General features: G+C 54.9%; 58 protein-coding genes and 2 tRNA genes (2 of these 60 running past the window's edge). 34 read left to right on the forward strand and 26 right to left on the reverse strand.

The features are described 5' to 3' along the window. From AZE99_RS08310 to AZE99_RS08375, 14 genes are all read right to left on the reverse strand, one after another. Positions 1-347 carry the 5' portion of a GFA family protein gene (locus tag AZE99_RS08310; protein WP_067199756.1) on the reverse strand. Its footprint begins 31 nt before the window's first position, so 347 of the gene's 378 nt are visible here — the first part of the coding sequence; it begins with the start codon at positions 345-347; the stop codon falls past the left edge of the window. Further along, entirely contained in the window at positions 344-1,378 is a 1,035-nt protein-coding gene (locus AZE99_RS08315) for a sensor histidine kinase (protein WP_067199758.1), read from the reverse strand. The genes AZE99_RS08310 and AZE99_RS08315 overlap by 4 nt, the downstream gene beginning before the upstream one ends. A 186-nt stretch (positions 1,379-1,564) precedes the next feature. Further along, positions 1,565-2,116: a GDYXXLXY domain-containing protein gene (locus tag AZE99_RS08320; protein ID WP_067199761.1), complete on the reverse strand. Its 552-nt coding sequence runs from the start codon at positions 2,114-2,116 to the stop codon at positions 1,565-1,567. After that, the gene (locus AZE99_RS08325; protein WP_067199764.1) at positions 2,113-3,282 is read right to left on the reverse strand and encodes a DUF2157 domain-containing protein; all 1,170 of its coding nucleotides are present in this window, start codon (positions 3,280-3,282) and stop codon (positions 2,113-2,115) included. Before AZE99_RS08325 ends, AZE99_RS08320 begins: the two co-directional genes overlap by 4 nt. Before the next feature lie 92 nt (positions 3,283-3,374). After that, positions 3,375-3,815 (reverse strand): OsmC family protein, encoded by a 441-nt coding sequence (locus AZE99_RS08330; protein ID WP_067199766.1) that lies wholly within the window; start codon positions 3,813-3,815, stop codon positions 3,375-3,377. A 2-nt stretch (positions 3,816-3,817) separates the two neighbouring features. Next, positions 3,818-5,641: a glutamine--fructose-6-phosphate transaminase (isomerizing) gene (gene glmS, locus AZE99_RS08335; RefSeq protein ID WP_067199771.1), complete on the reverse strand. Its 1,824-nt coding sequence runs from the start codon at positions 5,639-5,641 to the stop codon at positions 3,818-3,820. Between the two features lie 19 nt (positions 5,642-5,660). Continuing rightward, entirely contained in the window at positions 5,661-6,026 is a 366-nt protein-coding gene (locus AZE99_RS08340) for a type II toxin-antitoxin system VapC family toxin (protein ID WP_067199773.1), read from the reverse strand. A gap of 6 nt (positions 6,027-6,032) precedes the next feature. Then, positions 6,033-6,266 carry a ribbon-helix-helix protein, CopG family gene (locus AZE99_RS08345; protein WP_067199776.1) on the reverse strand — a complete coding sequence of 78 codons (234 nt, stop codon included), beginning with the start codon at positions 6,264-6,266 and terminating at the stop codon, positions 6,033-6,035. 150 nt (positions 6,267-6,416) lie between these two features. After that, positions 6,417-7,064, reverse strand: coding sequence for a hypothetical protein (locus AZE99_RS08350; protein ID WP_067199778.1), 648 nt, complete (start codon positions 7,062-7,064; stop codon positions 6,417-6,419). Continuing rightward, positions 7,061-8,419, reverse strand: a complete 1,359-nt coding sequence (gene glmU / locus AZE99_RS08355) for a bifunctional UDP-N-acetylglucosamine diphosphorylase/glucosamine-1-phosphate N-acetyltransferase GlmU (protein ID WP_067199781.1) — start codon at positions 8,417-8,419, stop codon at positions 7,061-7,063. The genes AZE99_RS08350 and glmU overlap by 4 nt, the downstream gene beginning before the upstream one ends. Positions 8,420-8,531: 112 nt before the next feature. After that, positions 8,532-9,563: a nucleotidyltransferase domain-containing protein gene (locus tag AZE99_RS08360; protein ID WP_067203447.1), complete on the reverse strand. Its 1,032-nt coding sequence runs from the start codon at positions 9,561-9,563 to the stop codon at positions 8,532-8,534. Then, entirely contained in the window at positions 9,563-10,423 is an 861-nt protein-coding gene (locus AZE99_RS08365; protein ID WP_067203445.1) for an HprK-related kinase A, read from the reverse strand. The genes AZE99_RS08360 and AZE99_RS08365 overlap by 1 nt, the downstream gene beginning before the upstream one ends. 8 nt (positions 10,424-10,431) lie before the next feature. Beyond that, positions 10,432-10,716 carry an HPr-rel-A system PqqD family peptide chaperone gene (locus AZE99_RS08370; RefSeq protein WP_067199783.1) on the reverse strand — a complete coding sequence of 95 codons (285 nt, stop codon included), beginning with the start codon at positions 10,714-10,716 and terminating at the stop codon, positions 10,432-10,434. 72 nt (positions 10,717-10,788) lie between these two features. Further along, positions 10,789-11,127, reverse strand: coding sequence for a hypothetical protein (locus AZE99_RS08375; RefSeq protein WP_231862732.1), 339 nt, complete (start codon positions 11,125-11,127; stop codon positions 10,789-10,791). A 209-nt stretch (positions 11,128-11,336) separates the two neighbouring features. Here AZE99_RS08375 and AZE99_RS08380 point away from each other — a divergent pair, with 209 nt between their 5' ends. The 7 genes from AZE99_RS08380 to phoB all read left to right on the forward strand — a co-directional run bounded on the left by AZE99_RS08380 (position 11,337) and on the right by phoB (position 18,976). Next, positions 11,337-12,740, forward strand: a complete 1,404-nt coding sequence (locus tag AZE99_RS08380) for a sensor histidine kinase (protein ID WP_067199786.1) — start codon at positions 11,337-11,339, stop codon at positions 12,738-12,740. Positions 12,741-12,923: 183 nt separating this feature from the next. After that, positions 12,924-13,967, forward strand: a complete 1,044-nt coding sequence (locus tag AZE99_RS08385) for a substrate-binding domain-containing protein (protein WP_067199789.1) — start codon at positions 12,924-12,926, stop codon at positions 13,965-13,967. Between the two features lie 60 nt (positions 13,968-14,027). Continuing rightward, positions 14,028-15,413, forward strand: a complete 1,386-nt coding sequence (gene pstC, locus AZE99_RS08390; RefSeq protein ID WP_067199791.1) for a phosphate ABC transporter permease subunit PstC — start codon at positions 14,028-14,030, stop codon at positions 15,411-15,413. Further along, complete coding sequence (pstA, locus tag AZE99_RS08395; RefSeq protein ID WP_067199793.1) at positions 15,406-16,668, forward strand: phosphate ABC transporter permease PstA; 1,263 nt, start codon at positions 15,406-15,408, stop codon at positions 16,666-16,668. The genes pstC and pstA overlap by 8 nt, the downstream gene beginning before the upstream one ends. Positions 16,669-16,745: 77 nt before the next feature. Beyond that, a complete protein-coding gene (pstB, locus tag AZE99_RS08400; protein ID WP_067203451.1) occupies positions 16,746-17,519 on the forward strand; it encodes a phosphate ABC transporter ATP-binding protein PstB in 774 nt (257 codons plus the stop codon). 24 nt (positions 17,520-17,543) lie between these two features. Further along, the gene (gene phoU, locus AZE99_RS08405; RefSeq protein ID WP_067199795.1) at positions 17,544-18,275 is read left to right on the forward strand and encodes a phosphate signaling complex protein PhoU; all 732 of its coding nucleotides are present in this window, start codon (positions 17,544-17,546) and stop codon (positions 18,273-18,275) included. Further along, positions 18,275-18,976, forward strand: coding sequence for a phosphate regulon transcriptional regulator PhoB (gene phoB, locus AZE99_RS08410; RefSeq protein WP_067199798.1), 702 nt, complete (start codon positions 18,275-18,277; stop codon positions 18,974-18,976). The genes phoU and phoB overlap by 1 nt, the downstream gene beginning before the upstream one ends. Positions 18,977-19,017: 41 nt before the next feature. Here phoB and AZE99_RS08415 read toward each other — a convergent pair whose 3' ends face one another. Together AZE99_RS08415 and epsC are read right to left on the reverse strand one after the other, a co-directional pair. Continuing rightward, entirely contained in the window at positions 19,018-19,371 is a 354-nt protein-coding gene (locus tag AZE99_RS08415) for a DUF2794 domain-containing protein (protein ID WP_067199801.1), read from the reverse strand. After that, positions 19,371-20,075 carry a serine O-acetyltransferase EpsC gene (gene epsC / locus AZE99_RS08420; protein ID WP_067199804.1) on the reverse strand — a complete coding sequence of 235 codons (705 nt, stop codon included), beginning with the start codon at positions 20,073-20,075 and terminating at the stop codon, positions 19,371-19,373. The genes AZE99_RS08415 and epsC overlap by 1 nt, the downstream gene beginning before the upstream one ends. Before the next feature lie 153 nt (positions 20,076-20,228). On the opposite strand from epsC, the gene AZE99_RS08425 reads away from it, so the two are divergent. After that, complete coding sequence (locus tag AZE99_RS08425) at positions 20,229-21,152, forward strand: hydrogen peroxide-inducible genes activator (RefSeq protein ID WP_067199807.1); 924 nt, start codon at positions 20,229-20,231, stop codon at positions 21,150-21,152. Positions 21,153-21,161: 9 nt separating this feature from the next. On the opposite strand, the gene AZE99_RS08430 is transcribed toward AZE99_RS08425, so the two are convergent. Genes AZE99_RS08430 through pgsA form a run of 3 tightly spaced genes read right to left on the reverse strand, consistent with a single transcriptional unit; the run spans position 21,162 to position 22,437 of the window. Then, positions 21,162-21,605 carry a molybdenum cofactor biosynthesis protein MoaE gene (locus tag AZE99_RS08430; RefSeq protein WP_067199809.1) on the reverse strand — a complete coding sequence of 148 codons (444 nt, stop codon included), beginning with the start codon at positions 21,603-21,605 and terminating at the stop codon, positions 21,162-21,164. Then, positions 21,602-21,865, reverse strand: a complete 264-nt coding sequence (locus AZE99_RS08435; protein ID WP_067199811.1) for a MoaD/ThiS family protein — start codon at positions 21,863-21,865, stop codon at positions 21,602-21,604. The genes AZE99_RS08430 and AZE99_RS08435 overlap by 4 nt, the downstream gene beginning before the upstream one ends. Continuing rightward, positions 21,865-22,437: a CDP-diacylglycerol--glycerol-3-phosphate 3-phosphatidyltransferase gene (pgsA, locus tag AZE99_RS08440; protein WP_067199813.1), complete on the reverse strand. Its 573-nt coding sequence runs from the start codon at positions 22,435-22,437 to the stop codon at positions 21,865-21,867. The genes AZE99_RS08435 and pgsA overlap by 1 nt, the downstream gene beginning before the upstream one ends. 162 nt (positions 22,438-22,599) lie before the next feature. Between pgsA and AZE99_RS08445 the strand changes: the two genes are divergently transcribed. The 5 genes from AZE99_RS08445 to AZE99_RS08465 all read left to right on the forward strand — a co-directional run bounded on the left by AZE99_RS08445 (position 22,600) and on the right by AZE99_RS08465 (position 27,514). After that, positions 22,600-23,886 (forward strand): MFS transporter, encoded by a 1,287-nt coding sequence (locus tag AZE99_RS08445; RefSeq protein ID WP_067199816.1) that lies wholly within the window; start codon positions 22,600-22,602, stop codon positions 23,884-23,886. 469 nt (positions 23,887-24,355) lie between these two features. After that, on the forward strand, positions 24,356-24,667 hold the full coding sequence (locus tag AZE99_RS08450; protein ID WP_335339198.1) for a hypothetical protein: 312 nt from the start codon (positions 24,356-24,358) through the stop codon (positions 24,665-24,667). 167 nt (positions 24,668-24,834) lie between these two features. Beyond that, positions 24,835-25,401 carry an ATP-dependent protease subunit HslV gene (gene hslV / locus AZE99_RS08455; protein ID WP_067199818.1) on the forward strand — a complete coding sequence of 189 codons (567 nt, stop codon included), beginning with the start codon at positions 24,835-24,837 and terminating at the stop codon, positions 25,399-25,401. Between the two features lie 44 nt (positions 25,402-25,445). Then, positions 25,446-26,747 carry an ATP-dependent protease ATPase subunit HslU gene (gene hslU / locus AZE99_RS08460; protein WP_067203454.1) on the forward strand — a complete coding sequence of 434 codons (1,302 nt, stop codon included), beginning with the start codon at positions 25,446-25,448 and terminating at the stop codon, positions 26,745-26,747. A 134-nt stretch (positions 26,748-26,881) separates the two neighbouring features. Beyond that, a complete protein-coding gene (locus AZE99_RS08465; RefSeq protein ID WP_197460154.1) occupies positions 26,882-27,514 on the forward strand; it encodes a peroxiredoxin family protein in 633 nt (210 codons plus the stop codon). On the opposite strand, the gene AZE99_RS08470 is transcribed toward AZE99_RS08465, so the two are convergent. Next, complete coding sequence (locus tag AZE99_RS08470) at positions 27,511-30,429, reverse strand: M16 family metallopeptidase (RefSeq protein WP_067203455.1); 2,919 nt, start codon at positions 30,427-30,429, stop codon at positions 27,511-27,513. The genes AZE99_RS08465 and AZE99_RS08470 overlap by 4 nt on opposite strands. Before the next feature lie 122 nt (positions 30,430-30,551). Between AZE99_RS08470 and AZE99_RS08475 the strand changes: the two genes are divergently transcribed. The 11 genes from AZE99_RS08475 (at position 30,552) to AZE99_RS08525 (ending at position 38,605) form a co-directional block, all read left to right on the forward strand. Continuing rightward, positions 30,552-31,124 (forward strand): NifU family protein, encoded by a 573-nt coding sequence (locus AZE99_RS08475; RefSeq protein WP_067199823.1) that lies wholly within the window; start codon positions 30,552-30,554, stop codon positions 31,122-31,124. 24 nt (positions 31,125-31,148) lie between these two features. Further along, positions 31,149-31,742 carry a malonic semialdehyde reductase gene (locus AZE99_RS08480; protein ID WP_067199826.1) on the forward strand — a complete coding sequence of 198 codons (594 nt, stop codon included), beginning with the start codon at positions 31,149-31,151 and terminating at the stop codon, positions 31,740-31,742. A 7-nt stretch (positions 31,743-31,749) separates the two neighbouring features. Continuing rightward, positions 31,750-32,376 (forward strand): tRNA (adenosine(37)-N6)-threonylcarbamoyltransferase complex dimerization subunit type 1 TsaB, encoded by a 627-nt coding sequence (gene tsaB, locus AZE99_RS08485; protein ID WP_067199829.1) that lies wholly within the window; start codon positions 31,750-31,752, stop codon positions 32,374-32,376. Between the two features lie 69 nt (positions 32,377-32,445). After that, positions 32,446-32,883 carry a ribosomal protein S18-alanine N-acetyltransferase gene (gene rimI / locus AZE99_RS08490; protein WP_156472170.1) on the forward strand — a complete coding sequence of 146 codons (438 nt, stop codon included), beginning with the start codon at positions 32,446-32,448 and terminating at the stop codon, positions 32,881-32,883. Between the two features lie 115 nt (positions 32,884-32,998). After that, entirely contained in the window at positions 32,999-33,415 is a 417-nt protein-coding gene (locus tag AZE99_RS08495; protein WP_067199834.1) for a MucR family transcriptional regulator, read from the forward strand. A gap of 113 nt (positions 33,416-33,528) precedes the next feature. Continuing rightward, positions 33,529-33,951, forward strand: a complete 423-nt coding sequence (locus AZE99_RS08500; RefSeq protein ID WP_067199835.1) for a Fur family transcriptional regulator — start codon at positions 33,529-33,531, stop codon at positions 33,949-33,951. Positions 33,952-34,123: 172 nt separating this feature from the next. Further along, complete coding sequence (locus AZE99_RS08505; RefSeq protein WP_231862571.1) at positions 34,124-34,777, forward strand: lysophospholipid acyltransferase family protein; 654 nt, start codon at positions 34,124-34,126, stop codon at positions 34,775-34,777. Between the two features lie 9 nt (positions 34,778-34,786). Further along, positions 34,787-36,124, forward strand: coding sequence for a tRNA (N6-isopentenyl adenosine(37)-C2)-methylthiotransferase MiaB (miaB, locus tag AZE99_RS08510; protein WP_067199838.1), 1,338 nt, complete (start codon positions 34,787-34,789; stop codon positions 36,122-36,124). Continuing rightward, a complete protein-coding gene (locus AZE99_RS08515; RefSeq protein WP_067199839.1) occupies positions 36,124-37,155 on the forward strand; it encodes a PhoH family protein in 1,032 nt (343 codons plus the stop codon). The genes miaB and AZE99_RS08515 overlap by 1 nt, the downstream gene beginning before the upstream one ends. Further along, complete coding sequence (gene ybeY / locus AZE99_RS08520; RefSeq protein ID WP_067203457.1) at positions 37,142-37,648, forward strand: rRNA maturation RNase YbeY; 507 nt, start codon at positions 37,142-37,144, stop codon at positions 37,646-37,648. Before AZE99_RS08515 ends, ybeY begins: the two co-directional genes overlap by 14 nt. 21 nt (positions 37,649-37,669) lie before the next feature. Then, on the forward strand, positions 37,670-38,605 hold the full coding sequence (locus tag AZE99_RS08525) for a hemolysin family protein (RefSeq protein WP_067199842.1): 936 nt from the start codon (positions 37,670-37,672) through the stop codon (positions 38,603-38,605). 5 nt (positions 38,606-38,610) lie between these two features. On the opposite strand, the gene AZE99_RS08530 is transcribed toward AZE99_RS08525, so the two are convergent. After that, complete coding sequence (locus AZE99_RS08530) at positions 38,611-39,264, reverse strand: MOSC domain-containing protein (RefSeq protein WP_067199844.1); 654 nt, start codon at positions 39,262-39,264, stop codon at positions 38,611-38,613. Positions 39,265-39,328: 64 nt separating this feature from the next. Here AZE99_RS08530 and AZE99_RS08535 point away from each other — a divergent pair, with 64 nt between their 5' ends. The 7 genes from AZE99_RS08535 to AZE99_RS08565 all read left to right on the forward strand — a co-directional run bounded on the left by AZE99_RS08535 (position 39,329) and on the right by AZE99_RS08565 (position 46,593). After that, positions 39,329-40,510 (forward strand): glycosyltransferase family 4 protein, encoded by a 1,182-nt coding sequence (locus AZE99_RS08535; protein ID WP_067199847.1) that lies wholly within the window; start codon positions 39,329-39,331, stop codon positions 40,508-40,510. A gap of 2 nt (positions 40,511-40,512) precedes the next feature. Further along, positions 40,513-41,832 (forward strand): replication-associated recombination protein A, encoded by a 1,320-nt coding sequence (locus tag AZE99_RS08540; protein ID WP_067199849.1) that lies wholly within the window; start codon positions 40,513-40,515, stop codon positions 41,830-41,832. Further along, positions 41,813-43,171 carry a serine hydrolase domain-containing protein gene (locus tag AZE99_RS08545; protein WP_335339199.1) on the forward strand — a complete coding sequence of 453 codons (1,359 nt, stop codon included), beginning with the start codon at positions 41,813-41,815 and terminating at the stop codon, positions 43,169-43,171. Before AZE99_RS08540 ends, AZE99_RS08545 begins: the two co-directional genes overlap by 20 nt. After that, positions 43,168-44,166 carry an NADPH:quinone oxidoreductase family protein gene (locus AZE99_RS08550; protein ID WP_067199852.1) on the forward strand — a complete coding sequence of 333 codons (999 nt, stop codon included), beginning with the start codon at positions 43,168-43,170 and terminating at the stop codon, positions 44,164-44,166. The genes AZE99_RS08545 and AZE99_RS08550 overlap by 4 nt, the downstream gene beginning before the upstream one ends. 124 nt (positions 44,167-44,290) lie before the next feature. Next, a complete protein-coding gene (locus tag AZE99_RS08555) occupies positions 44,291-45,529 on the forward strand; it encodes a mechanosensitive ion channel (protein WP_082788483.1) in 1,239 nt (412 codons plus the stop codon). Positions 45,530-45,614: 85 nt separating this feature from the next. After that, entirely contained in the window at positions 45,615-46,487 is an 873-nt protein-coding gene (locus tag AZE99_RS08560) for a hypothetical protein (RefSeq protein WP_067199858.1), read from the forward strand. Between the two features lie 30 nt (positions 46,488-46,517). Beyond that, positions 46,518-46,593, forward strand: a tRNA-Thr gene (locus tag AZE99_RS08565). A 240-nt stretch (positions 46,594-46,833) separates the two neighbouring features. On the opposite strand, the gene AZE99_RS08570 is transcribed toward AZE99_RS08565, so the two are convergent. From AZE99_RS08570 to AZE99_RS08585, 4 genes are all read right to left on the reverse strand, one after another. Further along, positions 46,834-49,785: a TonB-dependent receptor gene (locus AZE99_RS08570; RefSeq protein ID WP_067199861.1), complete on the reverse strand. Its 2,952-nt coding sequence runs from the start codon at positions 49,783-49,785 to the stop codon at positions 46,834-46,836. A 224-nt stretch (positions 49,786-50,009) separates the two neighbouring features. After that, complete coding sequence (locus tag AZE99_RS08575; RefSeq protein ID WP_067199863.1) at positions 50,010-52,553, reverse strand: TonB-dependent receptor; 2,544 nt, start codon at positions 52,551-52,553, stop codon at positions 50,010-50,012. A 201-nt stretch (positions 52,554-52,754) separates the two neighbouring features. Next, positions 52,755-52,839: transfer RNA gene (locus AZE99_RS08580), tRNA-Leu, on the reverse strand. Positions 52,840-52,944: 105 nt separating this feature from the next. Beyond that, on the reverse strand, positions 52,945-53,706 hold the full coding sequence (locus tag AZE99_RS08585) for a prepilin peptidase (RefSeq protein WP_067199865.1): 762 nt from the start codon (positions 53,704-53,706) through the stop codon (positions 52,945-52,947). Positions 53,707-53,855: 149 nt separating this feature from the next. Here AZE99_RS08585 and AZE99_RS08590 point away from each other — a divergent pair, with 149 nt between their 5' ends. Next, positions 53,856-55,046, forward strand: a complete 1,191-nt coding sequence (locus AZE99_RS08590; RefSeq protein WP_067199867.1) for an acetyl-CoA C-acyltransferase — start codon at positions 53,856-53,858, stop codon at positions 55,044-55,046. On the opposite strand, the gene AZE99_RS08595 is transcribed toward AZE99_RS08590, so the two are convergent. Then, entirely contained in the window at positions 55,047-55,523 is a 477-nt protein-coding gene (locus tag AZE99_RS08595) for an SH3 domain-containing protein (protein ID WP_067199870.1), read from the reverse strand. It lies immediately after the preceding gene. A 111-nt stretch (positions 55,524-55,634) separates the two neighbouring features. On the opposite strand from AZE99_RS08595, the gene AZE99_RS08600 reads away from it, so the two are divergent. Then, positions 55,635-56,633, forward strand: a complete 999-nt coding sequence (locus AZE99_RS08600; RefSeq protein WP_067199872.1) for a 2-hydroxyacid dehydrogenase — start codon at positions 55,635-55,637, stop codon at positions 56,631-56,633. A gap of 100 nt (positions 56,634-56,733) precedes the next feature. Next, a protein-coding gene (locus AZE99_RS08605; RefSeq protein WP_082788297.1) for an ammonium transporter crosses the window boundary here: on the forward strand, positions 56,734-57,671 show its 5' portion. It continues 379 nt past the right edge of the window; the window shows 938 of its 1,317 coding nt (coding positions 1-938); its start codon is at positions 56,734-56,736; the stop codon falls past the right edge of the window.

Raw genomic sequence — 57,671 nt, forward strand, 5'->3', positions numbered from 1 at the left:
TTCTGACCATCAAAATTTGTGATGCTCGGTTTCAGATCGTGGCCGGCGTCGAGGCAGTTGTAATTCACGCTCCAGCAATCCGGATGGGATCTTGGCTGGTAAAAGCTTTTGACACCGCAATGGCTGCAGAACAGATGATCCGCCTGCCCACTGCCAAATCGGTAGCTGGTGAGTTCGCCCTCGCCTTTCAGCAACATAAACTCCTGATGCGGCACAATCAGATGCAGAAAGCCGGTGCGCGCGCAGATCGAGCAATTGCAGTCGAGCAATACCGGTGCGGCTTCGACCTGCGCTTCAAAGCGGACGGCGCCGCAATGACAGCCGCCATGAATGGTTGGCGCGGTCATGGAGTTTCTGCCAATCTGCAAATGTGCCGCGTTCCCTGCTCGCTCGTTTCGGAATCCAGTTCCCCCTTTGCCATTTGAGCAAAGGCGTTGAGAAACTGCGTCCCCTGCGCTCCGTCCCGAATGATATCGGGCAGACCGACGCCATCATCCCTGACCTCCAGCACCGCACCGTCAGATACGGCCCGCAACTCCACTCTGATGGTTCCCTTGTCGCGATCAACAAAGGCATGTTTTACCGCGTTTGTGACCAGTTCGTTGACCAACAGCCCGACTGCGCCGGCACGATCGCGCGAGAGCTGACACGGTTCGGCGGCAACGATCAGCTTGATTCGGCCGTCAAGCGTCAGAGCCTCTCGCAGCGAACCACAAAGTCTGTTCAAAAAGTCCTGCATATCGACGATCGCGATATTGTCGAGATTGTCATATCGCAAGCTTTCATAGGCTTTCGAAAGGCTGTGGACACGGCCTGCCGCTCTCCCAAGCGCTGATTTCACTTCACTATTTTCGCTTTTTTGCTGCTGCAATGCGAGCAGACTCGAGAGGATCGCCAGATTATTTTTCACGCGATGGTCGACTTCGGCAAGCAGCATATCCCGTTCTGCAATATGCTGCTCTTTTTCAAGCAGCAGCCAACGGCCAGCCGTTCGAGCCGCATCTCCCAGGCAAACTATGATCAAGCCAATTGCTGCATTCACGAAAGTTCGGGCTCGGTCTCCGGAGTCATCAAACATAAAACTGCCCGTGACGGGCAATACATAATACCAGGAATAAATTGTTGTCAGAACCAATGTTAAAAATCCGGCGCGAAACCTTCCAAAAAGCGTCGCGAGCAATATAAACGGAACATTAACGGCAAAAGGCGCCGCACCAACCGCCCAATTGTTGATCGCTTCTCGCGCGGCTATGGCAATAGCGGTAAATGTAATTGCCACGAGGATCTGTACGGCCGACGGAAAAAAGCGCGGCATGAGATCGATCAAATCTAGCCGGTTGATACGTGCCAGCGAATTGGTATTAAAACTGCCAAACATTTGCATTGCCTTCTTAAGGAGAGGCCCATTTACATCGGTTTGAAACGGCTGAATATAACATAGATCGACATTATCATTTAATTCTGACGCAGAAAGACTGTCCTCGCACAGATCAAGCTTTGGCAATCGGGAAGTTGTGGCGCGTTTCGGCGTGCGCTTGAACGCGGATGCCGCCGATTTCGGCCTTCACTCGGAATCGGACCGATCCGCATTTCCTTCGGTCCGCGGCTCAAAAGAAAGGGACAGCGGAGTGATGAATCCACTATTGTTAACGCGGATCATTACGATGCCCTGCAATCCCGGGTTAGCGAGCTTTTCCTGATAATCGCGGGCGGATTTCTGGGGAATGTAAATACGATCGCGAACCAGGCCATCATCCCCTTCTTCGCTCCACGGGTTCACTTCAGCCATTGAATCACACATAAAGCCCGACGATTGCTCCGGCCTGATCTTATCTTGCAATACAACGCTTTCAACCGTTGGCGGAGATCCCTTGATGCACAGGGTTTTTCGTGAACCGGACCAGGTCGGGATGTCACCTTCCTCAAGGGCAGGCCAATCATAACGAAATTGCACATAATGTCCGCGCAACAAATCCCGCGGATCATAGCCGGTAATCGGCACAGCCCATTCGGTTCCCTGATGCGATTCTCTATCCGTCAGTAGCCAGATCAGGCCGAGACCGACCAATGGCAAAAGCAGCGCGAACGGAAGAAAGAAGCGATGATATCGGTTCATTGAGCGTCCCCTTCACCCTTTTGTCCTAAGGGCTGGGCCGTGTCGGGAGCAAATGCCTTGGAAAAGCGATATGCCGCGACGGAAATGCCAATGGTCAATATGCCTGCCAATATCAGGCCCAGCCCGCTGCTCAAAAGATCAGAGGCCAGTTCGAAACTCAAAAAGATAAGGCGCAGCGCAATGATCGTAACAACGACTTGGAACAGATTTCGCCATCCCGAATAGATCGCGCTCCAGCCAATGGCGGTCCAGAAAGCCATGAATAATATTGCGTTACCCAAGGGTTCGGTCGATTGTGCAATGCTGCCGATAAGGCTGGTAAGCGCAGCGGCGATCAGAATTGTAGCTATGCTGATACCGGTGGCGGTTCGATGCAGGCGAAAGGCCAATAACGCTGCGGCACTCCATAGCACCAAGTGAATGATGGCGATTTTTTCTGCATTGCCTTCATAACCAAACAAACCACCTGCGGACAAGCCATCTGCGATCAGCTTGAGAGACACACCGCCGACAAAGGACGCCAGAGCAAATTGCCCGACTTGCATCCAGAAAGGCCCTCGCGAGCCAAAGCGCTTCGCAAAAACACCCGTGAGCAGCGCAAAAACTGGCAAGCTGGTGATTGTCGCGATGTAGATCGGGGATGGGTTCCCGGTTTGCTGCATATACCATCCCCAATGCGCGATGCCCGTGCCCAGAAGGGCCACTACCCAGAGCAGGGAGATCAACCAGCCTCGACCCGACAACAGCAAGAGAGGTGAAAACAGAAGCAGCCAGGCGGTCATTGGCTGCCATAACGGCGAGCTTGTCTGGTAGACTTGGCCGAGGTGGCCGAAAAATGTTGCACCGAGAACGGCCAGGATGAACAGCAGGACGTCCTTCAGATAAAGACCCAGAAAGCCATTGCGTGGCTGGAGGAGGTATATTCCTGCGCCAGTTCCTGCGATCAGCAATCCATGAACCGCGAGACGAACCATCCCGGGAATTTCGTCCCAATTTGCGGCAACCAGAGAGACAATACCCAGCCCAATAGCCAGAGTGCCCAGTCCGATCAGAGACCAGAGTCCCAAAGGCCTTGATCTATCTGCTTCATAATTCCGGATGCGCAGAGCTGTTTCCGAGTCAATCAGACCAGCATTCAGCCAGATATCGATTTTCCTGTCAGACAAACATTGATCCCCGCTGCAACAAAAAAATTATACGACACCGGCAAATGAGGCCAATCCAGCGCTCAGGAGCAGATGCCCGTGCTGCTGCCGGATTAATCCCGGACCTCTACAGTGTGAATGTCAATTCTGTTTTCCAGCGTCCGGTGGACCGGGCATTTTAGCGCGATTTCCAAGAGTCTCTGACGCTGTTCATCGGTCAGGTCGCCGTGCAGGGTGATTGCGCGATCGATCACATCAATACGGTTGTCATCATTATTGCAGCTTTTGCAATCTTCGACATGTTCGCGGCTATGTTCCAGTTCGATATGCACGCCGTCGAGCGGAATGGACTTGCGGTCCGCGTACATTTTCATGGTCATTGAAGTGCAGCTTCCCAGCGCAGCGAGCAGCAGGTCATAAGGCGATGGGCCGCTATCTGTCCCACCGAAGGTTTCAGGCTCATCAGCCAGGAAGACATGCTTTCCGACCCGCACCGTCTGCTGGAACTTGCCGCGTGCCGTCTCTACCGAGACGATAGAGGGATTTGTTGCCATGACTATTCCACCGTTACCGATTTGGCGAGATTGCGGGGCTGATCGACATCCGTCCCCTTCGCGACAGCGACATGATAGGCGAGCAGCTGGACCGGCACTGCGTAAACCAGCGGTGCGATCAGTGGATGCACTTTCGGCATTTCGATCACCGCCATGCACCCTTCTCCCGCTTCGGCAATTCCTTCGGCGTCAGAAATCAGCACAACTTTCCCGCCGCGTGCCATGACTTCCTGCATATTGGATACGGTTTTTTCGAACAACGGGCCAGATGGCGCGAGTACGATGACCGGGACAGCTTCGTCGATCAGGGCGATCGGCCCATGTTTCATCTCGCCCGAGGCATAGCCTTCGGCGTGGATATAGCTGATTTCCTTGAGCTTGAGCGCGCCTTCCAGGGCGAGCGGATATTCGGGGCCGCGGCCCAGATAGAGCACGTCACGGGCGGGCGCGATGAGATGCGCCATATTGGAAATATCGTCATCATGGGCCAAAGCGGCATTGAGCGCAGCTGGCGCTTCTGTCAGATGCTTGACGACTTCCCGTTCCTCATCGCGGGTCATTTTTCCCTTCACCACAGCAAGATGTGCCGCAAGCGCGGCCAGCACGGCGAGCTGGCAAGAGAAGGCCTTGGTCGAGGCAACCCCTATTTCAGGGCCGGCGTGCGTTGGCAGCAGAAGATCGGCTTCCCGGGCCATGCTGCTGGTCGGAACATTGACAACCACCGCGATCTTCTGGCCATTTTCTTTTGAATGACGCAGCGCGGCCAGCGTATCCGCCGTCTCCCCAGACTGGGAAATGAACAATGCCAGACCGCCCGGTTCGAGCACCGGATCCCGATAGCGAAATTCAGAAGCAAAATCCAAATCAACCGGCATACGGGCAAAGGTTTCAAACCAATATTTCGCGACCATTCCGGCATAATAGCTGGTTCCGCAGGCGACGATGGTCACGCGCTTGATATCGCGCAAATCAAAATCCATTTGCGGCAGCGCCACTTGCTGTTCGAGCGAGCGGATATAGCTTTGCAGAGTTTGCGCGACCACGGTCGGTTGCTCGAAAATTTCCTTCTGCATGAAATGGCGGTAATTGCCTTTTTCAATCGCCGCAGCGGAAACGCCGGACGTGGTGATTTCGCGCTCTACCGGAACATTGTCCATGTCATATATTTCCGCACCATCGCGGCTGATGACCACCCAGTCGCCTTCTTCGAGATAGGCAATTTTCTGTGTCAAGGGTGCCAGCGCCAGGGCATCAGAACCGAGATAGGTTTCGCCATCTCCATAGCCGACCACCAGTGGTGAGCCGAGCCGGGCACCGATTAACAGATCAGGCTGGGAGCGAAAGGCAATGGCCAGCGCAAAGGCGCCGCGCAGCTGCGGCAAGACCGCTTTGACGGCTTCTTGTGGTGATTTCCCGGCCTCGACCTGTTCGCTGACCAGATGCGCGACCACTTCTGTGTCGGTTTCGCTCTCGAAGGACCGCCCGCGCGCGCTCAACTCTTCACGCAAGCTTTTGAAATTCTCGATAATGCCATTGTGAACCAGCGCCAATTCATCCGTCGCATGAGGGTGGGCATTGTTGGTGGTCGGCGCACCGTGCGTAGCCCAGCGTGTGTGCGCAATCCCGACATTTCCTGCGGCATCGTCAGTCTTTAGAACAGAGACAAGATTGGCGAGCTTGCCCTCTGCCCGGCGACGGATCAGCTGGCCATCATGCACAGTACAAACACCGGCGCTGTCATAGCCGCGATATTCCATCCGCTTCAAACCATCGACGAGACGGTCCGAGACAGGTTCTTTGCCAACAATTCCAATAATTCCGCACATGGTTTTTTCGGGCTTTCTTCTAGAGGCTATAAGGTATCCGGATGCCCGGCATATTGGCCGGGAAATTCTTTGTGTTCCGCGTAATCAAGATAGCACCATTGATCTGCGCAGTAGCAAGTATCATCGCATCAAGGAGCTTCATCCCTGTCCGATAGCGGATATCCGCCGCTGCATCACCTATTCGTGCATCCAGTTCGACGATTTCGAACGGAGACAGCAGATCCTGCACGTTGCGCCGGGTCTCCAATGGTTCTCCTGCCATCACTTCCGTCCAGACAATGCGGCTAATTCTATGCTTTGCATAGCGCTGCAACTCGGCCGCCGCACCGGGCCGGTCCTGAAGCCAGTCAATGATGATATTGGTGTCGAAGAAGGGTGTGGACATATATTGTTATGTGGATTCGCGGTCGGCGCGGATTGCACGCTGATATGCGACGCTGTCACCAATATCATCGCGATCCTTCCAATATCCGCGACCTTTGGAAATCCAGTCCTTGCTTGCTTCGGCGCGAAAACCGGCTACTGCCTCCCGCAGCAACTGCGCCCGCGATTTTCCCTGCTCTGCTGCTTGCGCGTCGAGCCATTTCACATCATCTTCGGGAAGGTCTGCCAGGATACGGGTCATGATGATATGTTGATATCATATCGTGATATCATGTCAATCCGATACTGTAAATTTGTCTGACGTTTCTGTGATTCGGAGCTCAGTCCGATTTTTGCCACTTTCAACCCATGTATCGCAGGTTAGTCAGCGAATACTCGTGTTGGCAATTGTCTACTCTCCCGGGATGATAAAGGCGTCATCCGACTTATCAGCATATGCCGAGGCCAGATCATAATTGACCGGAACGACATCGGGATCCGCACAAACAAGGTCGCTGACCGTCTGCTTCCCTTTCAGCACCATGACGCCGTCAGTCATTTCGGGATTATTAGGCTCGCCTGCCTTGAAGTTGGTTCTCACCATGCGGCTGTAGACAACATAGGTCACATCACCGCGCGAGAAGCTAAGCTGGGCCTCGCCGCCACCCGAATAGGGCACGGAAGAAAAGCTCAGCCTGTCCTTGCCCGCGGCTGCCGGCCAGACCAGTTCGGGTGATTTTCCGTGGGTGCCAAAACGATATTGCGCTGCCTTGATGCCTGCGCCATTTTCTGTGCCGCAGACTGATACAACCTTTCGGCTTTTCAACTGACAGGAAAATATGACCGGCTCCTTGGTGCTACACCAACCTGTTGCCTTGGTCTGTTCGGCAGCAGCCTGGCCAGAGTCGTCTTCGGTTAAAGGAGTTGCTTCAACACCCGGATTTTCGGTAGGTTCGACTGGCGCTTCTGCCTGCTCTGCGGGCACCTCTGCACTACAAGCAGCAATACTGAAAATGATCGGAATGACGGAGGAAAATCTTAGGACTGTGGTCCGGCTCACGATTTCGAATCCTTGGCTTTTTTCCTCGCACTCACTTCATTGAACCGGTTCGCCCAGCCCGCTTTCACGGTCTGCTGCGCACGAACCAGTGCCAAATCACCTGCAGCAACATCCTTGGTAAGCGTCGCCCCTGCCCCGACGATCACGCCGTCACCCACTGTCACTGGCGCCACCAGTGCGCTGTTCGAGCCGATAAACGCACCTTTGCCGATCACTGTCTTATATTTGAAATAGCCGTCATAATTGCAGGTAATCGTGCCCGCGCCGATATTGGCGCCCTCGCCCACCTCGGCGTCGCCGAGATAGGTCAGATGATTGGCCTTGGCGCCTTTGCCGAGCGTGGTTTTCTTCATTTCGACAAAATTGCCGACTTTGGATCCTTCTTCCATCACCGAACCGGGACGCAACCGCGCAAAAGGGCCGACATTGCAATTCGGACCAATGGTCGCGCCTTCGATATGGCTGTGGCCGTATATTTTCGCGCCCGATGCGATGGAAACACCGGGACCGAAAATCACATTGGGTTCGATTACGACATCGGCAGCAACCTCTGTATCATGCGAGAACCAGACCGTGTCGGGCGCAATCAGGCTGACACCATCAGCCATGGCCTGTTCGCGGCGGCGAGACTGCCATTCACCTTCGACGGCGGCGAGTTCGGCGCGGCTGTTCACGCCAGCGACCTCGGCCGGATCATCGACTTCGATCACGGCGCTTTTCTGACCGGAGAGCATAACGATGTCTGGCAGATAATATTCACCCGCAGCATTATCGTTGCTGATCTGGTCGAGGAGAATGAACAAATCGGTTGAGCGCGCCGCCATCAGCCCGCTGTTGCACAGGTTTACATGGCGTTCCTGATCAGTGGCATCCTTATATTCAACCATTTTCTCGATTTCGCCCTGATCATCGGCGATGATGCGGCCATAGGCACCCGCGTCATCGGGACGGAAACCCAGCACGACAGCCCGCGGGTCGGTACCGTTGTTCAGACGATAGATCATGTCGCGCATGGTATCAGCGCTGACCATCGGGACGTCACCATAGAGTATCAGCACATCGCCGGCGAAACCTTTGAGCGCGTCGTGCGCCTGCGCCACGGCATGGCCAGTGCCAAGCTGGTCTTCCTGCACGGCGATCGCGACATTGCGTCCTTTGACGCTCTCTTCAATCTGCTCGCGGCGCGCGCCGACGACAATAACAGTGCGCTCGACGCCGATGGAGTCGACGGTATCCAGCAGATGGTGAAGCATCGGCTTGCCGGCAATCGGGTGCAGCACCTTGTGCTTTTCCGATTTCATTCTCGTGCCTTGTCCGGCGGCCAGGATGATTGCGGCTAGCGGGCGATCTGACATCGATATTCTCCGAACAAAGTTGGTCAATAGAGGCCATTTCTCGGCCAATTGCAGCGGCTAATGCCATGCAAAGCGGGCTTAAGCCAGCCTGTTTATTTGCCCGATGGCGGGTTCAGTTCGACGGCTTCCCGCCCTTGCGCCACTTGGTCCACAAATGCCGTGCCAGCATCATCGGCGGCATCCGCAGCCAGTGCGAGCGGACGTAGAAAGCGAAGCGGGTGAACTTGCGCGTTTCGCGGCCAAATCCGTCGCGCGCGAGCAGTCGGCGGATGTAGAAAGAATCTGCCGAAGCAGACCGGTCAGCCAGACCTTGATCAACCGGCGTGCCATAGAGCGAGGCAGCAAGGCGCAATGCCCTTGCCAGTTCGTCGCCCAGTCCGTGGACTTTTGCACGGGCACCCAGTTCGTTCCAGAATTGCTGATCCGCTCCACAAAATTCGCGCAGCAGATGATTGATGTCCCACAGGTTCCGCAAGCCGCCGGCCAGATCGCCGTCTGCGAACAGATGGGCGATGGAATGCAGCACCATGTCGGCAGGAGCCATGACATACAGACCGTCGTCCAACCGAACCGCGCTTTCAAGAATTGCAGCCGCATCTGGCGTCGGACCTGCGGTCAGCGGCAAAATTGTATGGTGAACATCGATCATCCGGTCACGCTCGCGGTGAATCAGCGGCGGCAGTTCGTGCATATGATCGCGGTAATATTGGTCGTCATAGGGGTCCGGCTTGACCCATTCCCAACCCGCATCGAGCAAAGAGGCTTCAACGACAGGCAAGTCTTTCCGGTCGACCATGATATCAAGATCGCCGATGCTGCGGCCTACGCCGGCTGCCCTATTCCCCGCGACATAGGCAGTGCCTTTCATCAGGACGATCTTGCCGGGATAGTCGGCGAGCGCCCGTCGGGCACAGTCGGCTTCCCACAAGGCCTGTTGCCGCGCCAGATCATGCGCCTCGATGGCATCCTGCAGAACCGCGCGAACGCTATCGGGCACGGTCACTGGTTTGAGCCGGTGAGCGAGCGAACCAATCAGCGATTCCGCCCGTGCTATGCTGATCAAGTCGGTCCACTGCCTGCCGTTCAGCGCCTCGACGCTGGCCGGTTCCCGCAGAGCATTCACCAACGGGCGCGCGTCCCGCATCATGGCAACCGGCTCCACAGGCCGTCGATCAATTCTTCTGCCTGCTCGGCCGATTGATAATCCATTGCCTTGGTCGGAACCTGATCGACGAACCGGGTCAGGGCGCGAAAGCCGGCCTCGCCAAGCGCGACATAATTGGTCGAAGCCTGGGTCAGTCGAACGAATATTTCCGATTTCCCCATGTCGCGCAATTCGGGTGCATGACCAAAGCGGGGAAAGAGCAGCAGCGCCGGTTTGGCAGGTTCGTCCATCTTGGCGATTGCATTCGCCGGCGGAACAAGATGGCGGATATCGCCCTTCGGCGTGGCCTTCATCTCCGGGCCGAAACGGTTCGCCGGCGCCACTTTCTGCATCGCCTCAATCGACTGATTTTTCAAGCTGATCAGACGTGGAAACGCCGTGATCTCGCCAGAATCGAGGCCCAACAAGGCAAATTCATCGCCCATGAAACGCCAGCCTCTCTCGGCCAGCATCGCGGATAATGTCGACTTTCCCGAGCCCGACAGACCGGTCATGACCAGCGCCTTGCCGTCCTTTTCAACGCTGCTGGCATGGAGCAGCAAATGCCGCCGCCAGCCCAGCGCCATTTGCAGGTTCATGCCCATTTCTGCGGCGAGTAATCCCTGGCTGAGCGGCAGGGGCGCGGCATCGGGGAGCCAGAAGTCACCGCCAATATGCACCGACGGACGAATATAGCGGCGCCAGGGTTTCTCGGGCTCAAGAAGGACGGTAAAATCCACGCTATCACCAGTCGGTACCGGATAGTCCTGATAAAGGCCTTTTAATTGTTCCAGCGGCTGTCGCCAGGCCGAGGCAATCCGGAACGCGGCGGGTCCAATTTTGAGCGAGATCCGGTGCATGTCCTGCATCAGCCAGACACTCGCGAAACCAGGCCCAGTGCTAAAAGTTCTTCCATGCGGGCGAGAACAATATTTTCTGAATCAGCACCCGCTTCGACGTCGAAGGATGCAGTCAATCGTGATGCAATTTCAGCGGCGCTAAGCGGAGCATCTTCCATCACCTCGATTATGGCCGGCACAGGATCGGCCAGCATATGGGTGATCCCGGACGGTCGATGAAATATCAGCGTCATGCTGTCCAGGTCATGCCAGATGAGATCATCTTTCGGCGCAGCCCGATATTTCTGGATCATGATGGATTACCTGCGAATCTGCTGCGACATAGCGATCTGATAGCAGGCAAATGTTAAAATTGGACGGATATGTCAGCGAGGCATTTGCAGCGAGGCATAGCAAGTGAATCCGCTCTGTCCGGATTGCAGTCTGCGAATATAATTCACATAAGCCTGCGACTGGTCATAGGAGGTGCCCGGCAACGTGCGACCGTTCATCGCCTGCAGCACTTCTTCACCGGTAAAATTGCGTCCTGCTGCCGGAAAGGCTCCCGGAGTGTCGGCAGTAACCACCCGGCCGTCCGCTGCGATATAGCCGCCTGCGGCATGGTTGCCGGGAACCGGGATTTCGCAATTGAGAACCGAACCGGCAGTCTGGGCCAATGCCGGCTTGATACTGACCACGGCGGAAGCGGTTATCGCACCCATCATCAAGGCGCGCCGGCGGATTACAATTCCGTTATTCTGGTCAGTTTCCGCTGACGTTTCAGATGGAAGGCCGTCTTTCATCGAATTTCTATCCATGGTTTCTCGAGCTTCAGATAACCGCACATAAGCAGAAATCGGGAAAAAAGCGAGCAAACTGTCTCTCGCCGCAAATCGCGTCTATATTCGGGACATAGACATGGAAATCGTTAATATTGCCTATATATTATATCGGCACAGCCGATTCCCGAGTCACTCGCATCGAAATATTTCGCGGCAATATTCCCGTTGCGGTCCTAGCGCTGCCAAGCGTAAACAGGAAAAATGAAAATGTCAGAATCGGCGAGATGACCTCGGTTTCTCCATTTCGTTTGCTTATTGCCCTCACGTTCATCGTGGGCGGCGCGATTTTGGCGAGCCTGTTGCCGCAATCCGGGCAACAGTTGATCGTGGTTATCGCAACCGGTGCCATTGCACTGTTCACGGTTCTGCAGGACCGCCCTGCCCCGCCATTGCCGGACTCGGCGACGCTCGAACGGCAGCGCAAGCGGATATTATATCAAGGGCGCTCCGAAGCCTATCAGGATATCATCAACCCGATTACGGATCCGATATTGCTGGTCCGCAATGCAAAAGTCGCAGCGGCCAATCCAGCAGCAGCCAAAGTTCTGGGAGATCATATCGTCGGAGAGGACGTGCGCATAGCAATTCGTCATCCGGCAGCGGCGGATCGGCTAGCCAACCCAGACGCCCAGCATACAGGAGAACCGATTCTGCTCGTGGGCGTCGGCAGCACCGAACAGAGATGGGAGTTGCGAATAAACACGCTGCAAGACGGTTTGAAGCTGGTTCAGCTATCGGATCGGAGCAGCCGCTATGCGGCCGAGCGGATGCGCACGGATTTCGTAGCCAATGCCAGCCATGAACTGCGTACACCGCTAGCCGCGATAAAGGGGTTCCTCGAAACGCTCGAGGACCCAAAGGCCGGTAAGGATGATGCGACACGGGCCCGATTCCTGAAAATCATGTACGACGAAGCCGACCGCATGCAGCGGCTGATCGAAGATCTGATGTCACTTTCGCGAATCGAGGCGGAAAAATTCGAGCTTCCATCCGATCAGATTGATCTGAGGGAACTGGTTGAAGAAGCTCGCGATTTTTACATTAACAGCCGCGGCAAAAAGGAAAGCGAGATACCGGCAAATCTTCCCGCCGACATACCGCTGATTCATGGTGATCGGGCCCAATTGTCCCAGGTCATAAATAATCTGCTGAGCAACGCGTTTAAATATGGAAAAAAGGGAGCACCGGTTACGATCAATGTCGCGCCCAACAAAGCCGGAACGATGTTATATCTTTCGATCAGCGATCAGGGGGATGGCATTGCCCCGGAACATATCCCCAGGCTTTCGGAACGTTTTTACCGCGTCGACAAAGGCCGCAGCAAGTCCATTGGTGGTACCGGCCTTGGACTTGCCATCGTCAAGCATATTACCGAACGGCATGGCGGACGGATGGAAATTACCAGTGAAGTTGGCAAAGGTACGACCGTGTCAGTATTGCTGCCGATCGCTAGCGCTTCTCTCGGCCAGGACAATAGTCAGGGAGGCGCCTCGTGAAATGGTGGCCCCGCCGAATAGATCTACAGATAGGCATGTAACGGCCTGCTGTAACATATCTGTAACATATCTGTAATGATCAGGACATTGCGCCTCCCTAGAAGCCACCCCAACAAGTCGAGCTTTCTGGTTCATGGCGGCGTTTGGCCATCGGTGGAAAAGCGACGAATTAGGGATTTTTGCATGTTAAGAAAACTCGCCTTGCTGGCGGTCTCCACTCTTGCCCTTTCTGCTTGTCAGGATCAGGCTTCCGGCGGCCAGGGCGGAACCCGGAGTGAAATCCGGATCGTCGGGTCTTCTACCGTATTTCCCTTTGCCAAGGCGGTCGCCGAACAATTCAGTATCAATGGTGCGAATCCTTCGCCGATATTGGAATCGACAGGAACCGGCGGCGGCATAAATCTTTTCTGTGCGGGAGTCGGAGCCGACACGCCGGATGTTGAAAATGCTTCCCGCCGGATCAAGGCTTCCGAACTGGAATTGTGCCAGAGCAACGGGGTCACCGATGTAGTTGAAGTACAAATCGGCATCGACGGCATCGCTATCGCTCAGGCAAATAACGGCGCTTCCTTTTCACTGACACCGGTGCAAATTTACAAGGCCATTGCTGAACGTCCATTTGGCAAAGAAAATACTGCAGAAAAATGGTCGGATATTGATCCGTCGCTGCCGAAATTTGCGATCAGCGTATATGGCCCGCCATCGACCTCCGGTACGCGTGACGCGCTCACCGAACTGATCATGGAAGTCGGCTGCATTACCGATCCGGCTACCAAGGCGCTCAAGGAAAGCGATAAAGCGGAATTTGAAGCGGTCTGCCATGAAGTCAGGGCCGATGGTGCCTATATTGACGCCGGCGAAAATGACAATCTCATCGTCCAGAAGCTGAAGGCCAATCCGAATAGCGTTGGCATTTTTGGCTATAGTTTTCTCGAAGAAAATCTCGACAGCGTTCGCGGCATTTCGGTTTCAGGCGTCAACCCGACTTATGATGCCATTGCCTCCGGTGAATATCCCGGCGCCCGTCCGCTGTATATCTATGTGAAAAAGCAGCATGTCGGGGTGATACCGGGGCTGCAGGATTATCTCATGGAATTCATCAATGCGGGTGCGCGGGATGGCTATCTGGTAAAGGCCGGATTGATTGCATCTCCTGATGATGTGCGGCAAAAAATGACCGAAGTGGTGCGCAATATGACGCCGCTGGCGATTAGCGACCTCAAATAAGCGCAGCTAAGCGGTGCATTTTTTTAAGTTGATTTTGATACAAGGGCGGAACCAGATATTGTGACAAGTGCGACGCTCCTTTTCCTCGTCATCGGCCTGGGCCTTGTTGCGTGGTTTTTCGGACGCCTGAAGGCGTCGGGAATGCAAACCGCCGGCAAAAGCTCTCGCTCGGCCCTGCACTCGCTGCCCAACTATCATGGCTGGTATGTCGCTTTATGGGCGATTATACCCGCGACAATTTTCATGATGGTCTGGAGCTTCGTCAGCCCGGCCCTGATAACCGATGCCGCGCTCACCAGCCCTGCCGCCGCGGGCATGCCGCAAGACGCATTTTCCCGCGCAGCCATTTTGTCGGAAGCACGCGCTATCGCTTATGGCAATCAGGTCAATGCGTTTAACCCGCTATCCCAATCCATGGTAGAGCCCTATCGCGACGCGATCACTTATTACCAGATGATCGGGGCGATCGCAGCGCTGCTCATGGTCTTTGCATGCGGCGTCTATGCTTGGCTTCAGATCAAACCGGATCTGAGAGCGCGTACAAAAATCGAGCGGGTGACAATGTTTGTTCTGTTGCTCGCATCGCTGATCGCCATCGTCACCACCGTCGGCATTTTCCTCTCGCTGGTGTTTGAATCGGCGCGGTTCTTCTCCATGGTTTCACCCATCGACTTTCTGTTCGGCACCGAATGGAACCCGAAGGCGGTTGCCGGACCAAGGGGCGAAACCGGATTTGGCGCGATCCCGCTTTTCTGGGGCACGGTCTTCATCGGCGCGATTATCGCGATGATCGTGGCGATCCCGCTCGGCTTGCTGAGCGCCATCTATCTGACCCAATATGCGCCAGCGAAATTTAGGGCCTGGATGAAGCCGATCCTGGAGGTACTCGCCGGAGTACCGACCGTGGTCTATGGCTATTTCGCTGCCTTGACCGTGGCGCCGGCGCTGCGCGACTTTGCCGTTTCGATCGGGATATCGGGCGCTTCTTCGGAATCCGCTCTGGCTGCCGGTGTGGTGATGGGCATCATGATCATTCCGTTTGTTTCGTCGATGGCCGATGACAGTATTGCTGCAGTCCCCAGCGCCATGCGCGACGGTTCGCTGGCAATGGGCGCCACCCATAGCGAGACAATCAAGAAAGTGCTGATCCCGGCTGCCCTGCCAGGTGTTGTCGGCGGCGTTCTGCTGGCAGTCAGCCGCGCCATTGGCGAAACAATGATTGTCGTTATGGCTGCGGGTCTCGCGGCCAATATGACGGCCAATCCCTTTTCCAGCGTTACTACCGTCACCACCCAGATCGTCCAGTTGCTTACCGGCGACCAGGAGTTTGACAGCCCCAAGACGCTGGCTGCCTTTGCGCTCGGGCTTGTCCTGTTTATCGTGACTTTGTTGCTCAATCTCATCGCCCTGCGCGTGGTCAAAAAATACCGGGAAGCTTATGAATAGTCTCACCGAAACGAAGCGTCGCCCCACCGACTGGCAGGGACCCGATATGCAGAAGCGCATCGCTCGGCGCTATGCAGCCGAGCGCCGGTTCAAGGCCATGGGCATGGGAGCGATCATGCTCTCGGCCGGTTTTCTGGCCTTTCTGCTGGTGGTGATGGTCGGCAATGGCTTTCGCGGCTTCACCCAGACAGAATTGCCGCTCGAAATAGATTTTCCGGCAGTCACTGGCGGTGCCTCACCCAGTCAGTTCGAAGGCCCCAATGCCAATGCAAATTTGCAGGTCATGGGATTGCGCGAGATTGTCGATAGCAGCATCGAAATCCAATATGGTCAGAATGGTACCAATCTGTTTTCGCCCGGAGGCTGGACAGCGGTAAACGCCATGATCCTGAACGATCCGAAAATAGTGGAGCGAAAAGCGACCGTATATCTGCCGGTCATTTCAGATATAGACGTTGCCTATAAGGACGAGGGCAACGCCGAAGCCGAGCAGAAGGTTCGCGAATTGGGCGATCAATTGTCGACTGGCTTCAACTGGAATTTCCTGAGCAATTCGGATGCTACCGATCCGATGCAAGTCGGCATTTGGGGTGCGTTCAAGGGCTCGCTGATCACCATGATCGTGACCTTGCTATTGGCTTTCCCGGTCGGCGTGTTCGCGGCTCTTTATCTTGAGGAATATGCCCCCAAAAACCGCCTGACCGACCTGATCGAGGTTTCGATCAACAATCTCGCCGCCGTGCCTTCGATCATCTTTGGTCTGCTGGGCCTCGCCGTGTTCCTGAACTTTTTCGGCATGCCGCGATCCGGCGCGCTGGTTGGCGGTTTGACGCTGGCGCTGATGACCATGCCGGTGATTGTCATTACCGGGCGCAACGCGGTAAAATCGGTGCCACCTTCGATCCGCGAAGCGGCGCTGGGAATTGGCGCCAGTCCGTTGCAGGTCGTGTTCCACCATGTTCTGCCGCTGGCGCTACCCGGGATATTGACCGGTACCATCATCGGCATGGCGCGCGCGCTGGGCGAAACGGCTCCTCTGCTGATGATCGGCATGCGTGCCTTTATCGCCACGCCTCCGAGCGGCATTACCGATCCTGCTACCGTATTGCCGGTTCAGATATTCCTGTGGTCCGACGAAGTCGATCGCGGTTTTGTCGAGAAAACATCAGCGGCGATCATCATATTATTGCTGTTCCTGCTGACCATGAACGCACTGGCGATCTATCTCCGCAACCGCTTTGAAACCCGCTGGTAGATATCATGATGAATGATGACCAGAAAATGCAAGAATCGATTGAAAGCATAAATATGACAGATTCGGCCAAGACAGGCATGACAACGGAAACAGCAGCGCCTAAAATGACGGCTCGCCATGTTGACGTATATTATGGTGACAAACAAGCGATCAACGACGTGTCCATCGATGTCAACATGGATAGCGTCACCGCGTTCATCGGGCCCTCTGGCTGCGGAAAATCGACCTTTTTGCGCTGCATGAACCGGATGAACGATACCATCCCGATCGCTCGCGTCACCGGCGATATCATGCTCGAGGGACAGGATATATATGCGCCGCAGATGGATGTTGTCCAATTGCGCGCCCGGGTCGGCATGGTGTTTCAGAAGCCCAATCCCTTCCCCAAGTCGATCTATGACAATATCGCTTATGGCCCCAGGATCCACGGCCTGGCGACCGGCAAGGACGAACTGGACGGGATCGTCGAATCATCGTTGCAACGCGCTGGTCTCTGGGGCGAAGTGAAAGACCGGTTGCAGGACAGCGGAACGGCGCTGTCTGGCGGCCAGCAGCAGCGACTGTGTATCGCGCGTGCAATCGCGGTTGATCCCGAAGTCATCCTGATGGACGAACCCTGTTCCGCGCTCGATCCGATCGCGACCGCGAAGATCGAAGAGCTGATTCATGAATTGCGCGGCAAATATGCTATCGTCATTGTCACGCACAATATGCAGCAAGCGGCGCGCGTCTCCCAAAAAACCGCCTTTTTCCATCTCGGCACCCTGGTGGAATATGGCGAAACAACCGATATTTTCACCAACCCGCGGGAAGAAAAAACCCGGGACTATATCACCGGGCGTTACGGCTGATATCTCGAAGTTTAGGAAAAGCTAATGGTCAACAGTGGCACAGAACATACCGTCAAAGCCTTCGATTCCGACATCAACGAATTGCGGGGCATGGTCGCGGAAATTGGTGGACGCAGTGAGCAGGCCATTGCCAAGGCAATGCATGCTCTGGAAAACAGTGATCTCGATCTGGCGGCCGAAGTGGTCCGGGAAGACAAGCTGATCGACGATCTCGAAAAGCGGATCGACGAACTGACCTTCCAGACAATCGCATTACGGGCACCAATGGCGGATGACCTGCGGGAATTGATCGCTACGTTCAAAATCTCGGGCGTGGTTGAACGGATTGGCGATTATGCAAAAAATATCGCCAAGCGAGTACCACTGGTCACCCAGACGCACCGGCTGCGGCCTATCTCGCTGCTGCCTTCCATGTCCAAAATTGCCAGCGAACTGGTCCGCGATTCGCTCGACGCCTTTGCGCGCCGGGATGCGGAGCTGGCGATGGAAGTGAATCGGCGTGATCAGATTGTCGACGATTTCTACAACAGCATCTTCCGCGCCGTAATCACCCATATGATCGAAAATCCGAAGGATATCGGCGAGGCAGCGCATCTGCTGTTCATTGCCAAAAACCTCGAGCGCATCGGTGACCATGCAACCAATGTCGCCGAAATGGTCTATTTCGCAGCGACCGGTGAACCGATGCCGGAACGTACACGCGGAGAAAACCCAACGACGCCGCTCGATGACGCACTCAGTGACGGGGCCGACTGATGGTTAATGCCAAATTATTACTGGTGGAAGATGACGCCGCGCTTGCGGAACTGTTGACCTGGAATTTCAAAAAGGAAGAATATGACGTCATCCACACACCGGATGGCGAGGAAGCTTTGTTGTTGGTGCAGGAACATCGTCCCGACGTGATCTTGCTCGACTGGATGCTCGAAAGCCTCTCCGGTATCGAGGTCTGTCGCCGGCTGCGCCGCTCTTCGGAAACAGCAAATATTCCAATCATAATGCTGACAGCCCGCGGCGAAGAGGAAGACAAGATCCGCGGCCTCGAAACCGGCGCCGACGATTATATTACCAAGCCGTTCAGCCCCCGCGAACTGATCGCTCGGGTCAAAGCTGTATTGCGCCGGGTCCGTCCCGCTCTGGCCGGTGAAAAACTGACTTTTGGTGATCTGGAAATGGACACGGTCGGCCACAAGGTCAAACGCGACGGAGATACGATTCCACTTGGCCCGACCGAATTTCGCCTGCTCCGCCATTTTCTGGAACATCCCAACTGGGTATTTTCCCGCGAGCGGCTGCTCGACAGCGTCTGGGGTCAGGATAGCGATATCGAATTGCGCACCGTCGACGTCCATATCCGGCGACTGCGCAAGGCGCTGAATGCCAACGGCAGATCCGACATCATCCGTACCGTGCGATCTGCAGGATATGCGCTCGATACCGATGCTGTAGAAGGTTAGTTTTTCGGCCTGTTCGACCAAATCAGCCTGGGATTGATCGGTCAGTCAGCAACCAGTTTCATAAGCTTGCGCTCGACCGGCGCCAGAACGCCGGCAAGATCATGGCCGCGCTTCAATATCTGCCCCTGCTCGCCGTGCAGCGACCACATGCCCTGCCGATTGCGTTCTGACGGGCGTTTCTCGATCCGGATCTGCGGCCGTTCTGATGCTCGGCGGAAGGCCGCAAATATTGCAACATCGCGCCGCATATCCATGGCATAGTCTTTCCAGTGGCCGGCAGCGACCATGCGGCCATATAGACTGAGGATACGTTCCATCTCGCGGCGCTCAAACCCCACCTGGGATGCTGAGCCTCGCTGCGGAAAGACCGAAATGTTGGATTCGCTAAAACGCATCAAGCGCTATCACGTCCCTTTGTCTCGATTTTATCATCGTTTTTGGCCCGCTCTTTGGCGAATGCCGCAATACGCTTCTGCAATTGCTCCATTTCGCATTGCAAAATTTCCAGTTTTTGTGTCGACGGATCGAATGCCTCGCTGCAAGGCGTTCCATAGGGAACAAATTCTTTCTGATAATCCTTTGCCTCAACCAATGTCGGTCTGGCCCGAACGCCGACCATCGTGGCGCCTTCCGGTACATTCTGGGTGACAACCGCATTGGCACCAACCCGCGCCCGTTTACCGACCGTTATCGGGCCGAGCACCTGGGCCCCGGACCCCAGAATAGCATCATCTTCAATCGTTGGATGGCGCTTGCCTCCAACACCATTTGTCGGATTGGTTCCGCCCAGGGTCACGCATTGATAGATGGTTACATTATCGCCAATCTGAGCGGTCTCGCCAATGACCGTGAAGCCATGGTCGATGAATAGGTGTCTGCCGATTTTGGCACCCGGATGGATATCAATCGCGGTCAGGAATCTCGCAATATGGTTGATCAACCGGGCAAAGAAATAAAGTTCACCCTTGAACAGCCAATGCGCGAAACGATGCAGACCGATCGCCAGCACGCCCGGATATAACAGCACTTCCCAGCGCGATCGCGGTGCCGGATCGCGGGCCTTGATGGAATCCAGAAAAGCGCCCAGTTCCCGAAACATATATTTCCTCCGGATGTTGCGAAGCCTATAAACTAGGCACGATAAGCCCGCATTTCCAGTCTTTTTTTGCAACCGAAATAGGATGACGCTTTTCAAACGATTTATAATCATTATATTAGATCAGTCTCCTTCTACTGATCGAAAGCCTCGATAATGTCGACCTACCTGCCCACGCTCAAACAATTGCAATATTTAGTCGCACTGAAAGAACATGGTCACTTCGGCAAAGCGGCGGAATCCTGCTTCGTCACCCAGTCGACTCTGTCAGCCGGGATCAAGGAACTGGAGGCTTTGCTCGACATCGTGCTGGTCGAACGCACACGCAGAGTGGTTCGCTTCACGGAATTCGGCAATCAGATTGTGGAAAAGGCCTATCGGATCCTGCGCGAGGCAGAAGAACTATCGGAAATGGCCCGATCTGCGGGAAAACCGTTGGCCGGAGACATACGGATGAGTGTCATTCCAACAATCGCGCCTTTTCTTTTGCCCCGCCTGCTGCCGCAGCTTCGGAAGGAACGACCGGAACTCAAACTCTATCTGAAAGAGGAGACCAGCCAGGCGGCTTGCGATTCCCTGCATCATGGCCACGCCGATTGTGTGTTGCTGGCCCAACCCTTTCCCTGCGGCGATGTCGAATCCGAGGTCCTGTTCAGCGACGAGATATTCGTGGCCTTCCCGAAAGATGATCCGCGCGATCCGCCGTCACAGGTTGATCCCGCGACCATTGACGAGACGCAATTGTTGCTGCTTGAAGATGGACATTGTTTGAAAGATCATGCGCTCGCGGCCTGCAATCGCCCTGAGCTCAGAGCTTCCGCCCGGATGATGGGAACGTCGCTGCACACATTGGTCCAGATGGTTGACAACGGCCTCGGCCTGACCCTGTTGCCCAAGATGGCGATCGACAGCGGCATATTGAACCACACCAATATTGTTGCAAGACCGCTGAAATCGGATCGGGCAACGCGTGATATTGCTCTGGTCTGGCGCAAGAACAGCCCGAGACGCAGCGAATTTCAGTTGCTGGCGGAGATTATGAAGGGCGCCCAGGATTGGGTTTCGAAAGCCCATTCATAGGGAAACTGCTTATTTTCGCCATTTTGACGAGGCTTCAATATCGGATTCGCGCTCTTCTATCCATTTCGTAGCGCCGTCCGTCCGGGTTTCTTTCTTCCAGAAAGGCGCAACCGTTTTGAGCTTGTCCATGATGAAAGAGCAGGATTCGATCGCCGCCTCGCGATGATCGGATCCGGTCACCACCAGCACGATATTCTCGCCCACCGACAATTTGCCGACCCGGTGCATGATGGTGACTGCATGCAGCGACCAGTCGGCAAGCGCCGTTTCGGCAATCTGCCGCAGCGCCTTGTCGGTCATAGCCGGATAATGTTCCAGTTCGAGCGATTCCAGATTTCCGTCATCACGAACCTGACCGACGAAACTGGCAACCGCACCGCCACCCTGCCCCGCAACCACTTGAGACTCGACACCGATGTCAAAATCGGCCGTTCCGACTACCACCTTTATCATCCGCCGGTTACCGGCGGGAAAATGGCCAGTTCCTTTGCCGAGCCAATGATTGACGCCGGCAGTCCGTAATCCTGGTCGAGAGCGAAACGCAATTTTGTGACATCAGAGAAAATTTCCGGATAGGCCCCATCCCGATGGCTGAGCATGGTCAAGACATCGCCAATCGTCTCTATCCCGTCGCCGAGAGCAACCTGTTCCTGATCAACGCCAAGCCGTTCCCGTACCCATGAGAAATATATTATGGTGATCGAGCGTCCCATCAGTCCATATGTTTCAAACCGACGCGCAGATAATCCCAACCGGTGATCAAAGTCAGGATCGCAGCCGCCCAGAGCGTCCACAAGCCCACTGTTTGCACGATCGGAAAATGCGGGATGCCACCGGCCAATATCAGGGCACCAAGAGAGATCATCTGGAAACCCGTTTTCCACTTGGCCAATTGCGACACGGGAACACTGACCTGCAAACCGGCAAGAAATTCGCGCAAACCCGACACAGTGATTTCGCGAAGCAATATGACAATGGCTGCGATGGCGTGCCATCCATTGATGTCTCTGGTGAAAATCAGCATCAGCACGACCGCAGCGACCATGATCTTGTCGGCGATGGGATCCAGAAAAATACCGAGCTTGGACACGGTACCCTGCGAACGGGCAAGATATCCGTCGAAATAATCGGTTATAGCCATCAGGCAATAGAGTCCGAAAGCCAGCAAATAATCGACGGGAAGAGGCTGCGGTCTGAGCACGGCAAAATTCGGCCAGAGCAGAAACACCAGAATCGGCACGGCAAATATCCGCGACAGTGTCAGTATGTTAGGCAAGTTCAGCATCGTGGCTCTCGCATAAACAGATTTGCCCAAAATGAAAATTGATTCGCCCGGTAGCGGGCAAAATGATCGCGGCAGCCGCAGTCATACGATTTGACGCCGAGGTGGAATGGGCTAAAGATAGCGAAACGTCCTTTTTACCGCTCGAAAAGAGATTTTCACCTTATGCAGAACACTGCGCATTTACTGCGAACAAGACGGTTTTTGCCGCTGTTTCTGACACAGCTACTCGGGGCATTTAACGACAATCTCTTCAAATTCTCGATGGTCATTCTGGTGACCTATGGCATTTATGATAGTGAATCCGAGGATTTCGTATTTAACGCCCTTGCCTCCGGTCTTTTCATTCTGCCCTTTTTTCTATTTTCATCACTCGCCGGCCAGTTAGCGGATAATTACGACAAGGCCCGGATCACGCGTTTTGTAAAGACGCTGGAGATATTCATAGCCGTCGTCGGCGGGGTCGGGCTTTGGCTGCAATCCATTCCGGTCATGCTGACCGCCTTGTTTCTGCTGGGCCTGCAATCGACTTTTTTCGGACCGATCAAATATGCCGTGCTGCCGCAGCATCTGCAGAAAGATGAAGTGCTCGCCGGAACCGGACTGGTCGAAGCCGGCACCTATATCGCAATTCTTGCCGGAACCATTCTCGGTGGCATCATCATCGATCGCAATGGCAATGGCGTCGAAATTGCCGTCGTTACCGTTTTTCTGGTGGCGCTAATTGGCCGGGTGGCCGCCCAGTTCATGCCGCCAGCACCAGCGCAGAAGGAAGTCGAGAAAATCGACTATAATTTTGTCCGCTCTTCGATCCGGCTGATATCCGCGACCTTGCATGTCCGCCGACTCTATCTCGCGATCATTGCGATCAGCTTTTTCTGGACCATTGGATCGGTATTGATCATCCAGTTCCCGCCCCTGGTCGAAAATGTTCTGACCGCGACGCCACAGGTCGCCAGCCTCTTTCTGGGTGTCTTTTCGATAGGGATTGCAATTGGTTCGATCCTCATCAACCGACTGCTAAAAAGCGAAGTCTCGGCGCGCTTTGCCCCGGCGAGTGTCATTCTAATGGGTATATTTATACTGATTCTCTATTTCATAACGCGAGGATGGCAGGGCTTGCCCGACGGCCAGCTCTATACGTTCGACACGTTCATGGTCCATGAAGGCGCTTGGGCGCTGCTGGGCACGCTGGGCGGCGTGTCGATATTTGGCGGCATGTTTGTCGTACCCTTATATGCCTTCCTCACTACGACCGTCGATATCAGCCAGACCGCACGCACCATTGCCGCCAATAATGTCGTCAATTCCGGCTGCATGGTGCTGGGAGCGCTGGTCGCCCTGGGGCTCAGCATGCTGGGCGTTTCCACGACTGAGCAGCTTTTACTGGTCGCAGCCATGTGTCTGGTGGCGGCCTGGCTTGGCCAGCAGCTGCATCGCGCCTGCGACTAGTAAGATCAGCAGTCGTATTAAAATATGAACGTATAGAATGCGGTGAAGAACGCGAGAAAACTGAGCAAGAACAGGCTGACATTTTCCCCCAGCCCATCTTCTTCTGCCATTGCAGCCGCGTCCGCCAGATTACGATCTCCCCGTGCAAGCTGCGAACTTTCCATTAGCAGACTTTGACGGAAAGGGTGTCCAATGCCTTGCTCTCCTAGAGCCAATGGTCTCAATTTTTCTCTGTCCATAGCGACTGGTTAACAAATTATTAGCCATAAATTCCAGCACCAATTTCACGCCGATGGTTAACGTCTTGAATTGAAACAACCGCGCAAATCAGGAAGTTTTGAGAACCGACGTGAAACAGGATTAACTACGAGTGATGAAATTCGCCTCAAATCGCTATTTTTCGGCAAATTCAAACCTGTGTGATCTTTGCAACGGATTTCCAAAATTGCTATTTTGAACAATAACATGGTTGATTTCAGCAACCTGTTATGCCAATGATCTGCACGTATTGAGTGAAATGCGAACCCTGAAGGAGCAAATTATGCGTTTCGGTAAAATTGGAATGGCTGCAGCTGCAGCCGCATCGCTTGTAAGCGCACCCGTTTTGGCACAGGCTGTTCAGCCTGTTTCTTCCGTTGCACGGACAAGTGCAACTGTTGAAGGCGAAAACAATGTTGAAGGCGGCTCCGGCATCATCATTGCTATCCTCGCTGCAGCAGCAGTAATCGGCGGCATCGTCATCGCAGCCGACGGCAGCGAAGACACGCCAACCAGCCCCTGAATTCATTCAGGTATGAAATTTGAAAATGGCGGCCAATTGGTCGCCATTTTTTTTTGGCCAATCGGCAAGGTGACTGCCCCCGATTTCAGAGGATATTCTTTCATCTTCAGGCCAAGCGGGAAAGCCATTGGTTGCACATCGGGGAATGATTACCCATATCCCGTTTCATGACAGAAAATCAGCAACATGGCCTGCAGCAGTGGCATGGCACAACCATCCTATCGGTACGGAAAAATGGCAAGGTCGTCGTGGTCGGCGACGGCCAGGTCTCGATGGGCCAGACCGTAATGAAACGGAACGCCCGCAAGGTAAGACAATTGCACGATGGATCGGTGATCGGCGGTTTTGCCGGCGCCACCGCAGATGCCTTCACATTGTTCGAACGGCTGGAAGCAAAACTGGAGCGCCATAATGGACAGTTGATGCGCGCGGCCGTGGAACTGGCAAAGGATTGGCGGACCGACAAATATCTCCGCAACCTGGAAGCGCTGATGATTGTCGCGGACAAGGATATTACGCTGATCCTCACCGGCAATGGTGATGTGCTGGAACCGAACGAAGGCATTGCAGCGATCGGATCCGGTGGCAATTTTGCTCTCTCGGCGGCTCGTGCGTTGATGGACTATGAGAAAGATGCAGAAAAACTGGCGCGCAAAGCCATGGAAATCGCTGCTGAAATCTGTGTCTACACCAATGACCAGATCACGATTGAAACGCTCGACAGCGAAAGCTGATTGCGGTCGACCCCAATAAAATCATGAACGAAGAGAAAAACAGCATGCAGGCGAACCTGACCCCCAAAGCCATCGTCAAGGCGCTGGACGAACATATTATCGGCCAGCAAGAGGCCAAGCGAGCGGTAGCCGTTGCGCTGCGCAATCGCTGGCGCCGTCAGCGGCTTCCGGCTGAACTGCGTGAAGAGGTCACGCCGAAAAACATATTGATGATCGGACCCACGGGTTGCGGCAAGACCGAAATCTCCCGGCGCCTGGCGAAACTTGCTGACGCTCCCTTTATCAAGGTGGAAGCCACAAAATTCACTGAAGTCGGCTATGTTGGCCGCGATGTTGAACAGATTGCTCGCGATCTCGCGGAAGAGGCGGTCCGTCTGGAGCGCGAACGCCGGAGACTAGCGGTGCATGAAGCGGCGGCGGAAGCCGCCATGAAACGATTGCTGGATGTCCTCTGCGGAGAAAGTGCGAGCGAAGCCACAAGAGAAAGTTTTCGCCAGCGGGTTGTCGACAATCATATGAACGACACCGAGATCGAGATTGAAGTCGAAGACACGCCCAATACGCCAATGGATATACCCGGAATGAACGGCCAGGTGGGCATGATCAATCTGTCGGACATGATGGGCAAGGCGTTCAGTCAAGCAAGGATGAAGCGCCGCAAGATGCGGGTAGCGGATGCTTGGGACAAGCTGGTCGAGGAAGAATCCGACAAGCGTTTGGATGACGAGGATATTTCGCGCGCCGCGATTACCGATGCCGAGTCAAACGGCATCGTGTTTCTTGATGAAATCGACAAGATCGCGGTGAGCGATGTTCGCGGCGGTTCGGTCAGTCGTGAGGGCGTCCAGCGTGACCTGCTTCCATTGATCGAAGGTACGACGGTTGCAACCAAATATGGCCCGATGAAAACCGATCATATCCTGTTCATCGCATCCGGTGCTTTTTCGATATCGAAACCCAGCGACATGCTCCCCGAATTACAGGGCCGCTTGCCAATCCGGGTGGAATTGCGGGCGCTGACCGAAGCCGACTTCGTTCGGATATTGACCGAGACCAGAGCCAATTTGCCAGAACAGTATATAGCATTGCTCGGAACTGAAGACGTCAAGATCAATATCACCGACGGCGCGATCAACAAGCTCGCCGAGATTGCGGCGAATGTGAACGAGACGGTCGAAAATATCGGGGCGCGGCGGCTTCAGACTGTCATGGAAAAACTTCTCGAAGAGATAAGCTTCACGGCGGAAGACCGTACTGGCGAGGAAATCAGCATCGACACGGCCTATGTAGAAAAGCAGCTCTCCGATATCGCCAAAGATACCGACCTGTCCAAATATGTATTGTGATGATAAATGCTGGTGTTTGACTGTGCCAACCATGGTTTGCGGGTAAATTTTACAGCTCGGAAATAATTTTCGGAGCTGTAACCCAACATCTCTTAGCCACGAACCACTGCACAGATAGCCGAATGGATCATATCATGAAACAAGCCGCTTTATTTCTGTCTTCGCTTACAGTGGTCGGATTGGCGGCTTGCTCCGAACCAGCTTCCGTTACCGGGCCTGAAAGCAGCGAAAAGCTGGAAAGCAAGCAAGAAACGGTCGTTGCACCGATCACAGCTGCAGAAAGCATCGATGCGGGGCTGGCAATTGGCGACCAGGTTCCATTGACCGCCAGTTTGCTGACCAATGGGGGTGAAACCACATTGGGTCGGGTACTGGAGACCGGCCCTGCCCTGATCGTATTTACCCGTTCGGTTGAATGGTGCCCCTATTGTCAGACGCAATTGAAATCGATCAATGCGATTGTCAGCGATTTGAAGGACCGCGGATATAATCTCTATGGCCTCAGCTATGACAGTCCTGACCAGCAAGACCGTTTCTCCAAAAACCAGATGTTGAAATATGACATGCTATCCGATCAGCCTTCCGCGGTCATCGATGCCTTTGGATTACGCGATCCGCAATATACCGAAGGGCGCGCCGCTGGCGTCCCTTATGCTTCAGTCTTCCTGATCGACAAGGACGGCAGGATTATCGCGAAAACCGTATCTGGCGACTATAAGAAGCGGCCCACCAACGAACAGATATTGGCGCTGGTCGACTCGATCTAGTTGCTGGCCGCGGCTTTTGACGGTGGCACCACCGAATCATTATCATTCGCCGCCATGCCATTGCCTTCGGGCAGCACGACCAGTTTCCATTTCTTGCCATCATCCAGATATTTGACGGCCAGTGCCTGGACCTCTTCCGGGGTAATGACGGTATAATCACTGAGCAGGCTTTGCAGCGCGACAAATTTCTGCGGATTGAAGGTCGCTCCTTCCATCTGACTCATCCAGAAACTATTGCCGCTGCTGGCCCGGGCGATAAGCTGGCGCAGGGGTTCTACCACTCGCTGAAGCTCATCTGCGCTTACCGGTTTTTCCCTCAGGTCCCTGGCGATCAAATCCACTACATTGTAAAACCGGTCGATGCTGCCCGGAGTTAGCTGACTCTGCGCGCCAATATAACCACCGGATTCAAATTCTACCGGCCAGCTGTTCATAACCTGAGGACTATAGCTTGCGCCCTGTTGGGACCGGAGGATTTCGAACAGCCGGTCGTTGAAAATGGAAGTCAGCACTTCCAGCTTGCGGCTTTCCCGAACATTATCCAGCCCGCCGCCGGTCGGCCAGGCCACCATCGCGGCGGCGCGCTCCTGATCACCTTTGTGAACGAGAATTTCGGGCCCCGCCTGAGGGTCTGGAAAACGGGGGGATTTGGCATTGGTTGGCACCACCTGTGGCTCACGCCGTTTCAACGCGCCAAATGTTTTGAGAACGGCCTCCACCGCCTGGTCGCGATCAAAATCACCAAACAGCATCAGCTCGACCGGCCCGCTTGCAAGGATCGGTTTCCAGAATTCTCGAAAACTTTCTGCGGTCAACCCTGCAAAATCTTCTTTGTCCGGTGTCTTCCAGCGTGGATCCTTATCATGGACAAGCCAGTCCAGATCACGCCCGAGCACTGCCTGTGGTGATGCGGAGAAACTGTCATAGCCGATCAGGGAAGCTGCCTTGCTGCGGATCACGGGGGCTGGATCCCAACGCGGATATGCCAGTTTCGCCGCTATCAGATGCAGCTGGTCTTCGAGGTCGGAGGGCCGGGTATCGGCACTGATCTCGAATGCGTCATTGTCGATACCAAAAGTCAAACCAATCCGGCGACCGGTAGTAATCTTGTCCAGTTCTTCCTGCCCGAGATCGCCCACGCCGCTGGCCATCAGCGCCATAGAGCCAGACCATGCAAGCGATTCCTGTTGAGAAGAAAGGCCGCTATAGCCTTTGCCGAAGCGGACATTGACCATGATCTTGTTGCGCTCGGCGGTGTTCGGGAACATCAACACCCTGACGCCATTGGCAAGCTCCAGCTGCTCTACGCCGAAGTGTTCAATTTTCCGGGACGATTTGACCGCGCCCTTTTTCCCAATTTTGTTCAACGATTCAAACCCGATATCGGATTGGGTAACACGAACATTGCTCGCCGCGTCGACGGACCGTCGCAACGCCTGTGCCAGCCTGACTTCACCGTCCTCAACATCATTGGGTGACGTCAGCAAGGCGCGGGTGGAAACACCAGAAAATAGCTTGCGCGTCGAATCGAGCAGCCTCTCTGGCGTGTAAAGATCCCGCATCGCGCGAAAAACATCGAGCGCCACCTGCGGCGTTGCAACGGTTTCACGAATGTCGACGGCATTGATTATATCATCGGCCTGTTTCCGCGCAGCTTCTGTCTGGTAGCTTTCAACTCCAATGACCAGCGCGGCGTCAAACTCCGCAATCTCGCGGGCAATATCGGGTTCGGAAGGCGCTATGGTTGTTGCATCGGCGATGACGGCACGGACATCGTTGAGCGCTGCCTCCCAGTCCTCGCCCAGCGGAATAATGCTGACAAAGGTCCCGTCAATTGATCGGCTGACATCATCCTGCCCTACGCTTGCCTGCAAATAACTGCCACCAGCCCTCGCCCGCGCTTCCAGACGGCGGTTGATGAGCTGCAGCGCCAGCAGGTCGATCAATATCTGCTGATTATATACGATAGTATCCTCGACCTGTTCCCAGGGCCGTTCAATAGCCATCGAGATGAACCGCGGCAAAGTCGGTTCGACAACGACCTTGCTGATATCGGATATATCTTTCGGCTTCCCGAAGTCCGGAACCGTACCGGCCTCTCCCTTGCCCTGCCATTGCGAAAAATGTTTGTTCAACAACTGCTCGAACAATGCTGGGTCACCATCGCCAGCGATGACGATCACCGCTTGTTCCGGACGGTACCAGCGCTGATGGAAAAGCTGCATCATCTGTGGTGTAGCAGCGCCCAATGTCTCAGGCGTTCCGATCGGCGCGCGGTTCGCCATGCGTTGCCCGGCGAAAAATAGTTCCCGGGTCGCATTTTGCACCATGGTCTGAGGGCCGGCACGCTCGCGCAGTTCCGCCAGAACCACGGGGCGCTCTGCATTGACCGCCTTGATACTCAGCCCCGGTGAACTCACCATTCCCGACAATATTTTCAGACTTTCGTCGAGGCTGGCCTTGCTGGCATTTGGCAGGTCCAGTTTATAAACGGTTTGGGTCGGGGTAGTTTCGGCATTGCTGTCGCTGCCGAACGTAGCGCCCAGCCTCTGCCAGACGCGCTTTGCTTCACCATCGGGTACGTGGGTCGACCCGCGAAACGTCAGATGCTCCATGAAATGGGCAAATCCCTGTTCCTGCTCGGTTTCCATCAGCGAGCCGACGTCAATCCGCAGCCGGATCGACACCTGCCCCGGCGGTACGCCATTATGCTTGACGGCATAGCGCATTCCGTTGTCCAGCTCGCCAAATGTCCAGCTCTTGTCGACCGGGACGTCGCTGTTTTTATACAGCCACGGCAATATGTCATCGCTGTTCGTTTCTTGTGCTTGTCCAATGCCCGGCATCGCCAGCAGACTGAACGCCAGCAAGAGAAGCGCGAGATACGATGCTAGACGGGAGGATGTTAATTTCATGCGGAGGATATAAGCAGGCCCAATCTTACTGGCCAGTGAATATTCCCGACATTCTTGGTCCGGGACGCGCCGATCACGTGTTAGCCCTTGATCGTTGCGCATATAATCGCCAGATAACATCTATGTTGATTGAAACCGAAAAAACACCAAATCCCTCGACCCTCAAATTCCTGATGGGACAGTCGGTCATGACCGATGGCACCCGCGATTTTGCATCGCCGGAAGATGCCGAGATATCTCCACTCGCTGAAGCCCTGTTCACGCTCGGCGACGTCACCGGCGTTTTCTTTGGTTCGGATTTCATCTCGGTAACTTGCGGTCCGGGTGCCGACTGGAGTGATCAGAAGCCTCAGGTGCTCAGCATCTTGCTCGATCATTTCTCTGCCGGGCTGCCTCTGTTCAAACCAGGTAGTGCAGGCGAAATCACGGTGCCGCCCGAGGAACAAGTGCACGACGATCCGGAAGATGCCGATATCGTGGCTCAGATCAAGGAATTGATCGAAACCCGTGTTCGCCCGGCAGTTGCCAATGATGGCGGCGATATCATCTATCGCGGCTTCAACAAGGGTACGGTTTTTCTGAAAATGCAGGGAGCCTGCGCCGGATGCCCATCGTCCACAGCGACGCTCAAACATGGTATCGAGTCCTTGCTGAAACATTATGTGCCTGAGGTCACTGAAGTCCGGGCCGCTTGAACAATTTAACATAAGGGCAGATCAATGAATTCTCCACTGGGTCAAGCAGCGCTGGATCAACTGTTTCTCGAAGCACGCACCTATAATGGCTATCATGACAAGCCCGTATCCGTGGAGCAACTTCACGCGATCTGGAACCTGATGAAAATGGGTCCAACCAGTGCCAATATGCTGCCTGCCCGTCTGATCTGGTGCCACAGTCAGCAATCGCGCAACCGGCTTGCCGACCTGTCCTCCGAAGGCAATCAGGATAAGATCCGCAAGGCACCCGTGGCTGTCATCATCGGCATGGATCAGGATTTTCACGAATATTTGCCCGAGCTATTTCCGCATGCCGACGCGAAAAGCTGGTTCGCGGGCGATCCCGAAGCCCGCAAAGTGCATGCGATGCGCAACAGCTCGCTGCAGGGTGCCTATTTCATTTTGGCAGCCCGCGCCCTTGGACTCGACACAGGCCCGATGTCCGGTTTTGACAATGACGCAGTCGACAAGGAATTTTTCGTCGACCAGCCCAGTGTCAAATCGAATTTCATCTCAACATTGGGTTATGGCGATCCGGCGACCATTTTTGACCGCAGCCCGCGCCCTGAATTCGACAAATTCAACAGCCTGATCTGACCGGTTGATGGGCGAGCGCCTTCTCGCGATCGACACGGCGACGATCGCATGTTCCGTAGCTTTATTCGAAGATGGTGTCCTGATTGCTTCGGACTATGCCGAAATTGGTCGCGGGCATGCGGAAAAGCTGATTCCCACCGTTGCGCGGCTCCCCGACCGGGGCAAAGCCGACAGGATATTGGTCAATTGCGGGCCGGGAAGCTTCACCGGTGTACGCATTGGCATTTCAGCGGCCAAGGCATTGGCCTTGGCCTGGGGGGCAGATATTCAAGGTTATAACTGTCTCGCGCTGGTTGCAGCGCAAGCCAGGGACCAAGTGGATGTCCCAGGCCCGCTATCCGTTGCCATGCTTGCCGGCCATGGTGAATATTTTCTGCAAAGTTTTGCTGCCAGCGGCACCGCCTTCGGTCCGTTTTCCGCTCTCACGCCCGAACAGGCTGCAAGCCAAGTCAAAGGCCACATCATCGCCGGATCCGCCGCCGCAGAGCTGGCTGCGATGGCCGGAGGCGATATTCATTTTCCCATATTGCCAAATGCCGCCCATGTCTCTTTACTGGCTGACGACATGAAGAAACTTCCTGCCAAACCCATTTATGGACGCAAACCAGACGCCCAGCCAGCGACGACAGCCTAAGCGGTGGCCAGTCGACACAGCAATTGGGACGATCAAAGCCTGGGTCCGATAGAGATTCGGGTCGGCGATTTGACCGATCTGGACGCGGTGATGCGGGTAATGGAACATGCCTTCCCCAAGACTTATGGCGAGGGATGGAATAATCATCAGTGCCGATCGATGCTATGCATGCCAAGTGCGAAGCTGTTAATTGCACAGCGGCTCGATGTTATCTGCGGCTTTGTGATCAGCCGTCAGGCAGCCGATGAGGAAGAACTGTTGATGATAGCAGTATCTCCCGATTATCAAGGCCAGGGTGTGGGATATCTGCTGCTTGAGCACATGTTGCAGGCCGCGCGTGTGCAACATGTTTCCGCGGTTTTTCTCGAAATGAGAGCCGATAATCCAGCGGAAAAACTCTATACCAAATTTGGTTTTCATAAAATTGGATTGCGCAAGGCCTATTATACCGGCCCGAACATGGAGAAGTTCGATGCAATTACTTATAAGACTAACTTAAATGCTTAACGCAGCGCTGTAAGATTTAGTCAGTTTGACAGTTGCAGCGTGCGACCGTTCGTGTATTTATCACCGCGCAAAAAATTGCAAAATAATAATAATGGTCGCACAAAGGTAATAGATTATGACTGAGGAAGAAATTGCTCTGAATGAGACGTTAATTACGCTCACTTCTGACATTGTTGCTGCACATGTCAGCAACAACAGCGTCGCGGTATCAGATTTACCGCTCATCATTAGCAGTGTTCATGGAGCACTTGCTGGCCTGTCGGGCAAGGCGGCTGAACAGGCGCGCCCTGATCCTGCCGTTCCGATTAAAGCATCAATCAAGCCGGATTATGTCGTCTGTCTGGAAGATGGCAAAAAGCTGAAGATGCTGAAGCGCCACCTGATGACGCATTACGGTATGACGCCGGAAGATTATCGCGCAAAATGGGGCCTGCCAAACGATTATCCGATGGTCGCGCCTAACTATGCTGAAAAGCGTCGCCAACTTGCCAAGGCGATCGGTCTCGGCAAGAAAAAAGGCCAAAAGAAATAAAACGCCTTCATTTGACATTGGATTTAGAAAATTGCGGCACCCGTGCCGCAATTTTCCCTTTGCAATATCCGGCGCGCCGCATAGAGTCTTATCCAGCGTAACGGAAAGGCTCCATGCCACAAAAAATTGATCTTGAAGCATTATGTGCGGAAAAAGGACTTCGCATCACCGACCAGCGTCGGGTGATTGCTCGTGTCATTTCCGATGCCGAGGACCATCCTGACGTGGAAACCCTGCACGAAAGGGCTTCCGCCGTTGATCCGCGCATCTCGATCGCGACAGTGTACCGCACAGTCCGCCTGTTCGAAGAAGCCGGAATTCTGGACCGTCATGATTTTGGCGACGGTCGTGCCCGCTACGAAGCAGTTCCCGAGGCCCACCATGACCATTTGATTGATGTCGAAACCGGCAAAGTGATCGAATTTGTCGATCCGGAGCTTGAAGCGCTGCAAAAACAGATCGCGGAAAAACTTGGTTATCGGCTGGTTGACCATCGCATGGAGCTATATGGCGTATCTCTCGCCAGAAAAAGCTAGGGTGCCTAACCCCGACCCGGACGCACGACCTTGTGATACCCAGCCCATGGCTTATCGACTTTGGAACGGTGCAAGCCCGATGGGTTGTCTGAGGTTCTTCTTACGCCTGGCGCTGCTGTTCACGGCATTATTTGTCTGCATCCCTTTTTACTATATTTGGCGCATATTGGGGATGTCCAATCCCTGGCCACGGACATTTCTCAAGATCGCCGCCTTTTGCTGCGGCGCGCGAGTTGATATTGTTGGTACGCCGATCAAGCGGGACGTTTTCTTCATTTCCAATCATTTGTCCTGGGTCGACATAGCGATTTTGGGAGGACATAGCGGCACCGCCTTTGTGTCAAAGGAGGAAATCGGCAACTGGCCGATCATCGGCTGGCTTTGCCGACTAAACGATACGGTCTTTGTTTCGCGGTCGAACCGAATGGGGATTGCGCAGCAAATCAACCAATTGCGAGATGCTCTGGAGGAAACCTGGGCGATCACGATTTTCCCTGAGGGCACCACCACGGACGGCTCGACCCTGCTCCCTTTCAAGGCCCCTCTGCTAAAAGTGCTGGAGCCTCCGCCACCCGGCATATTGGTGCAGCCCATATTTCTGAACTACGGGCAATATGCGCATGAGGTGAGTTGGACGGGGGATGAAAGCGCTCCGTCAAACGCCTGGCGACTTCTCACCCGGCGCAGCAGTTTTCTGGTCGAAGTCCATTTTCTCGAGCCCTTTGACCCCGACCATTATTCCTGCCGCAAAGATATCGCAGCAGAAGCACGGCGACGGATCGCAGAACCGCTTTCGGCTTCCCTGGGGGGCAAACCCATTGTATAGGCGCGCTCTATGACTCAAGCCGATCCAAAAAAATTCCATATCAAATCCTTTGGCTGCCAGATGAACGTCTATGACGGCGAGCGCATGTCCGAGCTGCTCGTCGATCAGGGCATGAGCGCCGCTGAAAATAGCGAAGACGCCGATCTGGTTGTGCTCAATACCTGCCACATCCGGGAAAAAGCGGTCGACAAAGTCTATTCGGATATCGGTCGTCTGCGCAGAAAAGACGGAAGCAGCCCAATGATCGCGGTTGCCGGCTGTGTGGCCCAGGCCGAGGGCAAGGAAATCTCCCGTCGTGCGCCAAGCGTCGATATCGTCGTCGGACCGCAGGCCTATCACCGGCTGCCGGAACTGATGGAAACTGCGAAATCGGGCAAGAAGGCGCTCGATACTGATATGCCTGCCATATCAAAATTCGATATTCTGCCATCGCGCGGAAAACAGGCTCGCCCCACTGCTTTCCTGACGGTTCAGGAAGGCTGCGACAAATTTTGCACCTATTGCGTGGTTCCCTACACCCGCGGTGCTGAAATTTCGCGACCATGGGCTGATCTGGTGGATGAAGCAAAAGCTCTGGTCGATGGTGGCGCGCGCGAAATCACGCTGCTTGGTCAGAATGTCAACGCATGGACCGGCGAAGACGACAAGGGCCAGCATCAGGGCCTCGATGGCCTGATAAGGGCGCTCGACCAGATTTCCGGCCTGCAACGCATTCGCTACATGACCAGCCACCCCAATGACATGACCGAAGGGCTAATTGCCGCTCACGGCGAGATAGCCAAGCTGATGCCCTTCCTCCATTTGCCCGTTCAATCTGGCAGCGACCGGATTCTCAGGGCGATGAACCGTTCGCATAGCGCGCAAAGCTATCTGGATATCATGGAACAGATGCGCAAAGTGCGGCCGGATATCGCGCTTTCGGGCGACTTCATCGTCGGCTTCCCGGGAGAGAGCGATCAGGATTTTGAGCAAACGTTGCAGATTGTCCGCGACGCTAACTATTCTCAGGCATTCTCCTTCAAATATTCGCCCCGGCCCGGCACGCCCGCTGCGGGGATGGATGAGCAGATAGCTCCGGAAGTAATGGATGAGCGGTTGCAGCGGTTACAGGCATTGCTCAACGAGCAGCAATATGCATTCAACCAGCAGACCGTGGGCCGTACGACCGACATTCTGCTCGAGCGGCAGGGCAAGCTGGACGGCCAGTTGATCGGCAAAACGCCGTGGCTGCAGTCGGTGCATATCATCTCGCCTGACCTCAAAATCGGCGATTTGGTTGAAGTTGAAATCACCCAGGCCGGCCCCAACAGCCTTACTGGCCAGATCAAAGAAAGACTCGCTGCCTGATGGTCCAAAAAACGAAAACCGGGTCGGCCGGAAAGCTTATCAAACTGGATCTGGAATTCGAGGATCCACAGATTTTGGGCGATCTGTTTGGCGAATATGACCGGAATATCGTCGCTATTGAAAACCGCCTTGGTGTGTATATCGCGGCACGCGGCACGAAATTGAAAATCGAGGGTGAAGCAGAAGCCGTGACACGGGCGCGGGACGTCTTGACCGGCATCTACAACCGCTTGGAACAGGGCCAGGAAATTGACAATGGTGCGGTCGAAGCGATAATCGCCATGGCTGCTGATCCCCGGGTTGCGAAAGCTGCGAAACAATCGGCAACCGACACGGACGCCAAGAAAAATGACGTCGCCGACGCGCCGAAGGTAATGATCCGGACCCGCAAGAAAACGATTTTCCCCCGCTCTGTCCGTCAAGCCCATTATATGGAAGCTCTGGCCCGCGACGACATGATTTTCGCGCTTGGACCTGCAGGAACCGGCAAAACCTATCTGGCTGTGGCGCAAGCCGTCTCTCAACTGGTAAGCGGCTCGGTCGACCGGCTCATTCTTTCACGTCCTGCTGTCGAAGCTGGCGAGAAAATCGGTTTTCTTCCAGGTGATCTCAAAGAGAAAGTCGATCCGTTTCTACGTCCTCTTTATGATGCGCTATACGACACGCTTCCTGCCGAGCAGGTGGAAAGACGCATAGAGAGCGGCGAAATCGAGATTGCTCCCATTGCCTTCATGCGCGGACGCACCCTGTCCGATGCCTTTGTCATTCTCGACGAGGCTCAGAATACTACCGCCGCGCAGATGAAAATGTTCCTCACCCGTTTCGGCATGAACAGCCGGATGGTGATTTGCGGCGACCCCAAACAGGTCGATTTGCCGCGCGAAGCCACTTCCGGCCTTGCCGACGCCGTATCCAAATTGCAGGATATCGAGCGTGTCAGCGTGGTCGAATTTGGAGCTAGCGACGTTGTTCGCCACCCGCTGGTCGGAAAAATCGTCGAAGCTTATGAAGGCAAAGATGCTCCAGACTGAACTGACAGCATCTTCCGCATGGGACAAGGAAGTGAATTGGACGGATTTGGCGGCACGTGCGGCAAAGGCTGCAATCACTGCTTCCTCTTATGCCGATCTGTTGGCCCGCAGTTTTGAAATGGAACTGAGCGTCAAGCTCTCCGATGACGAAGAAGTACATTCTCTCAACAAGGCCTATCGCGGCAAGGACAAGCCAACCAACGTCTTGTCCTTTCCCCAGATCCAGCCTGATTTACTCGAAACACTGGCCAATACCGACGATGGAGAAGCCTTGCTGGGAGACGTAATTCTGGCCTTCGAAACCTGCCGCGACGAAGCGGCAGCCAAGAATATTTCGATATCCACCCATGTTACACATTTGATTGTGCACGGGTCTTTGCATTTGCTAGGATATGATCACGAAAACGAGATAGAAGCTGGCTTGATGGAAAATTGCGAAATCAATGCACTGGCAACATTGGGAATTGCCAACCCTTATTCAGAACAAGCGTAAAGCAGGTAATAAAGAAATAGAATGACCGACGTTGAAAATGACAATGTAACGGGTACGGCTCGCAGTGGCAGCCAGTCCAAGGAAGATGACGAGCCCGGACGAATATGGCAGAGCCTGAAGGCTCTGCTATTCGGCAATACCGAAGACAACAGTCTGCGTGCGCAGATAGAGGAAGTGATCGACGATCACGAAAGCGATGCCGAATCCGACCCCAATAACCAGCAGGACATTTCGTCGCTCGAACTGGAAATGCTGCGCAACATGCTGCATTTCAGCGAGCATCGAGTTGACGATATAGCAGTTCCCCGGGCCGACATAATTGCTATCGAGGAAAGCTCCCCGTTCAGTGAGTTTGTCGATATTTTCTCCGAGCACGGCCACAGCCGGATTCCGGTCTACCGCGATAATCTCGACAATATTGTCGGCATGATCCACATCAAGGACATTTTCGCGATTCTCGCCAAGGGCGGCAAACACCCGGAAGATATAACACCATTTCTGCGACAGCCCCGCTTCGTCCCGGAATCCATGGGTGTGCTCGATTTGCTCGCCGAAATGCGCGCGACCCGGACTCATCTCGCCATTATTTTTGATGAATATAATGGCACCGAGGGCCTTGTCACCATCGAGGATATCGTCGAAGAAATTACCGGCGAGATTGAGGATGAGCATGATGATGAACCGGTCCCGATGCTGGTCAAGCTCGACGATGGTATCTGGGAAGCGGATGCCAGAGCGGAACTGGATGATGTTGGCGATGCCATCGACCCGGCGCTTGAAATAATCGACGAAGACGTCGACACAATCGGCGGTCTGTGCTTCGTACTGGCGGGCCATATCCCTACTGTCGGCGAGCAGTTGGAGCACCCCAGTGGCTGGATGCTGGAGATCACCGAAGCCGATGATCGCCGCGTGACCAAATTGCGCCTGCACCCGCCGCAACTGGAACATGAATAGGACGGTCAGGCGTCCGCTAGCTGCTTTGCCCGTAACCGCCAGTTTTCGGCAAGCGCTGGGATCTCCGACAGCATCTTGAGTTCCTTGCCCCGTCCCTTGTGCTGTCCGCCGACAATCAGGCCAAACAACCGGTCCAGCGGCCAATCAGGCAATGGCCGGGCCAGCTGGACAAGATCGTCCCCTGCCCGCACCATGCCTTCTTGCAATACGCGGAAATAGCTACCCGACTTCCCAGTCTTCACCACGGTTTTCAAAACATCGGTTTCGCCAAAGCGGTGATTGAGTTTCCAGCACGGCTGGCGCGCATGGCTGCATTCTATCAGCGCCTCACCCAACCGAAAAACATCCCCAAGACAGAGCCGCTCTTCCGTCAATCCGGCGCAACTGAAATTTTCACCAAATGCGCCTGGGGCATCCAACAGATCCAAATCCGGATATCGTCCCCGCCAGAACGCATAATGTTCGATCGGATAGAGATGGACCGCCTTGTCACGTCCGCCGTGATGGAGCGGATCGGCAACCTCATTTCCTTCCAGCCCTTCAAAGCCAAGCATCACGGGGCGGACTGTCGCGTTTTTGACAATGGCGCTGAATTCGCCATCATCGCGAAATGGCTTCGGGATGCCAATCAGCAGATGATCAAGCCGGGTCTTTATCATGACAGACTGCTAACCGACCAAGTTCATATTGGCAATTTCCCTTTGATTATGCTTGAAGGCGCCAATGGAAATCAGTGATCTTCGCATAGCCCTTTATAGCGGCAATTATAATTTCGTACGCGATGGCGCGAACCAGGCTCTCAACCGACTGGTCGACTATCTGCTGCGCCAGGGCGCTGCTGTTCGCGTCTATTCGCCAACCACGGATACACCGGCATTCGAGCCTACCGGCGACCTGATCAGTGTGCCATCCGTGGCTTTTCCCGGACGCGGTGAATATCGCTTTCCGACCCGCATTTCCAGCGACGTGCGGAAGGATCTCGAACAGTTTAACCCCAACATCCTGCAGATATCGAGCCCCGACCGTGTCGGACACAAGATGGTATCCTGGGCGCGTCGTCAGAATATCCCGATACTCGCCTCCGTACATACCCGTTTCGAAACCTATCCCCGCTATTATAATCTGGCCTTTCTGGAACCGGTGATCGAAGCGATATTGCGCCGTCTATACCGTCGCTGCGACGCGCTGGTGGCGCCTTCGGAATCGATGGCTCAGTTGCTGCGGGACCAGCGGATGAACTATGACGTCGGCATTTGGTCGCGCGGTGTCGACCGCGAGATATTCCATTCCAATCGCCGCGATCTGGAGTGGCGCCAGTCATACGGTATCGCCGATGATATACCCGTAATCGGCTTCCTCGGACGGCTGGTGATGGAAAAAGGGCTGGATGTTTTTTCCGATGCAATCGATGAACTGAATCGCCGTAAAGTCGCGCACAAGGTGCTAGTGATCGGCGAAGGGCCAGCGAAACAGTGGTTTGAAGATCGTATCCCCGATGCAATTTTTGCGGGATTTCAGCAAGGTAGTGATCTCGGGAGAGCGGTTGCAAGCATGGACATGCTGTTCAATCCATCGATCACCGAGACTTTCGGCAACGTTACCCTCGAAGCCATGGCCTGCGGCTTGCCCGTTGTGGCGGCAAAGGCAACCGGCAGCCAGAGCCTGGTCAAGAATAACGTCTCAGGCAAACTGGTCACACCCGGTGCAGTCGGTGGATTTGCAGATGCGCTGCAACTCTATTGCGAAAATCTTGACCTGCGCGATACTCATGGCGCTGCCGGAGAACGACGGGCAGAAGAATATAGCTGGGACCAGATCAACAATGCCGTTGCGCAGACCTATATGCGACTGGTCCGCCAGCGGCAGGCCGGCCATGGCCCCATCCAGCAAGCCGCTGTCCGCTAGACATGCAGGGCCTGTTCGACGACGAAAAGGACCAGCAGCGCGACACCGAAGCCACCCCGGATGCGCCTTTGGCCGATCGCTTGCGCCCTCGCCTGCTCACCGACATTGTTGGCCAGGATCATCTTGTCGGGAGCGAAGGCACGATAGGCCGGATGATTTCTGCAGGACGGCTTTCCTCGATCATCCTCTGGGGACCGCCGGGAACGGGCAAAACCAGTCTCGCAAGGTTATTGGCAGATCAAACCGAACTGCATTTCAAGGCAATTTCGGCGGTTTTTTCGGGGGTGGCCGAACTTAAAAAAGTCTTTGCCGAAGCTGAAATGCGTTTCCAGTCCGGCAAGGCTACCCTGTTGTTTGTCGACGAGATCCACCGCTTCAATCGGTCGCAGCAGGACAGTTTCCTGCCCTATGTCGAGCGTGGCACTGTAGTGCTCGTCGGTGCCACGACGGAGAACCCGTCATTCGAGTTAAACGCCGCTCTACTGAGCCGCGCACAAGTGTTGATCCTCAACCGGCTCGATACCACCGCCCTCGGCCAGCTTCTGGAAAAGGCGGAAACAATCGAAGAAAAGCTTCTGCCGCTTACCGTCGATGCCAGAGAAGCACTGATTGCCAGCGCCGATGGCGACGGCCGGTTTCTGCTCAACCAGGCCGAAACGCTGTTGTCACTCGATATCAAGGACCAGCTCGACCCTGCGCAACTCGCAAAAATATTGCATCGCCGGATGGCGGTCTATGACAAGGATCGCGAGGGCCATTATAATCTGATCTCGGCGCTGCACAAAGCGATGCGCGGGTCTGATCCGCAAGCCTCGCTATATTATCTCGCGAGAATGCTGGTGGCCGGCGAACAGCCACTTTTTCTGCTGCGCCGGATTGTGCGCTTTGCCAGTGAAGATATCGGCATGGCCGATCCGCAGGCGCTGGTGCAGGCGCTTGCGGCCAAACAGGCCTATGAATTTCTCGGCAGCCCCGAAGGCGAACTGGCGATTGTTCAGGCCTGCCTCTATTGCGCGACAGCACCCAAATCCAATGCTGCCTACAAGGCCCAGAAAACGGCTTGGAAATCTGCCAGAGACACCGGATCGCTGATGCCGCCGCAGAATATTCTTAATGCCCCGACCAAACTGATGAAGGAAATCGGCTATGGCGCAGGCTATAGCTATGATCCTGAAAGTGATGACGGATTTTCGGGCGACAATTATTGGCCGGACGATATGCAGCCCCAGAAATTCTATCAACCTGTGGATCGGGGTTTCGAGCATAAGATCCGGGAACGACTGGATTATTGGGAGAATTTGCGTGCTGAAAAAACTGGCTAGCCTGTGCGTCGTCGGAGCGTTGTTTTCGACTAGCGCCTTGGCTCAGAACGAAGAAACAGTGCGCTACGACCGCGCGCTGGCAGCTGGCTACAAGGCACAGTTCATTTGTTCAGGTCTGTGGAATGGCGGAAAATCGCTAGCGGATATAAAAGCCGACGAACTCACCGGCATTTACGAACGGGTCGCGAATATCGTCCCGACATTGACCGAGGAAGTCGACGAAACCAAACATCAGGTTCGCGTCCGCTTTGCCGATGATGCGCCCCCGCGTGTTGCGATCTGGAATAGTCGGAGCGGCTGTACATCCATGCCGATCGGCTTCGACGGACCCGATAAGAAGATGGCTACAGGCGAACGGATGCTGGTTGATGATCAGCACTGGCCGATGGGTGATCGCGATGCAGCGATACCATCCGCGCGCCGGTTGCCCAGCATTGAAAGAGCCGCCAAACGCGCATTTGAGGCAGATTTATATGGCGGCAAAACCAGCGCCATACTGGTGATCAAAGATGGTGTAATTCATGCGGAAGCATATAAGCAAGATCATGACCTTCACACGGCCCAGCGCACCTGGTCCGTTGCCAAGTCGCTTGCCGGCACATTGATCGGTCATTCTGTGCAGCAACAGATGGTCGACATAAATGCCCCGGTGCAAATCCCGGAATGGCAGAAACCGGGCGATACCCGGGCGGCGCTCACCATTGACCAGTTAATGCGGATGAGCAGTGGACTGGTCAGCGACACCGCGGGCAATCGGACCGATCCCCTTTATATGGGCGGAGCCACTGTGACCGGGCGGGCGACCGCTTGGCCTTTGCTCTACAAACCGGGGACCCGCTTTCGCTACGCCAATAATGATACGTTGCTCGCCGTGCACGCGGCCCGCACACAACATCCTGATTTCGATCCGTTTGGCTTTTTCCAAAAGCTGGGCATGACCCGGACTTATGTCGAAACCGACTGGCAGGATAATTATATATTATCCAGCCAGGTCTGGACCACGGCCCGCGATCTGGGTCGGCTCGGAATACTGTATTTGAACAACGGCCTGTGGAATGGGGAACGCCTGTTACCAGAAAGCTGGCGGACCTACGTCAGCACAGCTTCCGGACCACAGCCGGAAGGGCGCGGCTTTGGCTATGGCGCCACCTTCTGGCTGATGAACCAGTCCGAGGGGATACCGAAAGACACATTTGCCGGCTTTGGCAATCGCGGCCAATATCTTGTGATCATCCCCTCGCTCGACCTTGTGATCGTCCGGCGCGGTTATGACACTGGCGACAAGCGTTTCGATATCGAAGCCTTCACCAGAGATATCGTCGCAGCGACAACAGCATGAAATCCACATATCTAGCAGCCGTATGCACGGACCTCACCGGCCCCTCGTCGATCCGGATTCTGGAAAAGCAAGCCAGACCATTGTCGCCGGGCGAGGTCCGGATCAAGGTTCGGGCAGCGGGCCTCAACTTTCCCGACCTCTTGATGACGCAGGGCAAATATCAATTTCGTCCCGATCCGCCCTTTGTCCCGGGACTGGAGGCGGCGGGAGAGGTGATCGAGGTTGCATCAAATGTCGAAAGCATAAAAGCCGGTGATAGGGTCATGGCCGGCGGAAAAGGCGGCGCGTTGGCGGAGCAATGGATCGTCAGCGAAACTTCTGTTTCTCCCCTGCCCCCAAGTCTGTCCTTCAGCGAAGGTGCCTGCTGGCAAACGGGTGCATCGACCGCCTGGCACGCATTGGTCGAGCGCGGTCATCTGCAGCCCGGGGAGAGCGTTCTCATTCTGGGTGCAAGCGGCGGAGTCGGTATGGCCGCTGTCAAAATGGCCAAGCATATCGGAGCCATCGTGATCGGCACCGGGTCCAGCAAGGAAAAGCGGAATGCGATCAAGGAGGCCGGCGCGGATCACGTGCTCGATCCTGCGAGCTCGGAGTTGGCCGCAGAGATCAAAGCTTTGACTGACGGCAAAGGAGTGGATGTGGTTTTTGATCCGGTTGGCGGCGATCTCGCGCTGACCGCAACGCGCGCGATCTCATGGAACGGACGATATCTCATCGTCGGCTTTGCGAGTGGTACCATTCCATCCTTCCCAGCCAATCACGTCATGATCAAAACCTACAGCCTGATAGGCGTTCGTGCCGGAGAAAGCCCTCGCCGAGATCCCGGACAGGCGACAAGACAAAGCAACGCGCTGCGGGATTTGGCCGCACTGGGTGTGATGCGACCCCATATCTCTCATTCCTTTCCGTTAGCGGAAAGCGCTAATGCCCTTTCAGTGCTCGAACAACGCCAAGCAATTGGACGAGTGGTCGTAGAGTTGCACACAAGTTCTTGATCTTTACGAGTTTTTACGATGCCACTTTTCAGCCTGTCGATTGATTCCTGTGCTTTTACCGGCACATGTGCTACTAAGGTTTCAGACGTAACAATAACCAATTAGGGGATGCTATATGGATGGGATGCGAATAGGTAATTATGCTCTGGATACGGAGTTGATGATGGTATGGGGCGAAAAGCTCGGTCTGGCTCTGATAATTTTGCTCGGAACCTGGATTCTTGGGAAAGCTGCGAAATGGGCTTTCGCCAAACTTGTCGACAATGTGAAATTTCTGCAACGAGACACTTCCGCTGGCACCTCGGTCGGCGAGTCACTCGGCAAGATTGTTTCCTTGCTAATCTGGCTGTTCGGACTGCTTATCATCCTGCGCGTTCTCGGACTGGGTGGCGTAGACGCACCGATCCAGACCTTGCTCAACAGCATCATGGGCTTTGTTCCCAATCTACTGGGTGCAGCGATCATATTCTTCATCGGTATGGTCGTCGCACGGATCGTTCGCGACCTTGTCGTGACCGCTCTGCAAACGGTTGATTTCGACAAATGGGCCAATCGCGGCGGTATCGACGCAGTGACGGGCAATTCCACGATCAGCAAGACGATCGGAACAATTATCTATGTTCTGATTATCATACCGATCGCGATACTCGCGCTGGAAGCGTTGAATCTGGAATCGGTTTCTGGACCGGCTAGCGACATGCTGCGCATGATCCTTGAGGCAATTCCGAACATCATCGGCGCTGCGATCATCCTTGGCATTGGCTATCTGATCAGCAAATTCGTCGTACAGATCATATCTGAAATCCTGCCCGGCCTGGGTGTTGATCAATCGGTCGCGGCTCTGGGGATTCTGCCTGCTAAAACGACATTGACGTCGGTTCTGGCGAGAATTGCTCAGGTAGCGATCATGCTCTTCTTCGCAATCGCGGCGATGCGCTTGCTCGGATTTGCAGAACTGACATCAATCCTTGATCAGGTTCTCGAACTCGGCGGACGAGTCATCTTTGGTTCGATCGTGATCGCAGTAGGCTTCCTGATCGCCAATTTGCTGTCCAAGATTGTCGGCGGCACGGATGAAGGCAGCATGGCTTCGACAATCGTTCGCTATGCGACGATCATATTGTTCACCTTCATGGGCCTGCAGTTCATGGGTGTTGGACAGGAAATCGTGCAGACGGCCTTCACTGCATTGGTCATCGGCGGCGCAGCAGCGGCGGCACTGGCCTTTGGCTGGGGCGGACGTCATGTGGCTGGCAAGATGTTGGAAGACGTCTACGCCAATCCACCAAAGCCAAAAGCACCGATTGCTCGCAAGCCAGCGACAGCCAAGCCTGCGGCTCGGAAACCAGCTGTCAAAAAATAGGCTCTGGCGACAAGATTAAAGAACAAGGGCGGGTCCGATGGGCCTGCCCTTTTCTTTTGCCCTCATGATCCGCTAGAGATGCCCGGTGCGAAGCTTCTCCCATTTTGCCTGCGTCGACTGGTCCGGTGCCAAGACCGAACGCCCGAATGGTATCGCGGTCGCTATCATCGGTCCGGACGGACCTCCTGCCCTATTATCGCCCAATCCGCGCTGGTCGCGGGCAGATGTGCTCGACTGGCTGTTACGTCTGGCAGAATCACGTCAGGACATATTGATCGGCTTTGACCTATCGATGGCGCTCCCATTTGTCGACGAAGGCGCCTATTTTCCTGAATGGGGTGACAGTCCCGGCCATGCGAAAGCTCTATGGAAAGATGTCGATACCCTGTGCGGTGACGACCCCCATTTGAATGTCACCAGCTTTCTGGCCCATCACCAGGCTAGCCGACATTTTCGCCATGGCGGAGGTCTGGTCGGTGACCTGTTCACGGGCGGAATCGGGCGCTTGCGCGAAGTCGAACGCTATCAACGCGCGACCGGACAGGCCAATAGCGCCAGCTGCTTCAATCTGGTTGGCGCCGCGCAGGTCGGAAAATCCAGCCTGACCGGGATGCGACTGCTCAACCAACTGGATGGCGCGATACCGGTCTGGCCATTTGATCCCGTTCCCGATTCCGGCCCCGCCATCGTGGAAATCTACACGACCGTAGCCGCTCTTGCGGCTGGTCAGCCAAAGGGACGCAGCAAGGTCCGCGATCGCGCAGGCCTCAAGCAGGCGCTGACACGGTTGAACACGCCGATACCGACAAGACTTCCCCGCTATGACGACCACAGCACCGACGCGCTGATTACCGCCGCCTGGATGAAGCAGGTAGCGGCCGATGCCGCGCTCTGGACCCCGCCTGCGTTGACAGATGAGATAGCGCAAAAAGAGGGCTGGACCTTTGGCGTGGTTTGACGCTAATAGCGCCCAGCAAATCCAGTGCATGCCGAATTAGCTCAGCTGGTAGAGCAACCGCCTTGTAAGCGGTAGGTCATCCGTTCGAGTCGGATATTCGGCACCATTTTTGCGGATAAAAGTCGATCCGGGGGATCGACGACCGCAAAAATCCCGCAGCGCAAGCAAGGGCTTCTCTCGACCATCTTGATATTTCGACCGGCAAGCCAGCTAGCCACCGTTGGGAAGAGGGTCTGCCCGCGCTAGTTTTTGCAAAGGCGGACTTTATGCATTTTGCATATATGTGACCAAAAAAAGCCCCACCGGTTTCCCGGCAGGGCTTCCTTCATAACATGATCGCTTCAGATCAGAACTTGAAGCCGGCACCGATACCGTAGCGGCGCGGTTCAAGCGTGAAGACATTGGTGTACAGACCTGATGACTGGTCGGTCACATAAAGTCCGGTTTCCGAGTTGCTGTCGAAAATATTCTGGACAAAGCCCCGAACATACCATTTGTCATCCGTGCCGTTCAGCTGGATCTGGGCATTTGCCTGGGCATAGCCTTTGATCCGGTTGACATTCCCGTTGAAAATGCTGCCGAAACTCTCGCCGGTATAAGCAAGGTCGACACGCGGGACCAGGCTCATGCCATTGTCAAAGTTCGCCGTGTATTGCACGCCGGTCGAGAATTTCACTTTGGGCGCTTGTGGCAAGGAATTCCCTCGAATATTCTTGGGAACCCCGGCAGCGAAATATTCGATGCCGCCGAATGCCGCAGGATTGATGCCAGCCCCTGCAAATGCGCCGGCAGCCGCGGCTTCCAACACACCACAAATACCAAATGCGCCGGTCGAGGCGATCCCGCCATTAGCCGGGAAGGCAGTGGTGGGCTGGAGATTGGCTCCACCCATAACTCCGGGCACCAAGCCAGCATTTATAACCGTATTTATCGTGTTGACGAACTGGTTGACGCCAGCTGCACTGCCGGTCGAGGAAGCCACCGCACAATTGGACGCGTTGGTAATATCCTTGATGATTACAGCATCGGAGCGTCCACCACCAAAGTCGCGCGGATCGCTGTTGAACGTATCACCTTTGACCTTCGTATGCAGATAGCTGAAGCCCATGTTGATCATCCAGTCCGGATCAGGACGAATGACTGCTTCGACTTCCGCACCGTAAATATCGGCATCGATATTTTCGTTCACCGCGGTTCGCGCAACAATCTTGCTGAGCTGCAGATCCTTATACTTATAGTAAAATGCAGTCAGGTTGAGTTGTAGCGCGCCATCGCCGAAGGTATTTTTCGATCCGATTTCAAAGGCATCGACCTGCTCAGGCCGGAATGATTCCGGAACCGCGAAGATCGGCTGCAGTGGCGGGTTCAAACCACCTGATTTATAACCACGAGAATAAGATACATAGATCAGATTGTCGTCAGAGATCTTATAGTCAAGTACCGCGCGACCAGTGATCTCGTCGTTCTTAACTTGCCGATTCTGATAAATCTGGTTGCCGGCGGTACCCGGGTCAGCATCAAACGATCCAACATAGGGTGAATCAAATGCATTGGTTGTTTGACCATAAGGAACCAGGAAACTGGCCAGCGTTGAGCGCGCCTGAACATTTTTCTTGTCGTTATTATAACGCAAACCGCCGGTGAGCTTCAGTGTGTCGCTGATGTCAAAATAGACTTCGCCGAACAGGCCATAGGATTTGACGGTCAAGTCATCCGTATTGTTGCGGAAATACGGTGTGCCAAGGAATGCCGGAGGCAAGCCACCGCCAAGCGCCGTGAAGCTGCCGAGCAAACCTGCTACATAATCAATCGCAAACGCGTTCACATAATAGCTGTTCTCGGTCAGATGATAGTCAGCATAGATACCGCCGAGCAGAAAGTTGAACGGTCCATCCAGATCACTCGAGATAATCGCCTCTGCCGACCAACTGCTGTTCAACTGGTTGGAACGGTCATATTGCAGCGGTGTGGTCGCACAATTGCTGTTGCCACCAAATGCCCCGAGACCGATCGTGTCCGTATCCGACGTACATAATACGCCATTCGGACCATTGGGGATGATCGCCGCAGCAATCGGTGCGAAATAGGCGGCCGGAAGACCCGGAACAAGACCAGCAGCGGCCGCTGCCAGAGTGTTCAACGCAGGCGCATAGCCGTCCCGGCGACCGATATTATTATTATAATCCTGCCGTGAATCGAGTTTCACCTTCTGATAGGTACCGGAAAGCTGTGCGCTAATCGGTCCAAAATCATGTTCGATCTTGCCCTGAAAAGTAAGCTCGCTGGTGAAATATTCGGGCGTGAAAGCGGTGTTTACCGTCCGCGAATCTGCAGGAATGGAAACACCATCATATTGGTCAGGACCGTAGAGGCTGCCCAGTGCAAATGCCGTCGGTATACCGCGAATGGCCAGAAACTCCCGCGATGACAGGGCGGCTGTGAATGTAGAGTTGGCGTTGAAGGGCTCCGCGTTGCGGGTGCTGTTCAGGCAACCCAGGATGCCGGTCGGGTCGCGTTGACAATATTGCTTCTGAATCCGCATACGATTGTCGTTTTCGCGGAAATAGGAGGCATATAGATCGATCGTGGTGTCGGGAGTCGGTTCGAAACGCAGCGAGCCACGCACCGAATATAGTTCGCGATCATCCAGATTGGGGCCGCCGTTGAGATTGGTTGTATAGCCATCCCGCTTCACATAAATGCCGGCTCCACGAAATGCCAGGGTATCGCCGAGCGGAACGTTGACCATGCCCTTGACTTTGATTGCATTGAAATTGCCATATTCTGCATCACCCGAAGCCTGAAACTCGCCCATTCTCGGTTTGGCAGTGACGACATTGACAACGCCGGCGGTCGCATTGCGCCCGAACAATGTTCCTTGCGGCCCGCGCAGCACTTCGACCCGCTCAAGATCGAAAAACTCTGTTTCAAAAAGACGCGTGGAGAACAGTGGCTGATCATTCAGGTGGATAGCCGTTGCCTGATCGCAGGATACGCCCACGCAAAGATCGCCAATCCCGCGAATGGTAAAACTGGAACTGGTAAAGTTGGTTTTTGTAAATGTGATATTTGGCAGAGTTAACTGGAGATCGGAGCTATTCTCGATCTGCTGGGCTTCCAATGCCGCTCCGGAGAAGGCTGAAACCGCGATCGGAACATCCTGAGCACTTTGCGCCTGACGTTGCGCGGTAACGATGATGACATTATCGTCCAGGGCACCATCATCCCGATCCTGCGCTATGGCAGGCATGGACATTGTCGATATAGCTGTGGCGGCTAACAATAGCGATTTACGCATTTCTCTCTCCCAAATCCCATTTTTTCACGGAGAGTGATGCTTTTGCTCATCCCCCCGCTGGATCAATAGTCAACTAATCGCGCAATTAAGTCCAGACTGAAATATAAAAAATGCATCGCTGCATTACATTTTTGCACCATCAACCAGCTATTTGATGCAAATTAGATACAAAAAAGCCCTGCCAGTTTCCCGGCAGGGCCAAATTTTGAAATTTTAGTACGAGTCTAGAATTTATAGCGTGCGGTCACACCATAAGTACGTGGCTGATTTGGATAGCCGGTGAAACTTCCATCCTGGCCAACGGCCGGGAATACGGTTGTCAGATATTCTGCACCGGTCAGATTACGACCCCAGATCGTAAACTTCATATTTTCGTCGTAGGTCAATGTCGCCGAAGCGTTCAGCGCATTGATTTCACGAGTGAAGTTGATCGCAGACGGGTCAGCTGGATCGTCGTCGATCAGATTGACCTTCGACTCATAGTGATAATCCGCACGGAAGTTCAGGCCGACCATGTCACCGACTTCAATATCATAATCCACACCCAGTGTCGTAGACAGGGCCGGAATGGTCGATGGGGTTGTTCCGGAAATATCGCCATAAACGCTGTTCGGGAAACTGTCATAGACCGGATCCAGATAAACCACTGCAACGCTGAACGTCAGACCGTCGGTTGGTTTCACATTGCCGTCAAACTCGAAACCCTTTGTGGTCTGCTTGCCGGCATTTGCCAGTTCGAAACCGGTTCCGTTGAAGACATTCGACTGGAAGCCTTTGATCGACTGCGTAAAGAATGTCAGGTTGAAGGCTGCAACATCCCACTTGCCCTTGATACCGACTTCATAAACCGTCGCATTTTCAGGAGCTGCAAAACGCGATCCGAAAGTCTGGTTTGGCTGCAACAATCCGGCGGCACCCAAGGCTGCAGCATCGCTTGCGGCAGGGCGAGTATCGCGTGACAGATTGATGGAACTTGCCTTGAAGCCCGTTGCATAGCTTGCATAAACATTGAGGCTTGGCGCTACTTCATAAGCCAGACGGGCTGTATAGGTAAGCTTGTCATCCTTGGTACGGCCGTTTTCTACCGAGTTGGGCGAATTGACCATAGGCGGGAAGAATTGCAGATCAGTCAAGCCTGCCAGCGGGTTTGCGCTGGAACCATCTGGCAAGGTGATCGTCGGATTAGCCGCTAGAAACGCAGCGGTTGCTGCGTCGACGCCCGCACCCAGCAACAGTTGCTGGCGGAATGCCGTATATTGCGGCGCATCAAAATCGATCGCTGCAAAAGGCTCGGTCGCGAGGACATTGTTCGAAAATTTCTTGCGGTCATTGGTATAGTTCAAGCCACCGGTCAAAATCAGACCGTCGGTGATTTCAAAATCCACCGTACCAAAAATCGAGAATGCTTCGTCCTTGAAGGTATAAACTTCATCATAACCCGTGCCGTTAGCAAAGAAGCTGTTGGCGTAAACGGCCGGAGATGAGACCAGCCCTGCAGCAAAGTCACTCAGACCGAAGACAGTTTCCAAAGTATTGAAGTTCAGCGCTCCGCCCGTTGCTGCACCAATCAAAGCATCGCCGTAAGCACGGAAATCAGAGCCAAATTCGATATCATTGGCAATATCGATTTTCTCGTTGAAATAATAGCCGCCCAACAGGAAGTTGATTGGACCATCAAAGTCTGAAGCTACGCGGAATTCCTGCGTGAACGTCCGGATTTCCGTATCATTCGCATTCTTGCGAAGCAGGTCTGCAGCAGTGAAATCGGAATCTTGATCACTGAAGGAATCGACACCACGATAAGCGGTAATCGAAGTCAGGCTCAGCGCGCCCATATCATAATCGACCTGTGCTGATCCGCCATAGTTTTTAATGCGGTTTGCAGAAGGCAGGTTGGTATAGACATTGTAGGAGAAGGGATTTTCTGCATCAAGACCGATGCCGCCAGCCAAAGCATTGACGATAGCGCCCGTTGGTCCGTTGACGACATTGCCAGCAACGCAGCAATCTTCGTTGATATTGTCATAATCGGCAATCAGACGGATCGACAGATCATTTGAAGGTTCGATCAGCAATTGCCCGCGAACACCATAACGGTTGCGTTCGTTGACGTCCGTACCGAGGTTGAGATCGTTGGCATAGCCATCGCGCTTGTTATAATTGCCGGCAAGACTGAAGGCGATCGTATCGTTGATCGGTCCGGTAACATCAGCTTTTGCAATGATGGCGTTATAGTTGCCATAGCTCAGTTCAGCAGAACCGCCGAAATCGAATTGCGGCTTCTGGGTGACGATGCTGATCACACCAGCAGATGCGTTTTTGCCGAACAATGTGGACTGCGGTCCGCGCAGAACTTCGACGCGCTCAAGATTGGGAAGATCGCCAATCTGCGCAGCGGAACGTGACCGATAAACACCGTCGATAAATACGCCCACCGATGGTTCAATACCGGCGTTATTGGCGCCGTTACCGAAGCCGCGAATGATGAAATTGGTATTAGCCGAGCTCTGCAGCTGGTTGACCCGCAACGTGGGAGCGAGCGTTTGCAGATCGTTCAAGTCACGAATCTGTGCTTTGGCAATATCTTCCGCGCCGGTGACAGTCACGGCTACCGGAATTTCCTGCAATGTTTGTTCGCGTTTGGTCGCGGTGACGATGATTACATTATCGTCAAAGGTTTCCTCGTCCTGGACATCCTGCGCATAAGCAGGGGACGCTGCGATAACGCCGCCAAGTGCAGTGGCGGCCAAAAATTTTGCGATTCTCATTAGTTTCTCCTGCGCCCCGACAATTACGTCGTAGGCCTGAATTAAAAACGGAGCGACCGCTCCGTTTGAGGGCTGGGCACTGATGGAAAATATGGGGGAAGTCCAGCAGATACGCCCCGAAAAAGGGGCATTACTGCGCAATATTCGAGAAAATTCAATTTTCGTTGCAACTAAGCCACAACTAATTGAATTTCCGGGAAATGGTGCCCCTGGCCCGACTCGAACGGGCACTCCTTGCGGAACTGCATTTTGAGTGCAGCGCGTCTACCAATTCCACCACAGGGGCTCTATTAGCTGAGTCACTCGACGATCAGCGAAATCGAGGCTCTGTTAGCGAAGAGCCAATCCTCTGGCAACGGCTTTTTCCAATCAGGTTGCACCCGTGTTCAAGTCAGTAGAGCGAACCTGTTCCCGCGGTCTGGAAAAGCCAGAGCGGGAAAGCGGCCATGGCCATCAGACTACCAAGCGGCAGCATGGTTCCAGCGTCGACATTCTCCCCTCGCAACCGCCAGGATATCGCAACCAATATGCCAATCAGGCTGGCGCCCAATATCACGAGCGGCAGCGCTTGCCAGCCTAGCCAGCAGCCGATTGCACCGAGCATCTTGGGGTCACCCCCGCCAAGCCCGTCCCGCTTTCGAATGCTCTTATATATGGCTGCTATGATCGCGAGAGAGACAAATCCGGCCAAGCCTCCGATCAGGCGGTCTTGCAACGCCGGATAAGCGACGAGCAGGCTTGCCGCCACTCCGCAAACCGCCAGCAACGCGGTCAGCCGGTCGGGCAACCAGTGATGCTTTACATCCAGCGCTGCAAGCGTCAGCAAAAGCCAGCCAAATATTGCTCCGGCCAGTCCTTCCAAATCTGGAGCAACGTAAAGAGCAAGCCCGCCAATCAGCGCCGCTGCGAGCTCTATCGCAAAATGATCCTTGGCAATTCTAGCACCGCATTTGCGACATTTCCCCGTCTGGAGAAGAAAGCTCACCACCGGTATCAATTCCCACGAGCGCAGCTGATGTCCACATTGGTCGCAGGAGGAGCGCCCGGCGATGACCGAGCGACCTTCCGGCCATCTCAGTATCAATGTCGCCAGGAAGCTCCCGATGATCAGGCCAAAAAGCGCACCGGCGATAGGCACTGAAAAAGCTGGCAACGGGCACTCCACAGAAAATTTCACGGACCGATTGGCACGGTCAGCCCTTGCATACAATGGCGCAATTGAAAAACTCATTGGCCGCGCCTATGTCCCTTGCAAGATTCGCGCATGTCCCTGGCGGCGCAACAAACAGAAAGGCCCAACCCATGTCCAATTCCGATCCGATCGTCATTCTTTCCTATGCCCGCACACCGATGGGCGGCATGCAAGGCGCACTGGGTGAAGTCACCGCATCTGATCTGGGTGCGGTCGCGGTCAAGGCGGCGGTTGAACGCGCCGGTGTCGAAGGCGCGGATGTCGAGCGCATCTATATGGGTAATGTCCTGTCCGCCGGCCAGGGCCAGGCCCCTGCCCGTCAGGCGGCGATTTTTGCCGGCCTGCCGCAATCGGTCGAAGCGACCACGGTCAACAAGATGTGCGGCTCCGGCATGCAGGCCGCGATCATGGGCGCAGAAGCACTTGGCGCCGGTTCGATCGACATCATTGTTGCCGGCGGTATGGAAAGCATGACCAATGCGCCCTATCTGCTGCCCAAGATGCGCAGCGGCGCGCGTCTTGGCCACACCGAAGCCAAGGATCACATGTTTCTCGACGGCCTGGAAGATGCCTATGAGCCGGGCCGGGCGATGGGCAGCTTTGCCGAGGAAACCGTCGGCGAATATCAGCTGACCCGGGAAGCACAGGACGAATATTCGATCGAATCGCTGGCGCGCGCCAAGGCCGCTGTCGAAGGCGATGCCTTTGATGACGAAGTCGTCGCGGTTGAAGTCAAAACCCGCAAGGGCAGCGTAACGGTCGACAAGGATGAACAGCCTCTCAAGGGCAATCCAGACAAAATCCCCCAACTCCGCCCTGCCTTTGCCAAAGACGGAACAATCACCGCGGCCAATGCCTCGTCTATTTCGGATGGAGCAGCGGCAATGGTCCTTACCCGTGCTAGCGTAGCAGAAGCCAAAGGTCTGAAGCCTGTTGCCCGGATCGTCGCCCATGCCGCCCATGCCCACGCCCCGTCAAAATTTACCACCGCACCTGTCAGCGCCATCAAGAAACTTCTCGACAAGGCCGGCTGGTCGGTTGCCGATGTGGATCTCTGGGAAGTGAACGAGGCATTCGCCTGCGTTGCGATGTTCGCGATGCAGGATATCGGCATCAGCCGGGACAAGCTCAACGTCAATGGCGGCGCCACCGCTCTCGGTCACCCGATCGGTGCCAGCGGTGCGCGGATCATGGTCACGCTGATTGCGGCTCTGAAAAAGCGCGGCCTGAAAAAAGGTGTTGCGGCACTGTGCATCGGCGGCGGGGAAGCGACGGCGGTTGCGCTCGAACTGATCGACTGATCATTTCAGCGGTTCGTCACCCCAGACATCCGTCATGCTGATATATCCCTGACGACCGGTAACGTCGAACAGGCACCAGTTTTTTTCGCATTGGGTCAGGCTGCCAACCACCCCGGGTTCGGCAAGCCATGCAATTTTCGCCTTGCTGCTGGCCGAGGCGCGCATGGCGACCGGCTTTCCGCTGGTCGCCAGCACCAGACCGGTTCGGGCTGCGCTGAGCAATCGCGCGTGCATCCAGCCTTGCGTACCTTCATGGTCTTCGACCTTCCGCCATGATTTGTAGCGGGCCAGAACTTTCACGGGCAGCTTCTCGCGCTTGTAAATCCACATCGTTGGATATTCGGTACTCGGCCCGGTGCGCATCCGCGCTTCAGGTTCGTCGATGGAAGCCCAGTAGGGGGGCTCTTGCTGCGCTGTGGCAGGCGATGACAAGGAAAGGCCCGAAATCGCAATGAGCATGAAAGTCAAAATACGCATGATAGTTGGTTACTCATTCCCCGATTGGTCCGAAGCATAGCCCGAAAGGTCAGTCCGCTTCAAGACCCGCCTGCTTGACCTACACCAAATTTCAGGCATAGCTATCGGCCTATGCCAGACTCACCCCATCCATCGAATCCTCGCGTCATAATTACCCGCGAATTGGCGGACTCCAATCAGAATCGCATGTGCGAATTATTCGATGCCGTACCGAATTTTAGTGACACTCCGTTTTCCCGCGACGACCTGATCGCGGCAATGGCCGATTGCGATGTTCTGGTGCCCACGGTTACCGACCATATCGATGCGGAGATGATCGCAAATGCACCGGACCGGCTTCGCCTGATCGCCAGCTTTGGTGCCGGCGTTGATCATATTGACCTCGCCGCTGCACGAGCGAAAAAAATTCTGGTCACCAACACGCCGGGTGTCTTCACCGAAGATACAGCGGACATGACCATGGCGTTGATTCTGTCCGCGCCCCGTCGCCTTTCGGACGGCGAAAAGCTGATGCGCAGCGGACAATGGGAAGGCTGGAAGCCGTCGGGCATGCTCGGTCACTGTATCGGTGGCAAGAAACTCGGCATCATCGGCATGGGTCGCATTGGTCAGGCTGTCGCCCGCCGTGCTTCCGGCTTTGGCCTGTCGATCGTCTATCACAACCGACGTCAGCTGCCGCCCGCTGTCGAGGAGTCGCTGCGGGCCAGTTTTGTTGCCGATCTCGACGAGTTGATCCGCGAGTGCGATATCATCTCGCTGCATTGCCCGCATACGGTGGAGACCCATGAAATGATCAATGCCGAGCGGATCGGCATGATGAAGCCCTCCACCTATCTGATCAACACCGCGCGCGGCGATCTGGTGGATGAAAACGCCCTGATCGAAGCATTGCAGAACGAGAGAATCGGTGGTGCCGGACTCGACGTTTACCAGAATGAACCCGACATCGACCCGCGGTTCCTGACGCTGAAAAATACCGTGCTGCTTCCCCATATGGGCAGCGCGACCTTCGAAGGGCGTGAAGCGTCGGGGGAACGGGTGATAACCAATATTCGGGTGTGGGCAGACGGCCATCGCCCACCGGATCAGGTGCTCGAAGGCTGGCTTTGAGCTTTCCGTTGAGTCCTGCCGTCGTCTCGACTAGAAATTTGGCACAATCTGATTCGCAACGACGATCAGTCATAATAAAAAGATAGCTGCGGGGAACATCATGAAATATCCAGTCAAATCGATCGGCTTCTTATTAGCCGCCGGCTTCGCAATTTCCCCGCTTCACGCACAGCAGACATTGGATCCCGCTATCACCGATGTGGCCAATAGCGGCGATACTGCATGGATATTGACCTCCAGCGCTCTGGTCCTGTTGATGACCCTGCCTGGCCTGGCCCTGTTTTACGGCGGCCTTGTCCGCGCGAAGAATTTCCTGTCGGTTCTGATCCAGTGCATGGCGGTGGTGGGCATCTGCTCGGTACTCTGGATTGTGGTCGGTTATACGCTGGCCTTTGGCGGCGTAACCAACGGTTTTCTTGGCAGTGGCTTGAACTGGATGCTGAACAATCTCGGCAATGTCCGGGAAGGCACAGCGGTCCCCGAATCCGCCTTCGTCATGTTCCAGATGACTTTTGCCGTCATCACACCTGCGTTGATGATCGGCGCCTGGGTTGAACGCGCACGCTTTGGCTGGGTGGTTGCTTTTTGCGCGCTCTGGCTGCTGATCGTCTATGCGCCTGTGGCCCATTGGGTCTGGGGTGGCGGTTGGCTCAGCAATCTCGGCGTGCTCGACTTTGCTGGCGGTATCGTGGTTCATACCACTGCGGGTGTCTCCGCCCTGGTCGTCGCCATCATGCTCGGCAAGCGCATGGGTTGGCCCAAAACCCTGATGCTGCCGCACAGCCCTGCCCTGACTGTCGCCGGCGCAGCGATGCTCTGGGTCGGCTGGTTCGGTTTCAACGGTGGCTCCGCACTGGCTGCCACTGATGATGCATCATCGGCGATTATCAACACCCATATCGCCGCCTCCATGGCCGCTCTGGTCTGGATATTGATCGAGAAATTCAAGGTCGGCAAGCCAACCGCGGTAGGCGTAGCGACCGGCGCGATTGCCGGACTGGCAACAATCACTCCGGCGGCCGGATTTGTCGGTCCGGG

This window comes from Sphingorhabdus sp. M41, from assembly GCF_001586275.1.
Classification (GTDB): Bacteria; Pseudomonadota; Alphaproteobacteria; order Sphingomonadales; family Sphingomonadaceae; genus Parasphingorhabdus.

Coding starts and splice junctions, on each gene's coding strand:
- AZE99_RS08315 (WP_067199758.1), bottom strand. CDS start 1,378: ATGTTTGGCAGTTTTAATACCAATTCGCTGGCACGTATCAACCGGCTA.
- AZE99_RS08320 (WP_067199761.1), bottom strand. CDS start 2,116: ATGAACCGATATCATCGCTTCTTTCTTCCGTTCGCGCTGCTTTTGCCA.
- AZE99_RS08330 (WP_067199766.1), bottom strand. CDS start 3,815: ATGGCAACAAATCCCTCTATCGTCTCGGTAGAGACGGCACGCGGCAAG.
- glmS (WP_067199771.1), bottom strand. CDS start 5,641: ATGTGCGGAATTATTGGAATTGTTGGCAAAGAACCTGTCTCGGACCGT.
- AZE99_RS08340 (WP_067199773.1), bottom strand. CDS start 6,026: ATGTCCACACCCTTCTTCGACACCAATATCATCATTGACTGGCTTCAG.
- AZE99_RS08345 (WP_067199776.1), bottom strand. CDS start 6,266: ATGACCCGTATCCTGGCAGACCTTCCCGAAGATGATGTGAAATGGCTC.
- glmU (WP_067199781.1), bottom strand. CDS start 8,419: ATGTCAGATCGCCCGCTAGCCGCAATCATCCTGGCCGCCGGACAAGGC.
- AZE99_RS08360 (WP_067203447.1), bottom strand. CDS start 9,563: ATGCGGGACGCGCGCCCGTTGGTGAATGCTCTGCGGGAACCGGCCAGC.
- AZE99_RS08365 (WP_067203445.1), bottom strand. CDS start 10,423: ATGCACCGGATCTCGCTCAAAATTGGACCCGCCGCGTTCCGGATTGCC.
- AZE99_RS08370 (WP_067199783.1), bottom strand. CDS start 10,716: ATGATCCAGAAATATCGGGCTGCGCCGAAAGATGATCTCATCTGGCAT.
- AZE99_RS08375 (WP_231862732.1), bottom strand. CDS start 11,127: ATGATGGGTGCGATAACCGCTTCCGCCGTGGTCAGTATCAAGCCGGCA.
- AZE99_RS08385 (WP_067199789.1), top strand. CDS start 12,924: ATGTTAAGAAAACTCGCCTTGCTGGCGGTCTCCACTCTTGCCCTTTCT.
- pstA (WP_067199793.1), top strand. CDS start 15,406: ATGAATAGTCTCACCGAAACGAAGCGTCGCCCCACCGACTGGCAGGGA.
- pstB (WP_067203451.1), top strand. CDS start 16,746: ATGACAACGGAAACAGCAGCGCCTAAAATGACGGCTCGCCATGTTGAC.
- phoU (WP_067199795.1), top strand. CDS start 17,544: ATGGTCAACAGTGGCACAGAACATACCGTCAAAGCCTTCGATTCCGAC.
- phoB (WP_067199798.1), top strand. CDS start 18,275: ATGGTTAATGCCAAATTATTACTGGTGGAAGATGACGCCGCGCTTGCG.
- AZE99_RS08415 (WP_067199801.1), bottom strand. CDS start 19,371: ATGCGTTTTAGCGAATCCAACATTTCGGTCTTTCCGCAGCGAGGCTCA.
- epsC (WP_067199804.1), bottom strand. CDS start 20,075: ATGTTTCGGGAACTGGGCGCTTTTCTGGATTCCATCAAGGCCCGCGAT.
- AZE99_RS08425 (WP_067199807.1), top strand. CDS start 20,229: ATGTCGACCTACCTGCCCACGCTCAAACAATTGCAATATTTAGTCGCA.
- AZE99_RS08430 (WP_067199809.1), bottom strand. CDS start 21,605: ATGATAAAGGTGGTAGTCGGAACGGCCGATTTTGACATCGGTGTCGAG.
- AZE99_RS08435 (WP_067199811.1), bottom strand. CDS start 21,865: ATGGGACGCTCGATCACCATAATATATTTCTCATGGGTACGGGAACGG.
- pgsA (WP_067199813.1), bottom strand. CDS start 22,437: ATGCTGAACTTGCCTAACATACTGACACTGTCGCGGATATTTGCCGTG.
- AZE99_RS08445 (WP_067199816.1), top strand. CDS start 22,600: ATGCAGAACACTGCGCATTTACTGCGAACAAGACGGTTTTTGCCGCTG.
- hslV (WP_067199818.1), top strand. CDS start 24,835: ATGACAGAAAATCAGCAACATGGCCTGCAGCAGTGGCATGGCACAACC.
- hslU (WP_067203454.1), top strand. CDS start 25,446: ATGCAGGCGAACCTGACCCCCAAAGCCATCGTCAAGGCGCTGGACGAA.
- AZE99_RS08465 (WP_197460154.1), top strand. CDS start 26,882: ATGAAACAAGCCGCTTTATTTCTGTCTTCGCTTACAGTGGTCGGATTG.
- AZE99_RS08470 (WP_067203455.1), bottom strand. CDS start 30,429: ATGAAATTAACATCCTCCCGTCTAGCATCGTATCTCGCGCTTCTCTTG.
- AZE99_RS08475 (WP_067199823.1), top strand. CDS start 30,552: ATGTTGATTGAAACCGAAAAAACACCAAATCCCTCGACCCTCAAATTC.
- AZE99_RS08480 (WP_067199826.1), top strand. CDS start 31,149: ATGAATTCTCCACTGGGTCAAGCAGCGCTGGATCAACTGTTTCTCGAA.
- tsaB (WP_067199829.1), top strand. CDS start 31,750: ATGGGCGAGCGCCTTCTCGCGATCGACACGGCGACGATCGCATGTTCC.
- AZE99_RS08495 (WP_067199834.1), top strand. CDS start 32,999: ATGACTGAGGAAGAAATTGCTCTGAATGAGACGTTAATTACGCTCACT.
- AZE99_RS08500 (WP_067199835.1), top strand. CDS start 33,529: ATGCCACAAAAAATTGATCTTGAAGCATTATGTGCGGAAAAAGGACTT.
- AZE99_RS08505 (WP_231862571.1), top strand. CDS start 34,124: ATGTCCAATCCCTGGCCACGGACATTTCTCAAGATCGCCGCCTTTTGC.
- miaB (WP_067199838.1), top strand. CDS start 34,787: ATGACTCAAGCCGATCCAAAAAAATTCCATATCAAATCCTTTGGCTGC.
- AZE99_RS08515 (WP_067199839.1), top strand. CDS start 36,124: ATGGTCCAAAAAACGAAAACCGGGTCGGCCGGAAAGCTTATCAAACTG.
- ybeY (WP_067203457.1), top strand. CDS start 37,142: ATGCTCCAGACTGAACTGACAGCATCTTCCGCATGGGACAAGGAAGTG.
- AZE99_RS08525 (WP_067199842.1), top strand. CDS start 37,670: ATGACCGACGTTGAAAATGACAATGTAACGGGTACGGCTCGCAGTGGC.
- AZE99_RS08530 (WP_067199844.1), bottom strand. CDS start 39,264: ATGATAAAGACCCGGCTTGATCATCTGCTGATTGGCATCCCGAAGCCA.
- AZE99_RS08535 (WP_067199847.1), top strand. CDS start 39,329: ATGGAAATCAGTGATCTTCGCATAGCCCTTTATAGCGGCAATTATAAT.
- AZE99_RS08540 (WP_067199849.1), top strand. CDS start 40,513: ATGCAGGGCCTGTTCGACGACGAAAAGGACCAGCAGCGCGACACCGAA.
- AZE99_RS08550 (WP_067199852.1), top strand. CDS start 43,168: ATGAAATCCACATATCTAGCAGCCGTATGCACGGACCTCACCGGCCCC.
- AZE99_RS08555 (WP_082788483.1), top strand. CDS start 44,291: ATGCGAATAGGTAATTATGCTCTGGATACGGAGTTGATGATGGTATGG.
- AZE99_RS08570 (WP_067199861.1), bottom strand. CDS start 49,785: ATGCGTAAATCGCTATTGTTAGCCGCCACAGCTATATCGACAATGTCC.
- AZE99_RS08575 (WP_067199863.1), bottom strand. CDS start 52,553: ATGAGAATCGCAAAATTTTTGGCCGCCACTGCACTTGGCGGCGTTATC.
- AZE99_RS08590 (WP_067199867.1), top strand. CDS start 53,856: ATGTCCAATTCCGATCCGATCGTCATTCTTTCCTATGCCCGCACACCG.
- AZE99_RS08595 (WP_067199870.1), bottom strand. CDS start 55,523: ATGCGTATTTTGACTTTCATGCTCATTGCGATTTCGGGCCTTTCCTTG.
- AZE99_RS08600 (WP_067199872.1), top strand. CDS start 55,635: ATGCCAGACTCACCCCATCCATCGAATCCTCGCGTCATAATTACCCGC.